43 protein-coding genes and 1 riboswitch (1 of these 44 running past the window's edge) are annotated in these 57,671 nt (G+C 46.8%); of the genes, 18 read left to right on the top strand and 25 right to left on the bottom strand.

Annotated elements, in window-relative coordinates; genetic code table 11:
- A partial coding sequence (locus C3B73_RS13330; protein ID WP_232803227.1) for an integrin alpha occupies positions 1 to 1,577 on the top strand: 1,577 nt, incomplete at its 5' end.
- 493 nt (positions 1,578 to 2,070) lie between these two features.
- On the opposite strand, the gene C3B73_RS13335 is transcribed toward C3B73_RS13330, so the two are convergent.
- Positions 2,071 to 3,000 carry an alpha/beta hydrolase fold domain-containing protein gene (locus C3B73_RS13335; RefSeq protein ID WP_103666096.1) on the bottom strand — a complete coding sequence of 310 codons (930 nt, stop codon included), beginning with the start codon at positions 2,998 to 3,000 and terminating at the stop codon, positions 2,071 to 2,073.
- Positions 3,001 to 3,183: 183 nt separating this feature from the next.
- Positions 3,184 to 3,277: riboswitch (TPP riboswitch) on the top strand.
- Between the two features lie 54 nt (positions 3,278 to 3,331).
- Here C3B73_RS13335 and C3B73_RS13340 point away from each other — a divergent pair.
- Positions 3,332 to 5,788 (top strand): TonB-dependent receptor, encoded by a 2,457-nt coding sequence (locus C3B73_RS13340; protein WP_103666097.1) that lies wholly within the window; start codon positions 3,332 to 3,334, stop codon positions 5,786 to 5,788.
- An 82-nt stretch (positions 5,789 to 5,870) separates the two neighbouring features.
- Here the strand turns inward: C3B73_RS13340 and mdh are convergent, their stop codons facing one another.
- The 4 genes from mdh to C3B73_RS13360 form a co-directional block, all read right to left on the bottom strand.
- The gene (gene mdh / locus C3B73_RS13345) at positions 5,871 to 6,827 is read right to left on the bottom strand and encodes a malate dehydrogenase (protein ID WP_103666098.1); all 957 of its coding nucleotides are present in this window, start codon (positions 6,825 to 6,827) and stop codon (positions 5,871 to 5,873) included.
- Positions 6,828 to 7,906: 1,079 nt separating this feature from the next.
- Complete coding sequence (locus tag C3B73_RS13350; RefSeq protein WP_103666099.1) at positions 7,907 to 8,779, bottom strand: NAD(+)/NADH kinase; 873 nt, start codon at positions 8,777 to 8,779, stop codon at positions 7,907 to 7,909.
- Complete coding sequence (locus C3B73_RS13355; protein WP_103666100.1) at positions 8,776 to 10,215, bottom strand: ABC transporter substrate-binding protein; 1,440 nt, start codon at positions 10,213 to 10,215, stop codon at positions 8,776 to 8,778. Before C3B73_RS13355 ends, C3B73_RS13350 begins: the two co-directional genes overlap by 4 nt.
- Before the next feature lie 78 nt (positions 10,216 to 10,293).
- Positions 10,294 to 11,484, bottom strand: a complete 1,191-nt coding sequence (locus tag C3B73_RS13360) for a D-alanine--D-alanine ligase family protein (RefSeq protein WP_103666101.1) — start codon at positions 11,482 to 11,484, stop codon at positions 10,294 to 10,296.
- A 233-nt stretch (positions 11,485 to 11,717) separates the two neighbouring features.
- Here C3B73_RS13360 and C3B73_RS13365 point away from each other — a divergent pair, with 233 nt between their 5' ends.
- The gene (locus tag C3B73_RS13365) at positions 11,718 to 12,614 is read left to right on the top strand and encodes a dimethylarginine dimethylaminohydrolase family protein (RefSeq protein WP_103666102.1); all 897 of its coding nucleotides are present in this window, start codon (positions 11,718 to 11,720) and stop codon (positions 12,612 to 12,614) included.
- 41 nt (positions 12,615 to 12,655) lie between these two features.
- On the opposite strand, the gene C3B73_RS13370 is transcribed toward C3B73_RS13365, so the two are convergent.
- Complete coding sequence (locus C3B73_RS13370) at positions 12,656 to 13,015, bottom strand: four helix bundle protein (protein WP_103666103.1); 360 nt, start codon at positions 13,013 to 13,015, stop codon at positions 12,656 to 12,658.
- Between the two features lie 93 nt (positions 13,016 to 13,108).
- On the opposite strand from C3B73_RS13370, the gene C3B73_RS13375 reads away from it, so the two are divergent.
- Both C3B73_RS13375 and C3B73_RS13380 read left to right on the top strand, forming a co-directional pair.
- Entirely contained in the window at positions 13,109 to 15,520 is a 2,412-nt protein-coding gene (locus tag C3B73_RS13375; protein ID WP_103666104.1) for a penicillin acylase family protein, read from the top strand.
- Complete coding sequence (locus C3B73_RS13380; RefSeq protein ID WP_103666105.1) at positions 15,517 to 15,861, top strand: hypothetical protein; 345 nt, start codon at positions 15,517 to 15,519, stop codon at positions 15,859 to 15,861. The genes C3B73_RS13375 and C3B73_RS13380 overlap by 4 nt, the downstream gene beginning before the upstream one ends.
- 256 nt (positions 15,862 to 16,117) lie before the next feature.
- Here the strand turns inward: C3B73_RS13380 and C3B73_RS13385 are convergent, their stop codons facing one another.
- The 5 genes from C3B73_RS13385 to gcvT form a co-directional block, all read right to left on the bottom strand.
- Entirely contained in the window at positions 16,118 to 17,164 is a 1,047-nt protein-coding gene (locus C3B73_RS13385) for a lysylphosphatidylglycerol synthase transmembrane domain-containing protein (protein ID WP_103666106.1), read from the bottom strand.
- Positions 17,165 to 17,232: 68 nt separating this feature from the next.
- The gene (locus C3B73_RS13390) at positions 17,233 to 17,988 is read right to left on the bottom strand and encodes a LolA family protein (RefSeq protein ID WP_232803229.1); all 756 of its coding nucleotides are present in this window, start codon (positions 17,986 to 17,988) and stop codon (positions 17,233 to 17,235) included.
- Positions 17,972 to 20,509, bottom strand: coding sequence for an FtsK/SpoIIIE family DNA translocase (locus C3B73_RS13395; RefSeq protein ID WP_103666108.1), 2,538 nt, complete (start codon positions 20,507 to 20,509; stop codon positions 17,972 to 17,974). Before C3B73_RS13395 ends, C3B73_RS13390 begins: the two co-directional genes overlap by 17 nt.
- Positions 20,502 to 21,239 (bottom strand): 2-phosphosulfolactate phosphatase, encoded by a 738-nt coding sequence (locus tag C3B73_RS13400; protein ID WP_103666109.1) that lies wholly within the window; start codon positions 21,237 to 21,239, stop codon positions 20,502 to 20,504. Before C3B73_RS13400 ends, C3B73_RS13395 begins: the two co-directional genes overlap by 8 nt.
- A 45-nt stretch (positions 21,240 to 21,284) precedes the next feature.
- A complete protein-coding gene (gene gcvT / locus C3B73_RS13405) occupies positions 21,285 to 22,385 on the bottom strand; it encodes a glycine cleavage system aminomethyltransferase GcvT (RefSeq protein WP_103666110.1) in 1,101 nt (366 codons plus the stop codon).
- A gap of 969 nt (positions 22,386 to 23,354) precedes the next feature.
- On the opposite strand from gcvT, the gene C3B73_RS13410 reads away from it, so the two are divergent.
- The 4 genes from C3B73_RS13410 (at position 23,355) to C3B73_RS13425 (ending at position 27,929) form a co-directional block, all read left to right on the top strand.
- Complete coding sequence (locus C3B73_RS13410; RefSeq protein ID WP_103666111.1) at positions 23,355 to 23,957, top strand: hypothetical protein; 603 nt, start codon at positions 23,355 to 23,357, stop codon at positions 23,955 to 23,957.
- A 765-nt stretch (positions 23,958 to 24,722) separates the two neighbouring features.
- On the top strand, positions 24,723 to 25,850 hold the full coding sequence (locus C3B73_RS13415; protein WP_103666112.1) for an Mrp/NBP35 family ATP-binding protein: 1,128 nt from the start codon (positions 24,723 to 24,725) through the stop codon (positions 25,848 to 25,850).
- Between the two features lie 608 nt (positions 25,851 to 26,458).
- Entirely contained in the window at positions 26,459 to 27,064 is a 606-nt protein-coding gene (locus tag C3B73_RS13420) for a trimeric intracellular cation channel family protein (protein ID WP_103666113.1), read from the top strand.
- Between the two features lie 481 nt (positions 27,065 to 27,545).
- Positions 27,546 to 27,929, top strand: coding sequence for a GxxExxY protein (locus C3B73_RS13425; RefSeq protein WP_103666114.1), 384 nt, complete (start codon positions 27,546 to 27,548; stop codon positions 27,927 to 27,929).
- 712 nt (positions 27,930 to 28,641) lie between these two features.
- On the opposite strand, the gene C3B73_RS13430 is transcribed toward C3B73_RS13425, so the two are convergent.
- Positions 28,642 to 29,922 (bottom strand): M28 family peptidase, encoded by a 1,281-nt coding sequence (locus tag C3B73_RS13430; protein ID WP_103666115.1) that lies wholly within the window; start codon positions 29,920 to 29,922, stop codon positions 28,642 to 28,644.
- A gap of 279 nt (positions 29,923 to 30,201) precedes the next feature.
- Here C3B73_RS13430 and C3B73_RS13435 point away from each other — a divergent pair, with 279 nt between their 5' ends.
- The 5 genes from C3B73_RS13435 to C3B73_RS13455 all read left to right on the top strand — a co-directional run bounded on the left by C3B73_RS13435 (position 30,202) and on the right by C3B73_RS13455 (position 35,452).
- Positions 30,202 to 31,377: an HNH endonuclease domain-containing protein gene (locus C3B73_RS13435; RefSeq protein ID WP_232803231.1), complete on the top strand. Its 1,176-nt coding sequence runs from the start codon at positions 30,202 to 30,204 to the stop codon at positions 31,375 to 31,377.
- Positions 31,377 to 32,228 carry a bifunctional class I SAM-dependent methyltransferase/HIT family protein gene (locus tag C3B73_RS13440; protein ID WP_103666117.1) on the top strand — a complete coding sequence of 284 codons (852 nt, stop codon included), beginning with the start codon at positions 31,377 to 31,379 and terminating at the stop codon, positions 32,226 to 32,228. Before C3B73_RS13435 ends, C3B73_RS13440 begins: the two co-directional genes overlap by 1 nt.
- A gap of 83 nt (positions 32,229 to 32,311) precedes the next feature.
- Positions 32,312 to 33,358, top strand: a complete 1,047-nt coding sequence (locus tag C3B73_RS13445; protein ID WP_103666118.1) for a DNA cytosine methyltransferase — start codon at positions 32,312 to 32,314, stop codon at positions 33,356 to 33,358.
- Positions 33,359 to 33,365: 7 nt separating this feature from the next.
- On the top strand, positions 33,366 to 35,012 hold the full coding sequence (locus tag C3B73_RS13450; RefSeq protein ID WP_103666119.1) for a TIGR02391 family protein: 1,647 nt from the start codon (positions 33,366 to 33,368) through the stop codon (positions 35,010 to 35,012).
- Positions 35,013 to 35,017: 5 nt separating this feature from the next.
- Positions 35,018 to 35,452, top strand: coding sequence for a very short patch repair endonuclease (locus C3B73_RS13455; RefSeq protein ID WP_103666120.1), 435 nt, complete (start codon positions 35,018 to 35,020; stop codon positions 35,450 to 35,452).
- On the opposite strand, the gene C3B73_RS13460 is transcribed toward C3B73_RS13455, so the two are convergent.
- From C3B73_RS13460 to C3B73_RS13480, 5 genes are all read right to left on the bottom strand, one after another.
- Positions 35,442 to 36,143, bottom strand: coding sequence for an HNH endonuclease (locus tag C3B73_RS13460; RefSeq protein ID WP_103666121.1), 702 nt, complete (start codon positions 36,141 to 36,143; stop codon positions 35,442 to 35,444). The genes C3B73_RS13455 and C3B73_RS13460 overlap by 11 nt on opposite strands.
- Positions 36,144 to 37,046: 903 nt before the next feature.
- Positions 37,047 to 38,132: a Fic family protein gene (locus tag C3B73_RS13465; RefSeq protein ID WP_103666122.1), complete on the bottom strand. Its 1,086-nt coding sequence runs from the start codon at positions 38,130 to 38,132 to the stop codon at positions 37,047 to 37,049.
- A gap of 637 nt (positions 38,133 to 38,769) precedes the next feature.
- The gene (locus tag C3B73_RS13470; RefSeq protein WP_157939520.1) at positions 38,770 to 39,858 is read right to left on the bottom strand and encodes a carboxypeptidase-like regulatory domain-containing protein; all 1,089 of its coding nucleotides are present in this window, start codon (positions 39,856 to 39,858) and stop codon (positions 38,770 to 38,772) included.
- 507 nt (positions 39,859 to 40,365) lie between these two features.
- Positions 40,366 to 40,593, bottom strand: a complete 228-nt coding sequence (locus C3B73_RS13475; protein ID WP_103666124.1) for a hypothetical protein — start codon at positions 40,591 to 40,593, stop codon at positions 40,366 to 40,368.
- Positions 40,594 to 41,223: 630 nt separating this feature from the next.
- Entirely contained in the window at positions 41,224 to 42,177 is a 954-nt protein-coding gene (locus C3B73_RS13480) for a YpdA family putative bacillithiol disulfide reductase (RefSeq protein ID WP_103666125.1), read from the bottom strand.
- A gap of 162 nt (positions 42,178 to 42,339) precedes the next feature.
- Between C3B73_RS13480 and C3B73_RS13485 the strand changes: the two genes are divergently transcribed.
- Both C3B73_RS13485 and C3B73_RS13490 read left to right on the top strand, forming a co-directional pair.
- Positions 42,340 to 43,113 (top strand): DUF481 domain-containing protein, encoded by a 774-nt coding sequence (locus C3B73_RS13485; RefSeq protein WP_103666126.1) that lies wholly within the window; start codon positions 42,340 to 42,342, stop codon positions 43,111 to 43,113.
- Positions 43,114 to 43,202: 89 nt separating this feature from the next.
- A complete protein-coding gene (locus tag C3B73_RS13490) occupies positions 43,203 to 45,428 on the top strand; it encodes a patatin-like phospholipase family protein (RefSeq protein WP_103666127.1) in 2,226 nt (741 codons plus the stop codon).
- On the opposite strand, the gene C3B73_RS13495 is transcribed toward C3B73_RS13490, so the two are convergent.
- Complete coding sequence (locus tag C3B73_RS13495) at positions 45,406 to 46,383, bottom strand: YheT family hydrolase (RefSeq protein ID WP_103666128.1); 978 nt, start codon at positions 46,381 to 46,383, stop codon at positions 45,406 to 45,408. The two genes, C3B73_RS13490 and C3B73_RS13495, sit on opposite strands and share 23 nt — an antisense overlap.
- Before the next feature lie 1,256 nt (positions 46,384 to 47,639).
- Between C3B73_RS13495 and C3B73_RS13500 the strand changes: the two genes are divergently transcribed.
- Positions 47,640 to 48,383 (top strand): lysophospholipid acyltransferase family protein, encoded by a 744-nt coding sequence (locus C3B73_RS13500; RefSeq protein ID WP_103666129.1) that lies wholly within the window; start codon positions 47,640 to 47,642, stop codon positions 48,381 to 48,383.
- A 40-nt stretch (positions 48,384 to 48,423) separates the two neighbouring features.
- Here C3B73_RS13500 and C3B73_RS13505 read toward each other — a convergent pair whose 3' ends face one another.
- The gene (locus C3B73_RS13505; RefSeq protein ID WP_103666130.1) at positions 48,424 to 48,675 is read right to left on the bottom strand and encodes a hypothetical protein; all 252 of its coding nucleotides are present in this window, start codon (positions 48,673 to 48,675) and stop codon (positions 48,424 to 48,426) included.
- 231 nt (positions 48,676 to 48,906) lie between these two features.
- Between C3B73_RS13505 and C3B73_RS13510 the strand changes: the two genes are divergently transcribed.
- Complete coding sequence (locus C3B73_RS13510) at positions 48,907 to 50,538, top strand: sodium/sugar symporter (RefSeq protein WP_103666131.1); 1,632 nt, start codon at positions 48,907 to 48,909, stop codon at positions 50,536 to 50,538.
- Between the two features lie 230 nt (positions 50,539 to 50,768).
- Here the strand turns inward: C3B73_RS13510 and C3B73_RS13515 are convergent, their stop codons facing one another.
- The 6 genes in view from C3B73_RS13515 to C3B73_RS13540 are tightly spaced (at most 33 nt apart) and all read right to left on the bottom strand, a layout consistent with a single transcriptional unit that may run on beyond the window.
- Entirely contained in the window at positions 50,769 to 51,815 is a 1,047-nt protein-coding gene (locus C3B73_RS13515; protein ID WP_103666132.1) for a UDP-glucose--hexose-1-phosphate uridylyltransferase, read from the bottom strand.
- A gap of 14 nt (positions 51,816 to 51,829) precedes the next feature.
- Positions 51,830 to 52,990, bottom strand: a complete 1,161-nt coding sequence (locus C3B73_RS13520) for a galactokinase (RefSeq protein WP_103666208.1) — start codon at positions 52,988 to 52,990, stop codon at positions 51,830 to 51,832.
- A 7-nt stretch (positions 52,991 to 52,997) separates the two neighbouring features.
- Complete coding sequence (locus tag C3B73_RS13525) at positions 52,998 to 53,966, bottom strand: DUF5107 domain-containing protein (protein ID WP_103666133.1); 969 nt, start codon at positions 53,964 to 53,966, stop codon at positions 52,998 to 53,000.
- Between the two features lie 33 nt (positions 53,967 to 53,999).
- On the bottom strand, positions 54,000 to 55,067 hold the full coding sequence (locus C3B73_RS13530) for a glycoside hydrolase family 53 protein (RefSeq protein WP_103666134.1): 1,068 nt from the start codon (positions 55,065 to 55,067) through the stop codon (positions 54,000 to 54,002).
- A 7-nt stretch (positions 55,068 to 55,074) separates the two neighbouring features.
- A complete protein-coding gene (locus C3B73_RS13535; RefSeq protein ID WP_198597366.1) occupies positions 55,075 to 57,477 on the bottom strand; it encodes a glycoside hydrolase family 2 protein in 2,403 nt (800 codons plus the stop codon).
- Positions 57,478 to 57,499: 22 nt separating this feature from the next.
- Positions 57,500 to 57,671, bottom strand: partial view of a glycoside hydrolase family 53 protein gene (locus C3B73_RS13540; RefSeq protein ID WP_157939522.1) — the end only. It continues 1,019 nt past the right edge of the window; only the last 172 of its 1,191 coding nucleotides appear in the window; its start codon lies off the right edge, out of view — the gene reads right to left on this strand; the stop codon is at positions 57,500 to 57,502.

Consider the following 57,671-nt stretch of genomic DNA (forward strand, 5'->3'; position numbering starts at 1 on the left):
AACCCAATACGGAAATAGCTGATGATATCTGGGATGATTGTGATGATGATGGTTCATGCCCACACCCCGATGAATTGCTACACAAAGCCAAGGAATTGGAATTAGCCTCTGTTGGTAACGATATTCAAAACATCAAAGAGGTGTTGGATCGCTGTGGTGAAGAAGTGTGCGAGCAGGTCAGGCAACATGCTGATGAACGCCATCATGGTGTAACCCAGGCCCGGGAAAATCCTTCTGATATCGACATTCACATTGAAGAGATCCGCAATATTGTGAGGGAAGATGTTGAATCCCTTGGGAAATGTGAGACCAATGTGTGCCGGGAAGTTCTGGCGATGGAGCAGCAGTTATTGATAAAAATGAACCGTCTTAGCGACATAGCAAAGCTGGCGCCGGTGCAGGACTACAATTCCTCTCGGTCTAATAAACCGAGCTCCCGTGCTGATGGTGTGGGTGACGGTGATGCAGATAGTGATCGTGACGGCATAGATGATGAGATCGAGATTGAAGCCACAAAAATGGTTAGCCTGATTCAAACACCTAAAACTGTAATGACCGTAGGTGCCGTTGCCATGAGTGGAAATCCATTATACAAGGGAAATACAACCGAACATGACAGCCCATTGTATGAAGGACAAGCCAATGATGGTAATGATGGTAATGACAACAACCCGGATACTGTAACTTCACAAAAGTTTGAGGTACAACCCAGTTCATACTGTGTGGAACTGGCTTCGAATAATTCTCAGGAAAGCCCAAAATCAGGGGTTCGGGACTATAATTCCAGCAGGTCGAATAAACCTAGTTCCATTTCCGAGGATATCGGTGACGGTGATGCTGATTCTGATGATGACGGCATAGAAGATGCTATAGAAACGGCACAGGATTATAATTCAAGTAGGTCCAACAAACCAAACACAATTGCCGATATTGGTGATGTGGATGGGGATGGATTTCCTGACCTCTTAAAAGGTGCCACTCTTGAAATGAAACGTAAGAAACCTATGGGTAGAATAAATAGGGGTAATGTAACATTAAGTCGTGATTTCAATGACGGTGATGTTGATGGAGACGGGTATGGCGATGTAGACGCTTTAGAAATTGAGCTGGAAATCGAAGACCCTGATTCTGATGGCGACGGGCTAAGCGACGTTGTTAAAACAACAACTTACAGTATCAGTAAGCGCAGTGCCCGAACAGGTCGTAGTGCCGGTGGAAAAGAGTTAGAGATCATGGAATCTCAGGAAGGGGACATGAAAACGGACAAGAGTATGAATAGTGATGATGATCCGTGTGGGCCGGGTGTTTGGGCTCGTACCACCGGAGATAATGCATGCTCGCCGGAACGCCCGGAGTCGGATGTTTACAAATGGAGTTATAATTTAAGTGACTTATCAGGTGGTGGCGAATTCCCTGCCAATAGTACACTTACTGTAATCATGGCAGGTGATAACCTTCATTTTGACCTTGAGGTTGACCCGGAGGATACGGATGACGACGGTGATGGCTTTGGCGCCCTCATTCAGAATAGTTCATTCAGCATCAGTAAGCGATCTGCCCGAACCGGCCGAAATTGATGAAATCCATCGGAATGGAACGCGGATCCGTCGGATGATCACGGATTAGGATTGATGAATTGAAAGACCGAATCACCGATCAACGATGGACCGAACGACCGATTTTTGACTGAGCGAAGACGGTGAGTCGGAAACCGTATTGTTTTGTGCATTCATCTCAAAGGGATGATATCAATAGCCCCGGGATTTATCCCGGGGTAAACATCAGAACCAAAGAACCTCTGCCCGTTAGGTTACATGGTTCAGGTGGTCATCCGGAGGTTGGGCAATACATTCGGTCGTGAAATCCATCTGAATTGAACGCTGAAATCACGGGGGCTGCCGGATGATCACGGAATATTGGGAAACAAACCTTCATACTCTAGAGTGAATGGTGGTGTTTTATCAAGCTATTAGATCCCCGCCTGCGCGGGGATGACCCGGGGGAGGGGGCTGTGGTAGATCATACATCCGCGAAATCCAAAAATCCCCTAAATCTGCGATTCACAACCCCTCACTTCCAGAAATCACCGCCGGCATTGAGGGCATTTTCGGCTTCGGACGGCGGGTACTTGATCTGACTGATGATCATCTTGCGGGCTTTTTTGGCATCCGGGAAATTGAAGAACATCCAATCGTGGAACATCCCCTTGAACTCACGATAGTTAAATACCACCGGCTCAGATTCTGCCTTTAATTTCAGCTTCCTTGCATCTGCCAGCATAATATCATGGGTTCCCACAAACAAGGTGGTTGGGGTGATACGGCGCACATCCCCATATACAGGACTCACCCTGAAATCTGTTGCTTTCATGTCAGCAGAATACTTTCTGCCGAGATCACGGAGTATCTCCACATCCAGAAACGGATCGTTTTCCTCAAGATCTTCAATGAGTGGATTCGAAAGTGTCAGATCCAGCCATGGAGATAACAGCACCAGCTGTGAGGGTTGCTGGATCTTATTTTTGATAAGTAACTGACACAATGAGTGAGCGATCCCACCACCATTGGAATCTCCAACGATCGTTAGATTCTCAGCACCATACTGTGCCTGTAGCACGGTATAGAGATCCATAAAGAAATCCATCACATCCGATGCAGTTCTGTTAGGCAGCAGCGGATAATCGGGGGCTATGATATCCTGTCCCAGGTCCTTACACAGGTCTTCGATCAGGGTCCAGTGGAACTTCATGAAGCTTTTTGTAAATCCACCTCCGTGAATAAAAAGCACGGCCTTATCTGCCTTCTCCTTTGAGGGTGCAATTTTCCAGATACTTCGATCCTGATGATTGAGCTTTTCCACCGTAAACTGATCTATCAGGGATTTCGGTGGCTCAGGTTGTGAAGAGGGAGCTTTCCACCAATCCGCATTCAGTCTCTTCTTGAATGAAGAAATATTCAGGGTAAAATTGATGGTCTTAGAGATCAGGTCGGGTCGTTTCATCAGGAGTAGATTTGATTCACTACGAAAACGGAAATTCAACAGACAACATTCAGTCGTTTGAACCTCTTTATTACGCTAATTGAACTTAACAGTAATATCATTCAATTTCTCCAAACGAAACAGGGGTCCGTTATACATTTCATATTCGATAATTAATTCTTTTCCCGTATCTTTTGAATTCACAACCAAGGTTGGGGGTGCTTGCATAGCGGGCTGAGATTACACCCTGATACCTGAACCGGATAATACCGGCGTAGGGAAACCTGTTTACCGCACAGTAACGCAAGTTAACCTCCTCCATTAATCAAAGTTCATTAATTGGAGGAATTCAATGTTCAATTCTATTACCACAAAGTCGTGGCTCACGGCTTTGCTACTCACCATACCACTACTCTTATCTTATCCTAATACCACTCTGGCACAGACCATTTCCGGAACCGTGCTGGATGCTCAAACCAAACAACCACTGGCCGGGGCGGCCGTTCGACAAATGGGTACCTCTCGAGGGGTTGTCACCGAGGATGACGGCTCTTTTGAGATCCGCCTTTCTGAAAACGGAGAACGGGCACTACTCATTACCTATCTGGGCTATAAAGACCGTGAAGTGGATCTCACCGTACCAAATAAAACGGGTGAGATCTTCATGTTTCCGGAAACCTACATAGGCGATGATGTTTTTGTCAGCGCTACCCGGGCTGATGAGGCCTCACCTATCACCTATACCAATATTGAAAGTGAGGAGATCGAGCGGCGTAACCTGGGGCAGGATGTTCCTTACCTGCTGCAAAGCACACCATCGGTCACTACTACTTCAGATGCCGGTGCCGGGATCGGTTATACCGGTATTCGAATTCGCGGGGTCGATCCGGCTCGTATCAACGTGACCATCAATGGGATCCCGGTGAATGATGCGGAATCTCATGCTGTGTTCTGGGTGAACCTGCCTGATCTGACCTCATCAACTCAGAATATTCAGATCCAGCGCGGGGTGGGGACATCCACCAACGGAGCCGGGGCCTTTGGCGGAACCATCAACCTTCAAACGAGTTCCTCCAGGGTGGAACCATTTGGTGAGATCAACACCGGATTCGGTTCATTTAATACTCAAAAATACAACGTGAAACTCGGCTCAGGGCTCATGGAAAATGGATGGCAGTTTGAAGGCCGGCTTTCGAAGATCGACTCGGATGGTTTTATTGATCGAGCGGCTTCGGATCTTGATTCCTATTTCCTTTCAGCTTCAAGGCATGGAGAGCGAAGTTTATTAAGAGCCGATGTATTTTCAGGCAAAGAGCGAACCTATCAGGCATGGTATGGCATCGAGGAAAGTGTGCTCGAAAATGACCGCACCTTTAATGAAGCGGGAACCGAGAAAGATGGGGAGCCGTACGAGGATCAGGTCGATAACTATCAGCAGAATTATTATCAGCTCCACTATTCGTATAAGCTGTCTGATAGCTGGAATGCCAATCTTTCCGCCTTTTATACCAAAGGATTCGGGTATTATGAGGAGTACAAAGCGGATGAAGACCTGGCTGATTACGGGATCACCCCACTGATCCCCTCTACACCGGCTGAGTCGGATCTGGTACGCCGGCGGTGGCTGGATAATGATTTTTACGGCTCCATCTTCTCAACCCGGTTCACCCCAAACGATACCTGGAATGTAACCTTTGGCGGCGGTTACACTTACTACGATGGAGCACATTTCGGGGAGGTGATCTGGGCCCGGTATGCAGGTGACAGCGAGACCGAAGACCGTTATTATGATAATGACGGGATCAAAAAGGATCTCAACCTGTATGGGAAATTACAGCTCAAACTTAGCGAAAAACTGAATTCCTACGTCGACCTTCAGGTGCGTGGGGTGAATTATGAATTCCTGGGTAACGGCTTTGTTCAGAGCTCGACCGGGGGTAACGTACGCGACAGCCTGGTGGCTATTCAACAGGACGATCAGCTGACTTTCTTCAATCCCAAGTTTGGTTTTGTGTACAGCCTACCTGAAAAGCAGCGCATTTATGCTTCTTTTGCCATAGGTGGTAAAGAACCCACGCGGGATGAATACGTAGATTCTACTCCCCAAAGCCGTCCGGATCCGGAACGACTCTATAATGTTGAGCTCGGGTATCGCGGCGATTTTAGCCGGCATTATCTGGGAGCAAATATCTACGGCATGTTCTATCGCGATCAGCTGGTGCCTACCGGGGCCATCAACGACGTGGGAGAGATCGTCAGGGAAAATGTACCGGAAAGTTATCGCATCGGTCTTGAATTACAGGGTGGAGTGAGCTTATCCGAACACCTGAGTGTGTCTGCCAATGCTACATTCAGTCAGAATAAGATCGTGGAGTACACGCAGTTCACGGATCAGTATGATGCGAACTTCAATTACCTGGGTCAACAGGCCACAACCTATGAAGACTCGGATATTGCCTTTTCCCCTTCAGTCATTGGAAATGGGGTGATCGGTTATCAGTCAGGCGGATGGAATGCGGAGTTGATAAGTAAATACGTTTCCCGCCAATATTTGGATAATACGCAGACTGAAAGCAGTTCCATCGATCCGTATTTCGTTAACGATCTGCGCCTGAGTTATTCCCTCGATTCCATCTCCTTGTTAGAGGGTATCACTGCAACTTTGCAGGTCAATAACCTCTTTGACCATGAGTATGAAACCAATGGCTACACCTTTGGTTGGCTGGAAAGCGGTGAGCCTGTTTTCTACAACTACTACTATCCGCAAGCGGGAACTAACTTCCTGTTTAAGGTCACCTGGAAATTTTGATCAAAAAATATCCCGCACAAATCGGGTTGTGCGGGATCTTAAAAATGCAAGTAGTGAGAACCTTAGTCCTCGCTTATTTAGTTTACTTGTTCATTAGTTTTCTGAAGTCATCCAAAGTACCGCGAACGGCTTTGGCTGATTCATTCAGAAGGTCTTGTTCTTTTTCGTTTAATTCAACCTCGATCACTTCTTTTACTCCGCCTTTTCCGAGTTTGACCGGAACGCCGATGTAAAGATCATCAATTCCATACTGTCCGTCGATGTGTGCACATACCGGGAAAATACGGTTTTGATCAAGAAGGATAGCTTCTACCATCTGAGCTGCCGCTGCACCGGGTGCGTACCAGGCTGAAGTTCCCATCAACCCAACGATCTCTCCACCACCTTTTTTGGCACGTTCCACGATCTCATCCAGGCGATCTTCATTAATGAAGTGGGTGATCGGCATACCGGATAATGTGGTAAAACGTGGCAGGGGAACCATAGTGTCACCGTGTCCACCCATCAACAGTGCCTGAATATCTTTTGGAGATACATCCAGTTCACTGGCTATAAAAGCTCGGTAACGGGCTGTATCAAGAATACCGGCCATACCCATTACTTTGTCATATGGAAGTCCGCTTGCCTCTTTGGCTACCTGCACCATCACATCGAGCGGATTGGATACCACAATGATGATCGTTTCTGGCGAGTGCTTGGCTAATTCTTTACTTACACTGCTCACAATATTAGCATTGATCTCAAGCAGGTCATCGCGACTCATACCCGGACGGCGTGGCACTCCGGCGGTGATCACACAGACATCTGATCCGGCAGTATCGGCATAATCAACCGTACCGGTGATGCGGGTGTCATATAAGTGGATCGGGGCAGATTCCCACTGATCCAATCCGCGGCCTTTGGATGGGTAAAAGGTTTTGTCTCCGTCTTTTTTCTCGATGTCAACGGCTACGATCTCTTTACAGATATCGCGCTGTGCAAGGACGTCTACTACGGTTGAGCCAACGTTACCTCCGGCTCCAACAACTGTTACTTTCATTGTGTTAGTGTTTTTGAGTTATCATTGATTGTTCTAAAAATTCTTTCCCGAAACATGTATTAAAAATATGAATTTTAGATGTTCAAAGTTGTAATAACTGGAAGGCAACATAAAACCGAATGTTGAACCTGCCTCGCCGGCAGGCAGGCAAGGAATAATGTATTTTGAAGTTGTTTGGCAGAATGCATTACTAAGTATCACGTGGATGTACCCTTGCGTTTCATGATCGAGTGCATCGTCTGAGAATCACAGATTCAGGGGATTCTGGGATCTCGCGGATGCCCGATCTTACACCGCCACTTTTACCTGTCATCCCCGCGCAGGCGGGGATCTTATAGTTTTTTTAAGCACCCGAAATTCATCCTCGCAAACACGAGAGCTTGATAAAGCACCTCATTCAACAAAGCACTAGCGCAGGCGTCTCGCCTGTGCGGTGGTTATAAAAGGCTCGTTCCCAACCATCCGATGAAATCGGGATAACGCATGGCAGGACCCTACCTCAACCGGCAGGCAGGCGCCCGGTCCGCGTGGGTAGATAGTGCCCCCGATGGTTCCACGACCGAGTGCATTGCCCAACCTCCGAACACCCCCATAAATTATATCACTCTCCGGGCGGAGGTTCTTTGGTTCTGATTCTTTACCCCGCCCTGAAGGGCGGGGCTAATGATGTCATCCTTTCAGGATGATCCCACAATATTATACCCCCCTGTCCTCAATATTCGGTCGTTAGGTCCATCGCCGATCGGTGAATCGGTCATTCAAATCATCAATCCTAATTCGTGACCATCCGTAGGATCCGGGTTCCATTCCGAAGAGTTTCATGATCGAGTGCATCGTTTGAGAATCACAGATTTAAGGGATTATGGGATCTCGCGGATGCCCGATCTTACACCGCCACTTTTACCTGTCATCCCTGCGCAGGCGGGGATCTGATAGCTTAGTTAAGCATTAGAAGTTCATTACCATTGAAAGCTCGTTGAAGTACCGATGGTTTTCATGTTCGAAAGGATCCCCCAATCATGCAGTAAATCCCGTAGGGGCAATTCATGAATTGCCCCTACGGGATTAAAAAAACGGACTTACTTATTCCTTCTTGAATCCATGCCCCACATCAGCTTATTGCGGAGGGTTTCGAAGTAATCCTGTCCGGGCAGGTGGATCAGGTCAAAGGTCAGGTCAGATTTCAAGATCTCGATCTCAAATGGAAAATGCTCGATCTCATGCACTTTCCCATCATAGGAAAACAGCACCTCGCTCTGCTGCTTCTCGATCTTGATCTTCAGGGGCTTAGTGGAATTGAGTACTAATGGGCGGGTGGTCAGGGTATGGGGATTGATAGGCGTAACCACAAAAACTTCCGTACCGGGCGCTACGATCGGTCCGCCCGAAGCAAGGTTATATGCCGTGGAACCGGTCGGAGATGCCACTAACAAACCATCTGCCCAATAGGTATTGATCAAACTTCCATCATACTCTGCTGTTACATTGACCATAGAGATGGAATCCTTTCGGGTAAACAGAAACTCGTTCAAGGCATGGAATTCATCACCACGGGATGTGCTGGCTTTCAGGAAGGATCGTTTATCCAGGGTGAAATCCCCGGTAAGCAACTTATCGAGTGCCGGTTCCAGATCCTCAATTTGAGTGTTGGCCATAAAACCAAGCCGGCCGCTGTTGATCCCAAGAATAGGCTTTTGAAGGTCTTTTGAGATACGAGCCGTGTACAAAATAGTACCGTCACCCCCCATCACCAGAATGATATCACTCGCCCGAATTGAGTCACGGTCACTTTCTGTTTTTTGGATGATAGGGTCTCCATTCAATCCCGTCTCCTCACAGATCTTCTTATTGATGAATAATGATATTTCATGCTCCTTCGCCCATTTAACGGCTTTGAACAGTACCTCCCTGACTTCATACTTCCCCGGATTGGCTATGATGGCAAGTTTCATCTTTCCTCGCTATTCAGGGCAAAAGAAGTCAGGTCCAGGTTCCAGGGATAATGAGTGACAGAAACACCCTGAACACGGTCATGTGATAAAATATAGATCGGAGCTTCCCAGGTTAACACTTCCTCCGTATTCGGATAAGGCAGGGTAGTAAATGTAATGGCTTCATTGTAGGCCAGTGAGGGACTCATTGAAAAACTATATCCTGATTCATTGACCTGAGGAGCCAGGCTATTCATCAGAAATTGATAGAACGGATGCGTGACATGGGTAATGCCAAGTCCGCTGGTGTTTGATCGGGTAGCATCAGAAGTGGTGTCGGCTTTTGCATAACGAACGGAGCCGAGTGCATCACTACTGATCAAACGTTGCTGAGGTAAAAACTCAAGCAGATCGTTGACCGTTGCAGCATGACCGGAAGTCCTGTTAAAATAAAAAGGATACTGAGAGCTGACGGGGGCTTTATGCAATTCATAATTATTGTAGAAACTGCTAAGTAACTCCCCGGTTGAATCAGCAACGGTCAGCAAGGTAGCCGGACCTAATTCCACAAGCAGGTCCAGCCGTTCACCTGCAAATTCCTGGTACAGATTGCGTTCATTGATCCCTGAGGTGATATCAAGCCGGTTGATACCCGGTAAATTCGAGGAATGATCTTTATTCACCGTTAGCAGGTGTGTATTATCCTGCTTTTGGATGAACCGAAACCGTCCCGTTCCGGCTGCCTGTTGAATAGGGCCACTTTCGGGCACGCTCTCCCTCGCATAGACCGATGCCATCGGATGTGCCAATCGGTTCAGGAAGTCAGAAGCCGGTTGGTTAAGTATAAAAGTAACCGTAGAATCATTTTGAACCCGGATGCCATCAATTTCTGAGATCACCCGTTGCGATGGGTCCTTAACGTACTTCAATTCATTTTGAAGGGCCTTGAATCCCCGGATATCACTGAACTGATTCCCCACAAAATCCGGCACATCATTCCCCGCCATCCGCTCGAATACAAATTTGACGTCACCTGCTGTCAACAGTCGACCGGTTCCACTTTCAAAAGCCGGGGAGTTGTGAAATTTCAGGTCTGTTTTAAGGTGAAAAGTGAACTGGGTGGAATCGGCATTTACAGTCCAGCGGTTTGCCATCAGTGGATACAGGGAACCGTTGTTGCCAACACCAACCAACCCGTCATAGATCAGGTTGATGGCTCGCCACTCGCTGTTAGACGTAGCAAACAGGGGATCAAGCGATTCAATGGCTGCGATCTCGCCGACCCTGACCTGTACGAAATCATCTTCCTCAACCACCTCAGGTTCCTCTTGTTCGGCCGTGGTATCGTTGGCAGCGAAGAGATCAGAATTGCCGGAGCGAACCGTGATGGTCTCAGGTCCCTTACCACAAGAGGTAATGACAAAGACCGGTAAAATCAGCAAGATCAGTTTTTTCATAGATCAAAAAGTGATTACAAGGTTACTTAATTGAAGCTTTCAACGCGCCATTTCATTCCATATTGGGTGAACCGGGACTTACTTTGTGCCCTTTAGTCCTTTGATGCCCTTCATGGCTTTTTCACTCAGTAAATTAGTGTCATAACTGCGAACCCTTCCATTTTTTTCCTGATGTTTTTTCAGGGCGATCCGGATCAGCTCTTCCATCAGCTGTGTAAAGTTGAGGTCAGACCTATCCCAAAGGTAAAAAGAAAATGAACCGGGGATCGTGTTGATCTCATTAAAGTACACATCCTCTGTGTTGGCATTTACCAGAAAATCGAGTCGCGCCAGCCCGGATGCCCCCAGGGCAGAAAAGGTTTTAACCGACAACTCCTGAATTTTTCTGGTAAGTGCCTCAGGTATGTCAGCCGGTATTTCACGGTCGGCCGAAGCCATTCCTTTTTCAGCTCCCTCGCCGCTTTGGTACTTGTCTTCAAAACTCAGGGTTTCGGCTTTACCTAATGGGCGTTCGCAGACACTGGCTTTGCAGTTATCCGGAGTCCCAATAACAGAGCAATTGATCTCCATCAAAGGATTGACGGCTTCTTCGATCAACAGGTGGGCATCATACCTAAAAGCAGTTTCCACTGCTTCATTCAACTCCTCCCTGTTATTGGCTATAGCCACCCCGATACTGCTTCCCAATGATACCGGCTTCACGATCAGGGGATAACCAAAATCTTCAGCGACGGTAATAATGTCATCTTGTTCATTGACCCAGTCACTTTCGTAGAAATTCACCGCTTTGGTTACGGGTATGCCATTGGCAGCCGCCACCAACTTGGCTTTTACCTTGTCCATCCCAAGAGAAGATCCCAACACACCACTGCCGGTATAAGGAATGTTCATCATCTCGCACACCCCCTGAAAGGCTCCGTTCTCGCCCTCACTGCCATGGAAGGCACATAACACGGCATAGACCGGGTAACTCTTGGGTTTTGAAAACAAACCGGAAACATTTTGCTCCTTCAGATAGGTCTTGCCGGTCTCATCTTTCACAAAAGCACAATCCTGAGCCTGACTTTCAAGTTTCGGCAGGTCTTTGTAGTTACTGAGGTCGAGCAAGGATTCGCCGGTCAGCCATCGCCCATTTTTAGTCACGTACAGCGGAATGATCTGATATGAACTGTTTTCCAAGGCAGAGATCGCCTGAATGGCGGTCAATACAGACACTTCATGCTCGGGAGAAACGCCTCCAAAAGCGACAATGAGATTTTTCTGGGACATAGGTCAAGTATAAGATTTTCAGCGAAAATAGGATTGTTTGGGGATAATTGTTAATGAAAGACGTTCATTTTTGATTTCAGGTAATAGAATTTGATGATAGGTTCAGGTATTTGTTTGAGGGGTACCTAAACCCCTGAACCTAAAACCTAAGAACTGCCATACTTTGTACTTGTTCCGCATTGCGATATTTTCAATATTTGCCGTCCTCATCTAACCCAAAAATGAATATAATTATGAGTAAGGTTATCACCTCTGTTGATCAACTGGATTTTGAATTATCTGACCTGCAGGAGATGCCCGCGCCCGGCAAAGTTCTGATGGTCAAGCCTACCTATTTTTCGGTGGAGTATGTGATAAATCCGCATATGGAAGGCAACATTGGGGATGTGGACAAGCTGGCGGCGCAGAATGAGTGGGAACACCTGCGTTCTGCCTATGAAGAGCTTGGCCTTTATGTACACGTTGAGGAGGGCGTTCGCGGTTATCCGGATATGGTATTTTGTGCGAACCAAAGCCTCCCAAACATTACAGATGATGGAAAGAAAGAGGTGATCATGAGTGTGATGCATTCCGATCAGCGTAAAGGTGAGGTGCCTTACATTCAGAAAGTTTATGAGGATAGCAGTTACGAGATCGTGCACCTGGATGAGTCTCGGTTTACTGATTTTGAGGGTATGGGTGATGCGCTATGGCACTTCAAAAAACGATTGATCTGGGGTGGCTACGGATATCGCTCTTCCAGGGAAGTGTATGATGTGATCTCGGAAACCTTTGATACGCCGGTCATTGCCCTCGAACTGACTGACGACCGTTTCTATCATCTCGATACCTGTCTGTGTATCCTGAATTCTGAGACCGCACTGATCTATCCAAAAGCATTTACGGATGAGGGACTTGAGCTGATCCGATCGGTGTTTACGAATGTGATCGAGGCCTCCAAATATGAAGCCGAAAAATTGTTTGCCTGTAACGCTACCTGTCCCGATGGCAAGAATGTGCTGATCCAGCAAGGCTGCGTGGATGTCAATCAAAAGCTGAAAGACCTGGGTTTTAAAGTTCACGAGTTCAGTACTTACGAGTTCCTGAAAAGCGGTGGATCGGTCTTTTGTATGAAGATGATGCTCTGGTAGCAGGATTGTGCTATGTGCTTTTGTGCGGTGTGCTATTGTAATCACATTTTGGATCTCATGAAGGCAAGGGTCTTATTTTTGGTTTCAAAAGCTTTTGCCCGAATTTCTTCGCAGATTTCTTTGGGTTGGTATTTGAGGTCTTCCATTGCATAAGTCATGCTCATTACTTCTGCTGCAGAACTTTGTGCAATGTTGAAGAATCGGATCATTTCTTTTCTGCCGTACCGGGTAAATCCCTCTGCAATATTGTTCATAGATGATACAGAAGAATCTCTGATCTGCCTCTTAAATCCAAAATCTCGTGAAATTGCCCCATTTCGTGTATATCTATACACCATCGATGCAAGCTCTCTGGCACATTTCCAGCACTCTAAATCTTCAAAACGATAAATTGTTGACATAGTTTTTTCTATGTAAGAGCGATTTCAAATATATTCCTTACATAATTTTTTTTCATTTTCTGAAAAGCACAAAGCACAATCGCACATTCATATATGAATCCCATCAAAGCCTCGATCTCTTTCCTTATCCTTATTGCGCTTATTATCTCCCTAAACACCAAATTCGGAGCCGTGCCGCCGCTTGGGAAATTTTTTGATCCGGATGCGGGATTCTGGGCAAATGCTGAAACCACAGAAAATGAGTCACTTGAGCTGGATCTACCGGGTTTAAAGGATGAGGTCACGGTCTATTTTGATGACCGAAATGTACCACATGTGTTTGCTCAGAACAAACATGACCTGTTCATGGCTCAGGGATATATTGTGGCGCACGACCGCCTTTTTCAAATGGAGATGCAGACATATGATGCGTCCGGGCGATTGGCAGAGATCGTTGGTCCACAGCTGCTGAACCGGGACCTGAACACCCGCAGACTGGGAATGGTATATGGGGCCGAAAAAGCACTGGAAGCAATTAAGGCGGATCCCCAGATGATGGAAGTGGTACAGGCCTATTCTGACGGCGTCAATGCATATATCAATCGGCTCACCCCCAATGACTATCCGTTGGAATACAAGGTGTTGAATATTGAACCGGAAGCCTGGGAACCTATAAAAACCGCTTATCTGCTCAAGAATATGACCCGAACCCTGGCCGGTCGGAATAATGATGTTCGAAGCAGTAATACTCTGCAATATTTCGGGGAAGATTTTATCGAAAATTACTTTACTCAGGATCCGGAACTGAATGATCCGATCATTCCTCCTTCACGGGAATGGGATTTCATGGCTGATGTTCCACAAGGTCCTGACTCTCTATTTGCCCCCACTATTTCCAGTGTGATCGATCCGTTTCCCGTTCCTGAAGGCATCGGTAGTAACAACTGGGCCGTAAGTGGAGGTAAAACGGAATCCGGATATCCGATCCTCGCCAACGATCCGCACCTTAGTTTGACCCTTCCTTCTATCTGGTACGAAATGCAGCTATCGGCGCCCGGTTACAATACCTATGGTGTATCCCTTCAGGGGTCACCGGCCATCATCATTGGGTTCAATGATAAAACGGCCTGGGGCACAACCAATGTTGGATCTGATGTCATGGACTGGTATGAAATTCAATTCAGGGATGAAAGTCTGCAGGAATATTGGCATGATGGTCAGTGGAAAGAAACGACCCGTCGCATCGAGGAATTAAAGGTCAGGGGTGAGGAAACAGTATTGGATACTGTGATCTATACGCATCATGGTCCGGTGATGGAGGTTGATGCCCCCGGTGAGGGCAAACCGGTCTATCATGCCTTACGATGGATCGCTCATGAGGGATCCAACGACCTGAAGACTTTCTACGGATTCAACAAAATGCAGAATTATGAAGAGTACCGGGAGGCTGTCAGCCACTATGTGGCTCCGGCTCAGAACTTTGTCTATGCTGATCAGGCAGGTGACATTGCCCTGTGGATATCCGGTAAGCTGCCTAAAAAATGGGAGTTTCAAGGGCGAACCGTCAGCGATGGCACCGACCCGGCCTACGACTGGCAGGGCTGGATCCCAACTGAACACAATCCGCATATCAAAAATCCGGAGCGGGGGTTTGTGAGTTCGGCTAATCAGGAGTCAGCCGCGCCGGACTATCCGTATTACCTGGATGATGATTTTGCACCCTACGAGCGCGGGCGACGAATTAACGACCGCTTGGCTAAGATGGAAGACATCACCCCACAGGATATGCAGAATCTGCAAATGGATAACTTTGGATACACGGCTTCCCTGCTAATTCCCCGGCTGGCAGAATGGACGGTTGAAAGTGACCTGAACGATCTTGAAGCACGCATCCTGAACGAGATGAGATCCTGGAATTATATGATGAATGCAGAGCTCATTCAGCCTTCGGTCTATCACCGATGGAGAACGAATTTTTTCAGAGCGATCTATAACGACGAATATGGTCAGGCCAATGCTGAACTCAGATTTCCTTCACGGGATATCATTGTTGAAAAGCTGACCGAAGATCCTGAGATGCCTTTTGTAGATGATATCAACACACCTGAGCGGGAAACAGTCTCTGACCTCGCTACCAGAACCTTCAAGCAAACGATCAGTGAACTGAGTGAAGAACATGGGGAGTCTCCTGATAACTGGAAGTGGGGTTATGATATCGACAACGATATCGACCATCTTGCGAATATTCCGGGTTTTGGGCGGCAGGATCTTTTCAGTGGTGGTTCAGCGGAATCGGTGAATGCAACGCGTGGTGGAAATGGTCCTTCATGGCGAATGGTAGTTGAACTCGGACCGGAAGTAAAAGGTTGGGGTGTGTACCCGGGCGGGCAGTCTGGCAACCCCGGCTCCCCATACTACGATGATATGGTGGATCCCTGGAGAAACGGACAGTTGTTTGAACTGAATTTTTTACGGGATGAACCAACAGACTACAAATATCAGATCAAAATGAACCCTGCAGAATGATGAACAAGACCGAGATCGATCCTGTTGTGAAAAATCTGATCCGCATCAGCCTGTTGCTGATGATATTGCCTGCCCTCTATCTGGGTTTATGGATATGGATATCCGGTAGTGATGATCTGACCTACTTTGAACAGGTCAATCTGTTGATGAGCTATATTCCGGAGACCGTCCGTGAGCCATTTTTGGTTACCATTTCACTGTTTGGAATGAGTATAACCTCGGCGGTCTTTGGCTTGTATGGATACATCAAAAGTGAAGCGGACTTTCCGAGAAAAACGAGCCTGTTCATCCTGACTCTCGCCACCATCATGAGCATTTGGTTTGGCCGCAGCTTGTTTTAAATGACCTGATCGTCTCAGTCACTATCCACTCCAACCTGTCACGTTTAAGGCAGGCGCAAAGCATCAAGAGCGAGATAAAATATATAGATAGGCATTAAAACAGGTACAACCATATCTATCACAAGCGGGACGCTTGCGATAGTTTTTAAATGGAGACCGTGAATAGTGCAAAAGACTATGTTACTTTACTACCCGCTCCGACGCAGAGCGTCAGGAGCGAGCTCCACATTGAAACCTGCCTACCGGCGAGGCAGGTTCAATATTCGATATTCTCTTCGCTGCTTTTCGCTTCCCGTTTCATCCCAAAAAACTTATCGATAGCTAAGAGGGTTGGGGAGCTGATAAAGATGATCACTAATGTGGCTGCGTGAGCGATGGTAGCGTAAGCAAGTCCGGTGGCTTCGGGAACCGCATAAAAGATGAAAAGACTCTTGGTGATAAAAAGGTGGTATGAGCCGATCCCTCCCGGTGTTGGAATGGATAAGCCAACCGCACTTACCACGGTCAATACTACAGCATCGGTCATCCCTAACCCAAATTCAGCCTGCATATCGAACATCCAAAAGCCGGCGTACGTCATGAAGATATAGAGTGCCCAGATCAGGGCTGAGTGAAATATGAACAGCGGCCAGTTCTTGAGGTCACGAACGGCTAACAAGCCATCTACAAAGGTCCTTATGACCTTTTGGATCTTGACCACAAATTCAAAGACCTTGCCTTCCGTTTTTTCACTCGCAAGCTTGAACAGCCAATACAGGACTCCCAAGCCGATCAGTGCGATGCCCCCGTATTTCAGAAGGGTAAAGATCAGGCCCATCTGAACTCCGGGGTCTGTGATATCGATCCCAAACAAACGGGAAAGAACCTGTGGATCAGCAATCAGAAATACGAGTACAAATGCCATCAAAAGCAGCATACCCAGCAAGTCCACCACCCGCTCCAGCACAATGGTCCCAATGATCTTACTATTGCTTTCTCCTACCTGTTGCGCCACATAGACCGGCCGGGCTACTTCTCCAACCCGTGGCAGCGGAATATTCACCAGGTAACCGAACATAACTCCGGTGTATAAGGTCAGTTTGGACGGCGTTTTTTCTTTGTTGGTGAACAGCATTTCCCACCGCAAAGCGCGGATATAATGGGCAAATAAGGTGGCAAAGGTAAAGGGCAGGATCCACCAGAAACTCATGCCCCGGGCCGACTCCAACACTTCCGAAAACTCCACTTCCCGGAACGCCAGCCAAAGAAAAAGGATCCCCAATAAAATACTGCCGGTGATCTTTAAGAGTTTTTTTGCGTTCATCGGTTAATCCTTACAATTGGGAAAGAATGGATAGGTAGCATAGAGGACTAACAAAAACTTTTAAAGAATTAATATCTCATGTCGATCACTTCAGCACCCTCGGGATACTCAAGCTGAAAGAGTTCTGATTCTGGGGCATAAAATCGGCCATTACTGAAATTAGTCACGATCTCATTATCGGATATGTCAATAGCTATGATCCTGAGTGGACGAAGATCGGCATCCAAAAGGATCTCCACTCCCGTGAACACAGAAAAATCATCGGTAGATGTGAGGGTTACAAGCGTTCGTGTTCCCTGCTTTCGCTCCGAAACAGTGTAGGTGGAATCGATGCCACTGAGCATGCGGGAAGGGGCAAAATCGTCCTCATCGGGATAATAGGTATCCACGATCACCCGGTTGCGGGCTTCGTCATACACCCGTGAGGTTTCTCCATCCACCACTATGGTCTGTCCGTCAGCCATGAGCTTATATCGCTCCTGATCGATCCAGATCTGTCCATTACTTGAAGTGGATTCTCCGGTATAGGAATCGGTATAGGTGTGATCAAAATCAGCTGCAAATACTTCCCCGGTCTCAAATCGCTCTTTAAGCAGGTCAAAGTTCGGGGTTTGGGCAAACAGGTTTGAACCGGTGAAGACGAACAAAGCTATAAGCAAGGCTACAATCTTAAGGGAACCGGCGGTTCCGTCATGCATTCCGAACCGGCGGTTCGGAACGAGGTGGTCAAGGTGAACAGGATTAACTTGAGAAACTGCTAACTGCTTACTGTTCACTGTAAACTGTTCACTGTTAACTGTTAACTGCTCACCCTTCATATTCATCCAGATTGTCCAGAAGTTCCTGAAGTTCATCTTCATCCTGTACGAGAACATCCCTCGCGGTACTGCCCTGATATGGTCCAACAATGCCTGCATTGAATAATTGATCTATGATTCTGCCGGCTCGGTTATAGCCGATCTTAAGTTTACGCTGCAACAATGAAACCGATCCCTGCTGATGCAATACCACCAGCTTGGCAGCCGCTTCAAAGTATTCGTCTATATCATCTAACGGATCAGGAATGTCTGCAGTATCATCTTTTACAATGGGTAGGTGAAAAGGTTGTTTATACCCGGCCTGCTGACCAATAAAGGCGTTTATTCGCTCCACTTCTTCCGTCGAAACGAAGGCATTTTGAATCCGGATCATCCCGGTTCCGTTGTTGAAGAGCATATCGCCCATTCCGATCAGCTGATCGGCTCCGCCCTGATCCAGGATAGTCCGGGAGTCCACTTTGGAAGCCACCTGATAGGCAATTCGCGCCGGGAAGTTGGCTTTGATGGTACCCGTGATCACATTCACAGACGGTCGCTGCGTAGCAACCACCAGGTGAATACCAATGGCACGGGCCAGCTGTGCGAGTCGGGCGATCGGCTCCTCGATCTGCTTACCGGCCGTCATCATAAGGTCAGCCAGCTCATCGATGATCACCACAATATATGGCAGGTGGCGATGACCCAGTTCCTCATCCAGCTTACCGGTCTTATATTTCTCGTTGTAGGATTTAATATCACGCACCATAGCCATCTTGAGCAGGTCGTAGCGCTCATCCATTTCCTTACACAGGCTTTCAAGGGTTTCCTGAGCCTTGGAGGTATCGGTGATGATCGGCTCATCAGAATCAGGCAGCATAGCCAGAAAATGATTTTGAATATTGCGATACAGTGACAGCTCGATCTTCTTCGGATCTACCATCACAAATTTCAGGTCATCGGGGTGACACTTGTACAACAGACACGTAATGATGGTGTTGATTCCGACCGACTTACCTGACCCCGTGGCACCGGCAATAAGCAGGTGAGGCATCTTGGTAAGATCGATCATGAACACCTCATTCTCAATGGTCTTACCAAAGGCCACCGGCAGGGTGTAATCGGTTTCTACAAATTTCTTGGTGTTCAAAACCTGTTTGATATACACCGTTTCGCGCGTGCTGTTTGGCACTTCAATCCCCACCGCTGACTTTCCGGGGATCGGGGAAAGCATACGAAGTCCCTTGGAGGCCGTCGCCATCTTCAGGTCATTGGAGTAGCTTTCGATCTTGGAGATCTTCACATCCGGAGCCGGTTCCAGCTCATAGAGCGTCACCGTTGGACCCACAATGGCATTGATGCCCACGATCTCGATCTTATGCCGCTTCAACTTATCCAGAATAATGCGCTTATTTTCCTTGATCTCCTCAAGGTCCACTTCATTACCCTCATCCGGCGGAGGATCCAGCAGGTCCACTTTAGGGAACTTGTATTTGATGACCGGTACTTCCTTGGCTTTCTGCTTATTCAGCTTGTCGAGGTCTTTTTCATCGGCCTGTTCATCTCCTTTACCAACATATACCGACACCTCGATGTCATCGTCATCGCTGTCAATTTCTTCTTCTTTCTCAAGGGAGGCTCGCTGACGGGTATCCAGCGTTTTGATCTCACTCTTTTCCTGCTCGCGTTTTTTCTGATCTTCCTCTTCAGATTTTGCCACAAGCTCATCGATGGATGGAGCCGGTTTCACGGGTTCATCTTCGTTATCGGAATCGGCGATCGGTTGTTTCTTGAGCTCTTGTTCTTCCTCTTCCTGCTGTTCTTCTTTTGCTGCTTTTTTGGCTTCCTTTTCAGCCCGTTTTTCGGCGAGCCGTTCTTCGCGCTCTTTGGCCTTTTCTTCCTTTCGAAGCTGTCGGGCCGCCCGACGTTCTTCCATCTTCTCCTGAATATTCTCGATCCACAGCTTGAGGTTATCGATGGTCTTCTGCAGGTCGCGGTCGATGAACATCAACAGGGTGATAAGCACCAGCACGGATAGAATAATGATGGAACCGATGCTTGTAATGTTATACATCACTTGTGAGATCGCGATGCCGGCCGCTCCACTCCAGATGGAATCATCCGGAAAGTCGGCATAGGTGGTCAGCCATCCAATAAAAGTAGAGAGTAGCACCATACTCCAGATGCTCAGTACGGTCAGCCAGCCCAGCTCCTTGAAATCCCTCCGGCGAAAGGTGTGCCAGCCATGGTAGCCGGTGATAAGAGCCAGGATAATGCTGGTGTAGCCAAACAAACTATGCACCAGGTAGTGCGAAATATAAGCACCTACGGGACCGAGCCAGTTTTTGACCAGCAGGGAGTTGGCATCCCGCGTAAACAGATCAACAAATGAAATGCTTCGGGCATACTGATAATCCGCCGAATTATAGGAAACGATACTTAAGCCGAGCAGAACAGCGATCGACATAATAATGATGCCGATGATCTCCTTCTTACGGTTAGAATCGAGTCCGGGTGTGCTTGTAGATGTATTTAAGTTGCTTTTAGCCATTTAGATCTTTGAGAATTCCGTCCCTCATTCCGGGAAGCACATCAAATTCATTCACTTTACAGCAGAATGAAATATCACCATTTGGAACAAGTTCAGCTAATCGTTTTGCATGATCGCTTTTACTGATGGCTCCCTCTAAATCATGCCCATATTTTTCGAAAAGACCAAATGCTACTTTCGCACCGTCTTTCGCCGAATCGGGCAGCTGACCGCCACTGATGGCATGAAGCAGGGATCCCGCAAAGAGGGTATCCTCAATGGAAAGTCGCCCCTGCCAGCCTGAACAGATCAGCACCACTTCATCATCGTGCTCTTTCAGGGCATTCAGGATACTCTGCTGATTCAGGAAGGTTCCCACATACACCTCACTCGCCAGAGCCGCCTTTTTAATGGCCTTGGTACCGTTCGTGGTGTTGAAAATGAGGGTCTTATCCTTCACAGCCTCCCGAGTGTACTCAGCCGGGGAATTCCCCAGGTGATAGCCTTCGATCTTGGAGCCGTTCTTCTCACCGCAAAGCAGATAATCCTTTTGATCCATAGTGGTGGCGATCTTCATGGCATCACTCATATCCGCAACCGGGATCACTTTCTTTGCCCCGTTATGAATGGCAGTGGTAATAGATGAGGAAGCACGAAGCACGTCAATGATGACCGCACTTTTGCCACGCAGTTCTTCTTCCTGAAACGCCTGAACCGAAAAAAATACGTCGATATAATTGATATCCGGCATGAATTCTTACTCTCTAACTAACGGTTGTTTTGAACTAAATTGAATTTATTTTTTGATAAATGGAGGTCGGCTAACCGTAGCATCGGCTGTTTTATTTCGAATAACGATCTGAATGTCGGTTCCCTCAGCCGCATACTCTTTTGCCACGTAACCCATTCCAATACCTGTACCTAAAGTAATCGACATTGTTCCGCTTGTCACCTCTCCGATGGTCTCCCCGTCGGTATTTTGGATCTCATAACCCTGACGCGGAATGTTGCGCTTGCCTTCAACCGTGAAGCCAACCAATTGTCGCTTCAGACCTTCTTCTTTCTTTTGCTGTAGGACTTCCTTAGCAATAAAATCCCCTTTGTCGAATTTGGTGATCCACCCCAGTCGTGCTTCCAGCGGATGAGTGTCTTTGGTGATGTCATTGCCATAAAGGGCAAAACCCATCTCAAGGCGAAGGGTATCCCGGGCTCCCAGTCCGCATGGCTCGATCCCGAACTCCTCTCCGGCTTCCATAATGGCATTCCATACTTTCTCAGGGTCTGCATGATTCTTATCAAAATACAGTTCAAAGCCTTTCTCACCGGTGTAACCGGTAGCTGAAAACACAACGTTCTCCATACCGGCCAGGCTACCCATTTTAAATGAATAGAAGCCGATATCACTCAGATCCAGGTCTGTAATTTTTTGCAGGGTTTCTATGGATTTAGACCCTTGCACCGCAAGCAGACAGGTATCATCGGATTGATCTTTGACTTCGGCATCAAAGGAATTGTTATCGAGGATCCAGTTCAGGTCTTTTTCAATATTGGATGCATTGACCACCGCAATATACCCGGCCTCATCAAAAAGTTTATAGATGATCAGGTCGTCCACAATGCCGCCATCGTCGTAGCACATGCAGGTGTATTGCGCTTTGCCTTCCGTAAGTTTGGAGGCATCATTGACCGTTACTTTCTGAATCAGATCCAGCGCTTCCGGCCCGCTGATGTAAAACTCACCCATGTGCGACACATCAAACATGCCGACCCGTTCACGCACAGCTGCGTGTTCCGATTTGATTCCGGCATACTGAACCGGCATCTCAAATCCGGCAAAATCTACCAGCTTGGCACCGGCTTTTTCGTGAAGGTCGTAAAATGGCGTTTTCTTTGGCATAGTTGATATCAGACTGTGAGGGTTAAAAGGGTATTAATTCTACATATATCGGCGCAACCCTGAAAATTCATTGACCCCAAAGGTACGGGTTTGTAAACCAAAAATCGGCATAACATAGCTATTTCTTGGGAATGTTTGTTTAATGGGATAATGATCGGCCGATCCATCAATATGTATCCAAATCGATCTATCGGTCCCTCGCAAATCGATGAATCGGTTAATCGGATCATCATTTCAAACCCACAACCATCCGCAATATCCGCGTCATCCGTGTTCCATTCCGGTAATCAAGTGCATCGTTTGTGAATCACGGATTCAGGGGATTTTAGGATTTCACGGATGCCCGGTTTAGGCTCGTTCCCAACCTTCCCGATATAATCGGGAGAACGCATATCCGGACCACCCGGTCCGCGTGGATAGATAGGGCACCGATGGTTTCACGATTGAGAGTGTTGCCCAACCTCCGAACGACCTCACAATCCATACCACCCACCGGGCGGAGGTTCATTTGTTCTCTTGTTTACCCCGGGATAAATCCCGGGGCTATTGATTTCATCCCTTCAGGATGAGGGCAACCAAAAACCGGTCATGGAGTTTCTATCTTCGATCGAACAATCGATCTATCGGTCCATCGCCCATCGGTGAATCGGTCTATCAGTTCATCTACCCTGATAATCCGCCACCTCGTATCATCTGCCTCCACCAATTCCAAACCCGTAGGGGCAATTCATGAATTGCCCCTACGGGTTTCATATTCTCCGAAAGGAAATTCTCCCTTTGAAGGGAGACCGTTCGATCAGCCGTTCCTGATCGAACGTGTGGGATGTGGAGAGGTGGATTAAGACGAAAGAAGTAAGTAAGGTACCACAGCTCGTAACTCCCGCTCCAACGCATAGCTTAGTAGCAGATAAGTTTACTTTTATTTAGTTATTTTGAAAATTAAATTCAGAAAAAGCAGCTATGAGCCACATGGATTCGTTTAAACATGAAATTACAGGGCTGTTTGGTTCCATTCCGGTTTATCATCCGTTAGAAGAAATTGATGGTGATTTTGAAGCTGACCAGACACAGTTAATCCTTGGGGGTGGGAGTGGAGAGCATCCGGCTATGGTTATTGAAAACCCTGTACAGGCTGTGGCATTATTTCTCAAAAAGAAGCTGGAACCACTCAAAGATCCGAAACTAAAGGAGAAATACTATCCGCTTAAACGATTGATGCCCGAATGGGAGCCGGTAATTGATCGGTTTTTACCGGATACTGCCGATGAAGTTTTGGCATTCTACGATTGGGAAGCGGAAGACTTTGAACGATTTGAAGAATTATGCAGATCATCGGCCATGCCTAATGATTTTTGGAAAGGGGATTTTCACGAATGGCTGGTACTGAGTTTTGGCGAATTCATCTTCTTTGCCATGCCGGAACTTGCAGCGGATTTGATGCATAAATTGGGCGAAGATCCTTACCAACACTTTCGTCATACCGAATATAATAACATTGGCCTGATACCACCCAACTTTCCGGTGTATGCCAATGGCGGGAATGGGTTCGAAAGTCATCGGAAGAGAACTTAGCACCTGTTTGGGATCATGCCTGACCCCGGATTTTTCTTGACTCGCTCCCAACCATCTGTAATATCCGTGTTTCATTCCAATGGCCTTACAATCGAGTGCATCGTTTGGGAATCACGGATTTATGAGATTTTGGGATTTCACGGATGCCAATTCTGCCATTACCACCTTCACCGGTCATCCCCGCGAAGGCGGGGATCTAATGGTCTTTTTAAGCATCAGAAGTTTATAGCCATTGAAAAACTCGTTTACCTCGTTGACTCGTTCCCAACCATCCCGATCAAATCGGGAGAACGCATGGCAGGACCCTACCTCAACGGCAGGCAGGCTCCCGGTCCGCGTGGATAGATAGGGCACCGATGGTTTCACGATTGAGAGTGTTGCCCAACCTCCGAACGACCTCACAATCCATACCTCCCACTGGGCGGAGGTTCTTTGATTCTCATTCTAACCCCGTCCCTGCCTCGCCGGCAGGCAGGCTGAAGGACGGGGCTATTGATTTCATCCTTTCAGGATTAGGTAAGCCCAAAAGCAGGTCAAGGGGCCCCAGTCCTCAGTCAATCAAAAAATCGATCTATCGGTCCATCGCAAATCGGTGAATCGGTTAATCAGATCATTTATCTTGATAATCAGACATCCCAAATCCTCCGCCAGCACCAATTCATGAATTGCCCCTACGGGTTTCATATCCCACAGGAATAATTCTTATCTTTAGCGCCTGAAATCAAATCAAGACCGTTCATCAGATACAGGTTAAAAGAGTAGTATATGTCTATTAATAAAGAACAGGTAAAATCAGCCCTCAGTCAGGTTCTGCATCCCTCCGAACAGCGTGATCTTATATCGCTTGATATGGTTCAGGATGTGATCGTTCAGGATAAGTACGTTTCCTTCACCCTTGAATTTCCGGAGAAGGATGAGGCGCTCGAAGCACAACTGAAAGAGAAGGCCGAAGAAGCCATTCAGAAATTCATCGACAAGGAAGCGATCGTGGATATTCAGACCGCGGTGAATTTGTCACTGAAGCGAAAGATGGAAGACTCTGATCCACAGAAGCAGCAACAATCTCAGCAGCCTCAGATCCTGCCGAATGTTAAGAATATCATCGCCGTGGCTTCCGGAAAAGGCGGTGTGGGAAAATCTACCGTAGCCGTGAATATTGCAGCTGCACTCGCCAAAAAGGGGCATAAAGTGGGGTTGATGGATACCGATATCTACGGCCCAAGTATCCCGACCATGTTCAACATTCACGACCGGCCGAATATCACCACGCAAAAGAAACTGGTGCCGCATGAGAAATATGGCATTCGTCTGGTTTCCATGGGTTTTCTCGTGGATGTGGATCAAGCCATGGTGTGGCGCGGACCGATGGTGACCAGTGCCGTGAAGCAATTTATGACCGATGTGGAGTGGGGCGCCCTCGATTATCTTATTCTGGATCTGCCTCCCGGAACCGGTGATATTCAACTGACCATTGTTCAAACCGTTCCACTGACCGGAGCCGTTATCGTCTCCACCCCACAGACCGTAGCCCTGGATGATGCCCGCAAAGGAGTGGCTATGTTCAACAAAGTGAACGTACCGGTGCTGGGGATGGTCGAGAATATGGCCTATTTCACGCCACCGGATATGCCGGACAAAAAATATTACATCTTCGGTGAAGGTGGAGCCTCTCACCTGGCTCAGGAACTGAATGTGCCTGTTTTGGGTGAAGTGCCCATACAGCAAACCGTTCGCGAAGGCGGAGACTCCGGTAAACCGATCGTCCTGGAAGATACTGAATCACCGGCCGCAACGGCCCTGATGGAAGTGACCGGAAATATGCAGCAGCAGCTGGCCATCCGGGAGAAGGAGCAGGGCTCCGGCAAGAAGCTGGATATCAAGTTTAAGTCTTAGTTGATAGTATTAAATACGGAAAAAAGTTGTCATCCCGAGTGCGTACCTAGTCACAAAGGAGAATCAGTCTAACACGAGGGATCTCAAATCATGCACTATTTGCCAGATTAGGGCTCGTTCCCAACGTCTCGTTGGGAATGCCGGCCTGGACCCTTCCTCAACCGGCAGGCAGGCTCCCGGTCCGCGTGGTAGATAATGCACCGCTGTGTTTCACGATCGAGCGGGTAGCCCAACCTCCGAATTTTCTCACACACCCAACCACCCTACGGGCGGAGGTTCTTTGGTTATCCTTCCTAACCCCGGGATAAATCCCGGGGCTATTAATATATCATCCCTACGGGATGGGCAATTCATGATCGATCATTCGGTCCATCGCTAATCGGTAAATCGGTCATTCCAACAAAGCCCGACCCAGGCTCAGCAGCCACCTCATTTCATCATCATGAACCAATTCAAAACCCACGGTCATTCCCGCGAAGGCTGGAATCTAATAATCTCCACATCCTCCAAATTGACTCTCATTGCTTGATCCATCACGGTTCACTATCATTGACTTAACTTAAACCGAACCACCGTTCAACCCATTCACCACCTAACACAAATAACCCATGGACATAATCTACCTGCTTGATCTTATTGGTACCTTTGTGTTTGCCATCAGTGGTATTCGGCTGGCGGCCCGCACGGATATGGATGTATTTGGGGGAGCCGTGATCGGCTTTGTGACGGCCATCGGCGGCGGTACAGTTCGGGACCTCCTGCTCAACAGTCACCCCATCACCTGGATGGCAGATATGACCTACCCCATGGTGATACTGGCAGCCGTACCCTTCACTTTTCTGATGGGCAAAAAGCTGAATAACTTCAGCAAGACCCTCTTCATTTTTGATACCATCGGGATCGCCATGTTCACCATCATCGGGATGGAAAAGGCGCTTTCGTTTGGGTTGAATCCATTTATGGCGGGTACCATGGGCATGATCTCAGCCGTGGTTGGCGGGGTTATCCGGGATGTGCTGTGCCGGGAAGTCCCGCTTATCTTCAGAAAGGAGATCTACGCCACCGCCTGTTTACTCGGTGCCGTGGTCTTCTACCTCGGACTTCAGATCAACCTGCCCGATAACCTCAACTACCTCCTCACTACCGGGGTGATCATCACCATACGTACCGTGTCTGTTAAGAAAAGCCTTTCGCTGCCCAAGATGAAAGCGTAGGGAATATTGAATATTGAACCTGCCTCGCCTGCAGGTCTTAGTTGAGGTAATATGAACCGGGATTGGCAGGATTGATGAATATTTTCAGGATCATTATCTGATCAAAAAATAAATAATCCGGCTAATCCTATAATTTTCCAGCAAATCCTGGTTCAAAAGGAAAAAGCAAACACGACTTACAACTACCTCCTCACCACCGCGGTGATCATCACCATTCGTACTGTGTCGGTTAAGAAAGGATTTTCGCTGACCAAGACCCTAATAATTAATTGCCGGTAGGTAATAATTAGTGCAATATGAACCGGGATTGGCAGGATGTTAAGCAGGATCTTCAGGATTTTTATTATGAATGATGACTTGAAATAAAAAATCCTTTAAATCCCTGTTCAAAAAGAAAGAACCCATTTTAGAGTCAGAGTTTTATATTCCCTAACTATGGTTTTGAAGGCCAAAGTGTTTCACAAACCTAAGAGGGAGGGGTATGAAGTATAAAGACATTACTCATAAGATCATTGGAATAGCCATGAAGGTACACTTTGAGATCGGCTTTGGATTTCAGGAAGTGATCTATCAAAGATGCTTAAGGATTGAATTCGAAAGATCAGGCATTCAATATGTACGTGAGTTTGAAATGCCTGTGTTATATAAAAACACTCAGGTTGGAACACGACGAGTTGATTTTCTTATCGAGCAGAAGATCATGTTAGAGATAAAAGCCATATCAGAGCTGACCGATACTCATTTGGCTCAAGCCAAAAATTACCTGGAGGCCTATAACCTGGAAACCGGATTACTGATAAATTTTGGGGCTCCAAGTTTAGAATTTAAGCGATTATATGGAAAACATGATCTGAACCAGGATTAGTAAGCTATACGAATATTTTCAGGATCATTATCTGATCAAAAAATAAATAATCCGGCTAATCCCATAATAATCCAGCAAATCCTGGTTCAAAAGGAAAAAGCATACACTACTTACAACTACCTCCTCACCACCGCTGTGGTCATCACCATTCGTACCGTATCGGTTAAGAAAGGATTTTCGCTGACCAAGACCCTAATAATTAATTGCCGATAGGTAATAATTAGTGCAATTTGAACCGGGATTGGCAGGATGTTAAGCAGGATCTTCAGGATTTACTTCGATACCTGCGTGGTGAGAGATTGCCCCGGGGTGTTTCACGATCGAACGGGTAGCCCAACCTCCGAGAACCATCATAAATTATACCACCCAACGGGCGGAGGTTCTTTGGTATTCATGGTTACCCCGGGATAAATCCCGGGGCTATTGATTTCATCCCTTCAGGATGAGATGATCCCAACAGCAGGTCAAGGAGCCTCTGTCAATCAAAAATCGGTCGTTCGGTCCATCGCTAATCGGTGAATCGGTTAATCAGATCATCTACCTTGATAATCCGCTACCTCGTATCATCAGCCTGCACCAATTCAAAACCCGTAGGGGCAATTCATGAATTGCCCCTACGGGTTTTTATGGTTTAATACTCGTTCCCAATCCCGATGATTCGGGAGAATGCCTGCCGGAACCTCCCGGTTCACAAGGAAATGGTACACACTATTTACAGCTCCAGCTCAAACACCATTTCTTCGCCATTGCGGATGACGGTAACCGGGACGGTGGTGCCGCGTTCAAGTTCGTTGAGGGCGCCCATGTAGCCGTAGATGTCGGCGATCTCCATCTCTCCGATCTTGATGATGATATCACCGCCTTCGAGTCCCCCTTTCTGAGCCGGACCGCCACCGCTTACGCCGGTGATGCGGAATCCTTCTCCGTCAAAACCATAATCGGGGAGCACACCCAGGGTTGGGCCATCCATACGCATGGATTGACGCTGCTCTCCCGGAGCCTCCACAAACGGCAGATCCGCTTTATCGAGAGCATCCAGCTGTTCTACTACGCGGGCCACATGTTGCAGCAATTTCGCCTGACCTTCCGCATTGATCCACTCCGCATCATCAGATGGGCGGTGGTAATCGGCGTGGGTATCCGTGAAATAGTGGAGCACCGGCATATTCTTGTAATAGAAACTCGTGTGGTCACTCGCGCCGGTACCATCCGGAACCAGATCCAGCGACAGTGAATCGGTGTTGGCAGATGTCAGGATCGACTCCCAGTCATCCGTGGTAGCTACGCCAAAGATCATCAGCCGATCCTCATTCATGCGGCCGATCATATCCATGTTGATCATCGCCAGGGCATGTTCCAGATCCACGGTCGGGTTATCCACGTAATACTGAGACCCCAGCAGCCCCATCTCCTCACCTGAAAAAGCCAGAAAGAGGATATCCATTTCGGGACGGTTCTCAGAAAAATACTGCGCCAGCTCCAGCAGTCCTGCCGTGCCCGAGGCGTTATCATCCGCTCCGTTATGGATCCTCGGCTCATCCGCACTGCTCAGCGACCCAAACTCACCCATCCCCAGGTGGTCATAATGCGCCCCGATGATGATCACTTCCTCCGAATCACCGGTTCCCTGCAACAGCGCCGCCACATTCTTTGCGATCCGCTTATCAGCCGTGGAGTCGTCATCCGAGGCGTGGGGATTATCCAGCACCGACATATTCACCGTAAACTCCTGAAGGTAGGTCTCCTCCTCCCCGGCCGGATCCAGTCCATAGGCCCGGAACAGGTCCGCGATATAATTCGCCGCTGCGGCTTCCTCTGCGGTTCCCGTTTCGCGCCCCTTCATCTCATCGCTCGAGAGAAAAGCAACATGCTCCGCCACTTCCTGCGCGGTGATCTCCGGGGTTGAACCGTCAGACGACCCGCCGGATGAGGTACAGGATGCCAGCAAGGTGAAACTTAAAAGGGATGTAAAGATCAGGGAACGTAATTTCATGATATCGGGGATAGTTTAAGGGTTACAACAGCGATGAAGATAGGGGTTTTAGTGTTTAGTGTTTAGTCATTAGTGCTGAGTTTATAGTTTAATATGAGTTTGGAAACTAAGTCCGGCTAATGAATGGGGTAAGGGAACTCAGTAACCAACTAGTGACTCACTTCGGTATTCTATATTCTAAATGCACGCCCACGGAAGTTATCCGGTCGGGCTATTTTTATGCCTTTCTTTTTCGGGTGAACCGGTTTTATAGCCTCCCTTCCTCAGTCACCTAATGTTTTGATCCGCCTTGCTTTATCCTTAATAAAGTTTAGTTTTGGGGAGATGGAATACGAGGTACTAAAAAATATCAACCAAATCATTGAGAGGGACAGTAAAGACACTACCTATAAATTTGCTTTGCTCCGGGCTACCATTGAAGTGATACAAGAGAAATCTCCACACATAGTAGCAAAAGGTGACCGTGTCATTATGCCTGTGGGCTTATTGGTTTTAAAATGGTTGGAATATTATTACCCAATTATTGAAGCAAGATTACCGCAGAAAAGTGGAGACAACCTTAGCACTAGGACTCTAACTTTCAGATCCCAATTTGAAAAGTTAACAGATTACTATCAAAACAAAGGTGGCTATGATGTCTTTTACAAAGATTTCATCAAATGCAGCTATCCAAGTACTCTGAATACAACTATTTATTATCTCTGTAAATCAATTCGAGATACTATAACCAAACAACCTATGAGGTATATTGGAGGATCCATTTCGAATAATCATTACTCCATTTTTAAAAAAGTAGAAGGAGACCAAAGACTCAGTAAACCTAATAAACTTGATGTTGAGTTTATGATAGATCGGTTTGGTCAATTTTCAATTCCTAAAGATTATTTTTCAGTGTTTGAATATTTGGGAAGTTTTATAACCGGTACGCACTCGATTCTAATTAATTGGGCAAAATTCACCGTTGCAAAAGGAGACCGGTCCTTATCCATGAATAAAGTGCTCCCTAAAATTCTTCAATCCCCTCTAAACGAAAGAGACGTTTCAATCTCATCTAGAATTTTTGATGACTATACACAAGAAATTGGTCCACTTTACTGTGTATGGAGTGGAAAAAAGATCAAAGATGACCGAAATATTGATCATGTATTACCATTTGCAGTATGGAGAAACAACGACCTTTGGAACCTTCTGCCTTCGAAGAAAAAGGTGAATGGTGATAAAAATGACCGCATCCCTGATATAAATCTTCTCAATCAAAGCAAAGATCGGATTATTGACTACTGGAAATATATTTATAACCAGGAGCCAGAAATCTTTACAAGGGAATTAAAAGTTAGTTTAGTGAATAAAGAATTATTAGATCAAAAAAACTGGGAGATTATTGCCTTTGATGCTCTAAAAGATAAAAGCCGATACCTAATAGAAACCCGTGGTTTTGAAGCCTTCAATTTGTGATGAAAGAAAATCCAAATTCACATCTCACCGCCAAAGAACGGGATAAGGTTTCGTACCCCACCCGCAAGCTCTACACCATGGGAGTGATTGAAGGAGAAGTGCTGGATTTCGGCTCGGGATTTGGGAAAGATGCAGAATTCCTGAATGCCAAAGGGATTTTCTGCGCCAATTATGATCCCCACTATGCTCCCGATTATCCCACTCAAAAATTTGATACCATTCTATGCCAGTACGTGCTGAATGTGTTGTTGCCGGAAGAACAGGCGGAAGTGTTAATGTCGGTCAGTGAGTTGCTGAAACCAACCGGGAAAGCCTATTTCACCGTCCGCCGGGATTTGAAAAGATATGGATATCGAACGCATTACGTACACAAAATGCCGACCTACCAATGCAATGTGAAACTGCCCTACAAAACCTTCTTCAAAAACGATTTTTGCGAGATCTACGAATACCGGCACTTCACCCAGGTGGATAACGGCAAGGAAGGTATTTTTGAAAATCCGTCTCCCGATGCCGAACTTATATCTGAACTGGCCACGGTGTACAGCATTTACGACAAATACCCGGTGAGCAAAGGCCACGCGCTGGTGATTCCCAAGCGGAAATCGCGCAACTATTTTGACATGACCGACAAGGAAAAAACCGCTTGCCAAATCATGATGGAACGAGTGAAAACGATTGTAGAAAAGAAATACCAACCCGACGGATTCAACATCGGCTTTAACATGAACGAGGCCGCCGGACAAACCGTCTTCCACACACATATCCACATCATTCCCCGTTATAAAGGAGATGTGGAAAATCCCCGTGGTGGGATTAGGAATGTGATTCCGGGGATGGGGGATTATTGAGATATCCTGAAATTAATACTTTCATTAGATATAGCTTGTGTTATTTTCCAATAAATTAATCAAATAAGGTAATCTTCAGAAAGGTGAGCAAAGAAAATCAAAAACTGATCGCGGTCGACTTCTTTTGCGGCGCGGGTGGCGTAACCTGTGGATTCAAGCAGGCAGACATTAAAGTTCTTGGCGGAATAGATGTTGATGATGTTTTCAAAGAGACTTATGAGAAAAACAATCCCGGTTCCAAGTTTATTCATAAAGATATTTCAAAGCTTAGTTTTGAAGATTTAGTAAAGAAACTCAGGATATCAAAAGATGATGATAATCTGATTTTTATTGGGTGTAGCCCTTGCCAATATTATTCTAATCTTAAAACTGACAAAACCAAGTCTAAAGACTCCCGGCTTCTTTTGGAGGACTTCCAAAAATTTGTAGGCTATTTTAATCCCGGATATATTTTTATTGAAAATGTTCCGGGATTTGATAGAAGTAAGGAAAGCCCAATTGGTAAATTCAAACAATTTCTTTCAAAAAAAGGATATGTATTTGATGACAAAGTGATAAATGCTAAGTATTTCGGAGTCCCACAAAATCGTCGCAGATATGTTCTGATTGCTACCAGGGTGCAAAATGAAATTTCGATACCTGAAGGAGATAAAGAAAATATTAAAACGGTGAAAGATGCCATCGGCAATTATAGAGAATTTGTCCCAGTTAAAGCCGGGCATGTTGATGATACCGATTTTATGCATACGGTTGCCGGATTAACGAAGGTTAACCTAAAACGAATTAAAAAAGTTGGAAAAGACGGAGGAAACCGTCTTGATTTTGCCGATGATGAAGAATTACAATTAGACTGTTATAAGAACCATTCGGGACATACCGATGTGTATGGACGTATGAGTTGGGACAAACCTTCACCCACGATTACCACAAAATTCAGATATACGTCCAGTGGTCGTTACGGTCATCCGGAACAAGATCGTGGAATTTCTATACGCGAAGGGGCTACACTTCAATCCTTTCCCAAGAAGTATGTTTTTCATTCGAATAATGTTTCCGTTATTGGAAAAATGATTGGGAATGCTGTTCCTCCAAAAATGGCACTTCAAATATCTAAAGTATTTAAGAAATAGGAGATTTATGGCTCGGGAAAAAGAACTATTGATGAGCTTCGACCCTCATACAATAGAACATTTAGGGGTGAAGATGTATTCTAATTTACCGAATGCATTAGCGGAATTAATTGCCAATGCGTACGATGCTGATGCTAAAACTGTATTTATAAATTTATACGAGAATGAGGAGAACAAGCGGATTCAAATAACAGATGATGGAGTGGGAATGTCATTTGAAGATTTGAATGAAAAATTTTTAAGGATTGGAAGAAAAAGGAGGGAAGAAGGTGACAAATTCAGTCCCAGTGGAGAAAGAAAAGTTACGGGCAGAAAAGGGTTAGGAAAGCTTGCTTTTTTTGGATTAGCAGATATTATAGATATTGAAACTATAAAAGCAGGAACGGGTTCGAAAGTAAACTTTACGTTAAGTTGGCATGATCTTCTGAACACTAATGGCACAGATTATAAACCAAATTTTAAGGAAGAGAAGACCCATGTAGACAACCAAGGAACAGAGATTATATTGCAAGATTTAAAGAGAAAATCTCCATTTAATAAAGAAGATCTGGCGATTAGCTTATCAAAGCTTTTCAATCTCTTCGATAAAAACTTTCGAGTTTTTCTTTCATTAAATGATGATGAACCAATTCAAATTAATGAAAAGCTAAAATTCAAAAACATTGAATCACAATTTGAATGGATCTTCCCTGAGTTCTCAAAAAATGTAGACTATGAATACGAATATTCTGATCACATCAATGGAAAGATCCTATCAACTGAAAAACCCTTAAAACCGGGTTTGCGGGGTATAACACTTTTTGCAAATGGACGGTTAGTTAATGCTCCTGAATTTTTTGGAGTTTCTGAATCAAGTCATGGATTTTCTTATTTCACAGGCTGGTTGGATGTCGATTATGTAGATGACTGGGACGAGGATGTTATCTCTACAGATCGCCAATCTTTAAGTTGGGATTTGCCCAAAACAGAAGAATTAAAAGAGTACTTAAAAAAAACAATGTCTGAATTAGAAAGAAAATGGAGGGAAAAAAGGAAAGAGGTTCGAAGAGTTAATATTCAAAAAAAATCTAAAATTAATATCGTGGAATGGTTTGATAAATTACCAGCCGATGTAAGAAGTAAAATTGAACCCGTGATCCTCAAACTTGAAGATTCCGAATTACAAGATTCAGATCAATCAGATGTTGTAACAGCATTTCATGACATAGCTCCTGAATATCCATATTTTCATTGGAGGCACTTGCATCCTGAAATACAAAAAGTTTCTAAAAAACATTATGAAGACGAATATTATTATGCAGCCTTCATTGAAGGTCTAAAACGATATGTATCAGCAGTAAAAAAGAAAGCGCGAAAAACTAACCTTGATGAAAGAAACTTGATGCAAGCTGCCTTTAATGGACTTTTAAAAGTAACTCAAGGTTATAAAAGATCGGATGGTACTAATTTTGAACAACGAACTATAAATAACATTGAAGAAGCTCAAAAGATTTTATCTGAAGGTATAGTTGTAGGTGGTCGCCATCCGCTGCAACATGAGGAACACCTTGAATTAAAAGAATCGGGATTATTTACTGAAAAGGACTGTTTAGATGCTTTAAGCCTTTTATCTCATCTCTATAGAAGATTAGATGTAGCTATTTTAATTCAATAAAATTGATGGCAGATATATACACTACTAAAAAACGCTCTAAGATTATGTCCAACATTTCCGGCAAGGAAACCAAGCCGGAAATTATCGTTCGCAAGTATCTATTCTCTCAGGGGTTTCGCTATCTCAAAAACGACAAACGCTATCCCGGAAAACCGGACATTGTTCTACCAAAGTACAAAACGATAATTTTTGTCCACGGTTGCTTCTGGCACGGACATGATTGTAAAAAAGGAGGCTTGCCGGAAACAAGGAAAGAATTCTGGGAGAAAAAAATCAACGGCACAAAGAAAAGAGACATCCGAAACAAAGAAGCCCTTGAAGAAAATGGCTGGAACGTTTTGACTATTTGGGAATGTGAGATTCTAAACAAATTGGATCGTGTTCAACGCCTTGAAAAACTTGCCCAAAAGATTAAAAAGAAAAATTCATTCAAAAACTGAGAAACACCTCATCTTGGTGATATTCCAAATATTCTCGATGCCTGTCTTCCAGTTTGATTTGCATGGATTCGTTGATACCCAAAATTTCAGGGCTTTCAAGAATTTCAGATATTAGAATTTGTCCTTTGCCGTTAAATGAAATGAACCCGGTATCAAAAGCCCTGTCGAGGTTCGGAGTGAGTAGCAGCCCGTTATACTTATCAAGCCTTTCCTGATTATCGGAATCTCTCCAAGGTTTTATATGAGAAGCAATTAACATTGAAGGTGTTTTATATCTCGTTACTGCACAGCCCTTCCAGTATGAGAGTAAATTCCGTCTAAATTCTCCTTGACCAACTCTTGAGTTTATGAGTGTAACTTTATCCGTTTCCGCATACGAGCTATCTCTTATGATTTCTTCTAAGTCTTCCTCCAATTCGTCAGAAGCATTCTTTAAATACTCTTGGTATTTATTCAGGGCACTGCTGTACATGTGATTCCCTTTCTCATTCCGCTCAATAAAAATGGGAAGCTGTGCAATTTTCTCAGAAAGCTTTTCAAATTCCCGTGGGTTGGATACTTCGATTAAAGAGGAGTCAACCAATCCTGCTTCTCTTGCCCATTCCGAAATGGAACCGAAAATTGCACCGGAATACTTTTTTACAGAAGCTTCCGATAGTTTTGTTGAATTAAGCCATCTTTTGAAAGTCATTCACTTAAGTTGATTTAATGATCTTAAAGAATATATCAATTCCAATCGGCCTTAGAAAAAAAGCGTTAAAAAGATGACGGAATGTAGCGTTAAGAAAGAAATCAAACCGCATGGCACTTTACTTTCAGGCAAGCCCGGTGATTTTTTTTTAACGTAATGGAGTCAGACTCAGCTCATTTTTCGCAGCCGGGAGCTTTTGTTTCTGGAGCCTGTGCTGATGCAGATCAGTATCGGCACAAAAGAAAGGGGGGGAATTGAATACAGGTACACAATCCTGACCGTTATTAATAGCCTAATACTTCGAAGCAGGAGCTTCGGGGAAGAGTACGAAGGTAGACCTTCGTAACGAGGCAACGCGGTGTATATCGAATATCCAACAAGGAATACTGAATGGTGAAGTAGATCCTGGAAATCCGTTTGATAATCCTGTAAATCCTGGTTCAAAACGATGTACTAACCAAAGCCCATGCATTGCTGTCTGTTTGCCAGGTATAACAGGCGTCCTTCTCCTTGCCCACGAATGCTCGGGGCAGGCGAGGAGAAGACAGAAGAGGTCGTGAACAGGGTAACCGGGTAGTTTTGACCGGGGACCGAAGACAGATGACGGTGTTTAAGTCGATATAGGTAACCAGCTATGAATAGGCAAGATCCTTCGGTTCCTCAGGATGACCACTTTTTGGGTTCGTAAGTCAAATCCAACCCCTCACACCCTCCGCCAGCCGGCGGATCAGCATGACGCCCTTATTTGGTTTGCTTGCTCGCTACAGGGGAACTCTTTGAATATCGAACAGAAGAATATCCAATATCGAATAATGAAGTGGTTAATTTGTATGGATATATTGAATAGGTCCCATTTCAAAATTCAATATTCCTTGTTCAATATTCAATATTCCAAAGTTCCAATTATCCGGTCGAAAGAAGGTCATAAAGCCGGGTATTCAGGTACAGGACCTCCCGCCCCACCTGTCTGCTCTTCAGGAAACCGGCCGATTCCAGCTCCTTCAGATAATCAGCAGCCGTCTGTCGCTTGGCCAGGTCACGTTCCACCAGGAACTTCACTTTACAATAGGGCTGCTCAAACAATAACTCGATCAGTTCCTTGGAATACACGCGGTCGGGTAATACCGATTTAGCTTCGGCCAGGGTCTCTTCCAATAGCTGTTGAATGTCATCAATGCGGGACATGGTCTTTTCGGAGGTTTGCCGAACGGCCTCCATCATGAACAGGATCCATGGTTCCCAGGCCTCCTGCTCGGTGACCTCCCGCAGCAGCCGGTAATAATCCGGTTTATGGGCAATGATATGATCACTGAGATACAGCACCGGCTGATGGAGCAGGTTTTGCCGCATGAGGTAGAGGATATTCAAAATACGTCCGGTTCGCCCGTTGCCGTCCTCAAACGGATGGATGGCCTCAAGCTGATAATGCATTACCGCCATCTTGATCAGCGGGTCGGTGTCATCTTCGGCCTGAATATAATCTGCCAGGTTCTGAAGCAACCCAAGGATCAGTTCTTTTCCCTCGGGCGGCCAGTAGATGATCTTCCGGGTCCTGGGATTGGCGATCACGGTTCCGGAATCTTCCCGAATCCCATCCTTCGATTCCTTGATGGTCTGCATGAGTTCCACAAAGAAAGTGGGGCCAAGGTCGTTGTTCTCCAGCTTTGAGATGCCCTGCCATAAGGCCTGCCGGTATCGCAGCACCTCTTTGGTCTGAGGGTCCGTTTGCTGATCGTTTGCCGAAAGCGCCATGAACAGTTTATCATTGGTTGTGACGATATTCTCGATCTCCGAACTCGCCTTCGCCTCCTGCGCCACAATACTGTTGATCAAAATGGAGGGATTGGGAAGTCCCTGAGCCTTCCCCTTCAGCTCCGCCAGCGCACGATTGGCCGCAATGGCGGCTTTCAGGATCGCCGGTGATTCCAGATCCGCCTTCGGCGGCAGCAGAGGGAGTATGTTATAAGGCTGATTGGCGTAATCGGACATAAATGCTCATTATTAAATGATAATGTGTCGAAATATACGCAATTTATCGACATATATTACCCACCTGTCGATATCATCGACAGGATGGTGGTAAATGAATCCTGTAAATCCCGGTTCAAAACACGGCACTAACCAAAGCCCATGCTTTGTTGTCTGTTTACCAGGCATAACAAGAGTCCTTCTCCTTGCCCACGAATGCTCGGGGCAGGCGAGGAGAAGACCTGCCTCAAACGGCAGGCAGGCAGATGGGGTCGTGATCAGGGTAATCAAATCAGAATAGGCAAGATCCTTCTCCGTCAGCCGGCGGATCAGGATGACCCATTTTGAGTTGGTTTGTATGCAGTTTACTACCAAACCCTGGCTACTTTTACCCACCCCTTAATCCCCGCCCAAGCGGGGAAACTCCTGGTTGGATCTTGGGAATCCGTTTTATAATTCTGTAAATCCCGGTTCAAAACACAGCACTGACCAAAGCCCATGCTGTGCTATCTATTTACTAAGCATAAATTACGTCCTCCTCCGCCAGCCGGCGGATCAGGATGACGCCCTTTTTGGGTTTTGTGGGCAGAAATACCCCCCACTTCGAAATTGAATGTTGAATGCCTGCCTGCGGCGAGGCAGGTTCAATATTCGATATTCAATATCCTTCCGGGCGGTAATCGCGCGGGGTGAGATCTGCCAGGCGGTGAAAACCGAAATAGCCAAGCTGAGTTACGCCATACGGCTGCACGACCTCCCCGTCGGCATCTACGGTGATGGAGCGGTCGTTCAGTTCCAGCCACGAAACCTGTGACTTGATCGGGCCGCGTTTCAGCTCAGTCGCCCAATTCAGGTAGCGCCGATCCTCAGGCTCGCGGGTGTAGATGATCTCCAGAAAGCCGGAATACTGCACCTGATGCAGATAGGCCCGCTCGCCTTCTTCCACAATACGGTCAACATTCACCGGCCGGCGATGGTCGGAAAATCCGGGTTGCCGCGATTCCCTTACGTTGTACAACAAAAAGCCTTCCTCCTCGAGGCGGTCGTCCAGTATGGCCAGCCAAAAGTGCCGCATCGAACCATAAAAAGCCTCACGGCGGTTGGCTTCCCACTCGGCCTGCTGCAGGGAGTCGCGGGGCGTCATCTCCGTGAAAAGCGGTTCCCCATCCCAGAAGGTGCGGTCGCCCGTATGCTTGAATTCATTCAGGTAGTAGGTGACCTGATACCCCAGCGACCTATTCACGATCTGCAACGGAGCCAGGGCTTTGGCAGTCAGCCGGCCCCAAAAATTGGAGTCGAACCGTAGAACTTCCGGATTAAGGATCACCGTGGACTCGGCTCCTTCGGTATAACCCAGGAAGAGTTCTTCAAAATAGTCGTAGTTCTTGCGCCATTTGTCGTCAAGGTGATCCACATTCAGGTCACCCATTTGGTACACGACCGGCTTCAGGCTGAGGTCGATGAGTTTGTGGTCGCCATCGCCCATTTGTAACCCGTAGGTCTTGCGGCCATATCCGATACGGGAGATCACCAGGCGGTAAAATCCGGGTGGAATGTCGCGCATCATATAGCGGCCGGTGGCATCGGTCTGCGTACCGATTTTGGTCCCCGATAAAAAGATATGTGTGCCTTGCAGCGGCTGTCCGGTATCGGAATCTGTGAGTCGCCCCGCCACAACGCCCTGAGCCCAAAGCGGTTGCATACCAAACCACGTGGTAAAACCACTGATCAGCAATATGTATATCATTTGACGCATGTTTGCCCCTCAGGATCTATCTAACTATCAAACGGTTAAAGACCAATTCCGATACCGATACCGATACTCAGATTCTAATAACAACCCACAAGAGGTGCAAGGGGAAGAGGTTGGTTTTAGTGATTGGTGATTAGTGATTTGTGTTAAGCCTGCCTACTGGGGAGACCGGTGCTAAATTTGTCTTCGTGGGAGGTTGAGCAATGTATTCGATCATAGAACTCTTTGGAATGGAACGCGGATAACACGGATACGGCTGATCATCACGGAATGATGAGAAACGAGTTCTTATGCTCAAATTCAATAACGGTCCTTAACTAAACTATAGGATCCCCGCCTTCGCGGGGATGTCCGGTGGAGGGGGCGGTGGAAGATCAGACATCCGCGAAATCCCAGAATCCCCTAAATCCGCGATTCACAGATGATGCACGTACCAAAGCTCCAACCCCTATTTAATGACTTTGCCTGTGATCCAAAATCGTGATCACATGTATCCTCTTTTCAGCCATGTTTTTCCCAGAATTCCTTACTGCTTAGTGATCGACCTTCTTTTAGATCCTCTTGCCCCTTTTTGATCGATCCCCTTTCATCGTCGGTTAATCCCTCATACCAATACTCTTGTAAGGACCCGGATTCCTTCATCAATTTTAAAGTCTCAAGCAGATCCTCATTCCCCGGCTTAGTGATCCACTCCACTAATTCTTCCCTGACCGCATTGTTTTCATCCATGGCATGTTCCTCTTTTAATTCAATTTAAATATATAAAATTCAACCCACCACTGCTCAAAGCTGTTCCTGAGTTTTTGACCTTGAAATCAAAACCGGTAACCGAATTAACTGAATGACTGATCTTTTGATTGACCGGAGACGGTGAGTCAGGAACCGTTTTGTTTTGTGAATTTATCCCAACGGGATGACATAACTAGCCCCGGGATTTATCCCGGGGTAGATATGAGAATCAAAGAACCTCCGCCCGGTGGGTTGTATGGCCCAGATGGTCATTCGGAGGTTGGGCAATACATTCGGTCCTGAGACCATCGTGGCACAATTCACTCACGCGGACCGGGAGCCTGCCTGCCGTTGAGGTAGGGCCCGGACATGCGTTCTCCCGATTATATCGGGAAGTTTGGGAACAAGCCTATTGTAACACCGCACAGGCGAGACGCCTGCGTTAGTGCTAAGTTGAATGGTGGTGTTTTATCAAGCTATCAGATCCCCGCCTGCGTGGGGATGACCGGTGGAGGGGGCGGTGGTAGATCAGACATCCGCGAAATCCAAAAATCTCCTGAATCCGCGATTCACAGATGATGCACTCGACTGTGAATCCATTGGACACTACCCCAAACACCCGGTGTTTAACTACAAACTCTTCTCTACATGGTTGGCGATCTGCTCGGCGTGGATCCGGGAGTTTTCGATGAACAGGCTGCTGGTGTCCATGCCGCCGCATACCACACCGGCCACATACACACCCTTACGTTTGGTCTCGAGACTGTTCTCATCGTACACCGGCATGCACTTTTCATCGTCGGTCAGCTCAATACCCAGGCTTTCCATCAGATCGTAATTAGGGTGGTAGCCGGTCATGGCAAGCACAAAATCGTTTTCCAGGGTGACCTCCCCGTCGGGAGTATCCAACACCACTTCCTTCTCACGGATCTCCTTCACATTAGAGTTGAAATACGCAGGGATCTCTTCATTCTTGATCCGGTTCTCGATATCCGGTTTCACCCAATATTTTACCGTCGGTTTGATGGTATCGTACTTCAGCAGCATACTTACCTCGGCTCCGCCTCTCCAGCATTCCAGAGCGGCATCCACGGCTGAGTTACCTCCGCCTACCACCAGCACCTTCTGCCAAGCATAAGGATGCGGCTCATCATAATAATGCTTCACCTTGGGCAGTTCCTCACCCGGCACATTCATCATATTCGGCTTGCCATAAAATCCGGAAGCCACGATCACCTTATCGGCCTTATAAGTATCCTTATCCGTTGTAACGGTGAAGTTGCCATCTTCCCCTTTCATTCGTTCTACTGTTTCGTACAGGTTCACCGGCAGTTCATAATGCTCAGCCACCCGACGATAGTATTCCAGCGCTTCTGCCCGGGTTGGCTTTGAGCCATGTGAAATAAAAGGAATGTTGCCGATCTCAAGTTTATCGGAAGTGGAAAAGAAGGTCATGTTAGTGGGATAATGAAAAATGGAATTCACCAAACACCCTCTCTCAATGATCTTGAATGGAATATTGCGTTCTTTGAGTGCGATTCCCGTGGCAAGCCCAATGGGCCCCGCTCCAATGATAATGACCATTTATTTTGCTTGTTTTATATTTGAGTGTGTGATCTCTAACAACAGGGGTAAGATACGAATCGTTTGAGTGTTTGGACAATGAAAGCCCGGAACTATTCTCGCCCGATTGTGATATGGTAGGATGTCCACGTTTCCAATTTATAACTCCTTTAACTTTTTGAAATGAATCTAATGCTGAGAACTCTCTGTCTGCTGAGTGTATTGATCCTAATTCTGAGCCCAACTCTGACAGCTCAACTTTTAAATGTCGAAAGCGTGCGCGCCAATGGCGATTCCACAGGATGGTACGGTGAGCTTGAATTCGACCTGTCCCTCAACCATTACAATGAGAACGTATTTGAATTCACCAACGAATCCAATCTGTCCTATTTCTCCGATCAACACGCCTATATGCTGCTGAACGAGATCAAGTTTGTCAATCTGGATGGAAATTCGGTCATCAGCAGTGGGTATGTACATGTGCGATCGACCTTGCGGAGATCAAGAACATGGTCCCCCGAGCTGTTCCTTCAGTATCAGTACAATAACAATCTTGGTTTGAATAATCGTGCGTTGGGGGGAGCCGGCATCAAATACCGCTTTTACCGATCTGATAAATGGCAGGCTAGTATCTCTACCGCCTTGATGGCAGAATATGAGGAATGGCAGCTGAATGAAGAGGCATCCATAGAAAATGAATTCCTGAAGAGCACAAGTAATATCTCCTTGCGGGGCAGGCTCAGTGAAACGGCAAGATTCAAGCTGGTCGGCTACTATCAGGCGCGGCCCGACCGATACCTGAAGGGACGGTCTATTCTTGAGTCGGAACTGGAAATGGACCTGAGTAAACGTGTGGCGGTTTCCATCAGCTTTGTGGCTTCTTATGATGCCGAACCGATCATCGACATCCCAAATCTCACTTACGAATTAAGTAATGGTTTCGTTATCCGTTTGTAACACATGATGTTCCTAAAACCATTACATTTAAACCCTGTTTTCATCACCAATCAACCTATACCGTTCGTTCAGGAACATCATAATACACTATGAGGATCGCGCTTACCATTACATTATCAAGCTTGCTTGTATTCGGGACCATGCTCGGCTCTCCCTCAGCCTGGGCACAGGATGATGTTGCTGCCACAAACGAGAAACAGGAACAGCGGCTTAAGATCGGACTGGCCTTAAGCGGAGGCGGGGCCAAAGGATTTGCTCACATTGGTGTACTAAAGGTGCTTGAGGAAGCCGGTATTGAAGTGGATGTGATCACAGGAACCAGTATGGGAGCTGTGGTTGGCGGACTCTATGCCATCGGTTATACGACTGCTGAGCTCGAAGATATCGCTCTCTATACCGATTGGAATGAACTCTTCAACGAAACGCGCCCCCGTAAATATCAGTCCATTTTTCAGGATCAGTCGAGTGAGCGATTGATCTTATCGGTTCCCTATCAGGATGGCTCCGTTAGCTTGCCGCGGGGACTCATTGAGGGCCAAAAGATCTCTCTGCTTCTCAATGAACTGACCCTCGCCTACCATGATGTCAATGACTTCAGGGAATTGCCCATCCCCTATGCCGCTGTGGTTACCAATCTCGAAACCGGCGAAGGGGTGATGTTCGACAGCGGATACCTGCCGGAGGTCATTCGCGCCAGTACCGCCATTCCCAGCGTTTTTAAACCGGTAACGCTTGGAGATTCGCTGTACATTGATGGCGGGGTGATCCGGAATATTCCCGCTACCGATGCCCGAAAGCTGGGTGCTGATTTTGTGATCTCGTCTGACGTGGGTGACCCCATTTTGCCTTCCGACAGCCTTCGGTCTTTTATCGATATCATGTCGCAATCGGTGGGTTTTCTGCGTGAGCGCTCCAACATTATCCAAAGGGGAGAGTCGGATATTTTGATCAGCCCTGAGATCAGAGATTTTTCGACTTTTGATTTCAACAAGGCCACTGAGCTCATTAAACTGGGTGAAACGGCCGCCAGAAAAGTTTTACCTCAGCTTCGGGAGCTTCAAAAAAAGCATGAAGGGCATCCCCACAGAACGTACACGGAAAAACCTGATCAGATATCGATCAGTCAGATCAGGATATCAGGGGCTGATGAATATCTGAGAAACAGCCTCCGCAGTTCTCTCACCATTCAGGAGGGGCAGATCTTGTCCATAGACAGGATCTCGAAAGAAATGGAACTCATGTATTCTTCGGGGCATATTGACGATCTCAATTACCGCATTCTGCCGGACCCTGAATCAGAAGGGTCTATTCTGAACATAGATATTTCGGCCGCTCAACAAAATTCCATTGGCCTCGGAGCCCGTTATGACAGTCGCTATCGGGCGTCTCTTTTATTCAGCGGGATGTTCAATCGGCTCATCAGCGATGGGGATGCCCTGATCACAGAGCTCCGATTGGGAGAGCAGCTGGAGCTCACTACTAATTACGCATTCCCTTACACCCTCTACCCGGAATCAGGACTTAATTTCAAACTCGATGGCTTCAGGATCCCCATCGATATATTTGAAAGTAACTCCATTATCTCTTCAGTGAATGTGGAATCGCTGTCTTTCCATGCCAAAACCTGGATCAGAGCTTTCCGCAATGCTTCCTTGTCGGCCGGGGCCAAAGCGGAGTTCTATAATATCGATCAGGCCATCGGCGAAACCCTGCTGCTTAATAATGTGGACCGAATCCTGACGGCTAACGGCACCCTACAGCTTAATTCTTTCAACCGCTCTTACTTTCCTTCATCCGGAAACCGCCTCACCGTGCATACCGAATTTTCAAACGAACTTTGGGGCAGTGGCCTCAACTTTATTCAGCATAATTTCAGCTGGGAATTCCGCCTGCCGCTACATGAACGCTTTTCTTTTTTGAGTCGCCTGACGGCCGGCGGCACTTTTGCACTCGCCGAGGAATTGCCCCTGCATTACAAATTTTACAGTGGCGGTGCCATTCCAAATTATGTACGACCGATCCATCAGTTTCCACTGCTCGGTTATCAGACCCATCAGTTACGCGGCGATAACCTGAAGCTGATGGAAGCCGGTTTACAGTATCAGTTCCGGAATAATGGATTCCTGCAGGCCCGGTGGAATGCCGCTATGGTTCAGGATACCTGGACCTGGGATCTGCCTATCACCGATTTTGAACACGGCATCGGCCTAACGGGTGGGCTCATCACTCTGATCGGACCGGTTGAGCTTACCCTCATGGCCAAAGATGCCAACGGACCTTATTCCATGAAGATCAGTGTGGGACACCATTTTTAGACTTATCAAACCAATTCAGGATAACCCGGTACAACCATCCTGAAGGGGAGCTCAGAAAGCCAACATGGCCACCTTCTTCGGTAAACAGGGTTTGAATGGCCCGATTTTCACTCAGTGTTTTTTGAGGCGCAAACTCGATGGGGCACAGGGTATCTTGCTGACTGTGTATGATCAGCAGATCTGATCGAACGCCACCATAAAAATGACGGCTCGAGCACCTGAAGTAATAATCCTCAGCTCCCGAAAATCCATGCAGAGGCGCCGTCACCTGATCATCAAAGGCATAGATCGTATCTCCCTCAAACACCGGCATGTCAGGATACTCTTTCCTTTTCTGCTCAAGTTTTTCGGCAAGTGTGATCAAAAATCGTTTTTCATACAGCTTGTTGATGCCTCTCTGCATCCTCAACGATCCTTCCTTGAGGTCGTAAGGAGGAGATACCGCCACGGCTCTTTTCACCAGGTTGTCTTTGCCTTCCTCACCCAGATATTTCACCAATGCATTGGCCCCGAGTGAATACCCGACGGCGTAAATATCTTTGTTGGGGAACCGCTGACGTATCCATTCAAAAAATGTCCGGTAGTCGTCAGTGGCCCCGGAATGATAAAATCGTGGCTGATCGTTGAGCCGGCTGCCGCATCCCCTGAAGTTAAGAGCCACAGAACTAAATCCGGCATCTCTCAACGTATCCATCAAATTCGCAATGTAATGCCGGTCGGTTGATCCCTCCAACCCATGAAACAAAGCCACCACAGGTTGATCCGATCCCACCTCACAAACATCGATCTCTAAAAAATCTTCATCCGGCGTGGGGATCTCTATCCGTTCATGAGGTGGTTTCTGAACCTTCGTGAATTGCGAGGCTACAATGGTATGGATATGGGTATTCCTTGCCCACCATACCGGTTTAAAGGGTTCAAAGCCATTGGTGTTATAGAGTTCATTTTTTGTCATCTGCACCAATCTATTGAGATTTTTGCATTCATACCATGTTGCATTTTCAGAGGAGCTTTGCTTCCACGATATTAAGCCACTCCCCCAAATCGGTCATTCGGTCCATCGAAAATCGGTGAATCGGTCGATCAATTCATCAACCCTAACCCGCACCAACTGTCTCATTTCATCATCCTGCACCAATTCCTAACCCGTAGGGGCAATTCATGAATTGCCCTTACGGATTTAGAGATCGTTTCCAGCGTCTCGTTTGGAACGCCTGTCCGGACCTGCCTCAGCCGGAAGACAGGCTCCCGGTCAGCGTGTATAGATAGTTACCAGATAGTTTCACGATTGAGTACATCATTTATGAATCGCGTGTTCAGGGGATTTTTGGATTTCGCGGATGTCTGATCTTCCACTGCAACCTACAGCGGGTCATCCCCGCGCAGGCGGGGATCTAATAGCTTGATAATGAACCACCATTCAACATAGCACTAGCGCAGGCGTCTCGCCTGTGCGGTGGTTAAATAGGGCTTGTTTCCATCACCACGAATTCTTAGCCTAGTCTCACCCATCTTGTTCATTTTGGCTTGATCCCCCGTTCTTCAACGGGGCAGGCGCCAGAACCAAAAGATCAAGAAAACACGTAGATCGCAAGCCTTTGGGCTTTTATTGATTGTTAAATTACCCACCAGTTTTAGCGTTGTTAGTATTTTTCCCCGTGTATTCAATATATCCTAAAAGGGCTCGTACTTTTGCTTTCTTATTGGGTCATCCCCGCGGAGGCGGGGATCCTATAGTTTAGTTAAGCACCGTCATCGAACTTGAGCATAAGAACTCGTCTCCTATCATTCCGTGATCATCCTCAATATCTGTGTTATCCGCGTTCCATTTCCGTAGGTTCCACGACCGAGTATGTTGCCCAACCTCCGAATGACCATCGGGACCATACCACCCACCGGGCGGAGGTTCTTTGCTTTTTATGTTTACCCCGGGATAAATCCAGGGGTTATTAACATATCATCCCTCCGGGATGGAAAAGAACAAAATCGGTCATTCTGTTCATCGTCATTCGATTAATCGGTCATTCAAATATCTCCCGATCCGATATCTGCAATCTCATCATACCCCTTGGCCACCGTCCTTGGTACCCATGCCACTCCCACTACAGTGGTTCTTCCAATCTATGGAGTTTTGTCGCTCATTTCATTCTGCATTTTCAGAGGTGCCGGGCATCCACTATATTCAGCCAAAATTCAAACACATTAGTTTGCATGGCCACCTCATTAACTCCGATCGAGTACCTCCGCAGTTTTCTGGCGATCATCGTGTTCTTTTTCATGTTCGCTATTTCTACGCCGGTCATCGCGATCTTGCTGATCCTCTCTTTTGGTAAAGCCACTAATTTTGTGGTAGAGAATTTTGGCCCATTTATCGCCTATCCCGTAATGTGGACCCTTGGAATCAATTTTGAGGTGATACAACACGGGGAGCCGGTTGATCGTCCGGTCATTTACACCATCAATCACAGTTCCACTCTCGACCTGGTGACCATGATCGCCCTGGGGCTTCCGGGCATTCGGTTTGTAGCCAAGTGGGAGCTGCAGTACAATCCACTCTTTTTTATTGTCGGTCACCTGACCGGGCAGGTTTTCATTCAGCGTAAAAAAAGTAAAAAAGCGGTAGCCAAACTTAAGAATACCTACGATCGTGTGAAGCGGGATAACCTGTCCATCATGGTAGCGCCGGAAGGGTCACGCAAACATCTGGGTATCATTGGCCCATTCAAGAAGGGAGCCTTTCATATGGCTATCGATCTCAATTACCCGATCGTGCCCATCTATTTTGAGGGGAATCAGGAATTGAGTCTTGGCGGTTCCTTACTATCAAAAAGCGGACACATAAAAGCCCACATCCACCCACCGGTAGATACTTCCGAATGGCAAAAAGAAACCATAGACGAACATATCCGACAGCTCAGAAGTATGTACCTGAAATGGGCTGATGTGGTGGAATAAAAAAAACGACCGGAGGTTTGATCAGAATTCGGTTTAAACCTTACTTATCGCGGTAGAAATAGATCTTCTTATTATCCGCATCTCTTCGGCTTTTTACCTTAAAGTCGTTTTGCTTGCCAAACTGATATACAGCCGTACGCATCGAATTGATATTCTTTTCATTTGAATAGCTCACTTCAACGGCCTGACCGCCGGGCTTAAGTTTTTCGATGGCTTCAAGTAGCGGTTTGAATTTCGAGGTTCTCTTCTTTGATGATTTCACATTTGCACGCTTTACAAATTTAATATCCATAACACTATTATTTTGTTAACCAATAATCTTAAATGTTAATATAGTAATTACCATGAATTATTATATAAAATATAGAATCAAAAAATAATTTATACCGTTCATTAACATCTTTTTTACTTTAGATTTGCAAATATCCTGTTTTCTGCACGATTTATATAAATTAAGCTAAGCAATTTTGCTGACTTCCGTTTACATTTGAGCTGATAAACTCACTCAAATAAATCAGGGATTATGACACCTATTGATATTGTAGTTTTTGTAGCCTACTGTGCGGCAATTATTGGTATCGGCTTGTGGGTATCGAGAGATAAGGAAGGCCATCAAAAGAATGCAGAGGATTATTTCCTTGCCGGTAAATCATTACCCTGGTGGGCCATCGGTGCCTCGCTCATTGCTGCCAATATCTCTGCCGAGCAGATCATAGGAATGTCGGGTTCCGGATTTGCCGTTGGGCTTGCCATCGCTTCTTACGAATGGATGGCTGCCATCACACTGATCATAGTCGGTAAATACCTGCTTCCTATCTTTATCGAGAAAAAACTTTATACCATTCCTGAGTTTATTGAGCACCGGTATAACACGACCCTGAAGACCATCCTTGCCGTTTTCTGGATCGCTCTCTTTGTGTTTGTGAACCTGACCACCGTCATGTTCCTCGGTGCCAAAGCCCTTGATACCATCATGGGAACCGGTGATGGAAGCCTTGTTATTTATGCCCTTGTTGGCCTGGCTCTGATCGCCGCCGCTTATTCACTGTATGGTGGATTGTCGGCTGTGGCCTGGACCGACGTGCTTCAGGTTGGACTGCTGGTCCTTGGTGGCTTTGTGACCACCTTTGCTGCCCTGTATAATCTGACCCCCGATGGCGGCATCCTGAACGGCATGGCTCACCTGTATGATACAGCCGGCGATAAATTCAATATGATCCTCGAACGGTCTAATCCTGAATTTGATAACCTGCCCGGCATTGCCGTCCTGATCGGCGGACTTTGGGTGGCCAACCTGTATTACTGGGGCTTCAATCAGTATATCATTCAGCGAACCCTGGCAGCCAAATCACTTAAAGAATCTCAAAAGGGGATCATCTTTGCTGCCTTCCTGAAATTACTGATCCCGTTGATCGTTGTGATCCCGGGTATCATTGTGTATGTGCTTTACACACAACCTGAAGGTACTACTCAGATCCCGGGGGTACTCAGCGTATTCACCAATCCGGATGGGAGTGTGGAATATGACAATGCCTATCCGTGGCTGATCAGTGTATTCCTTTCACCCGGCTTTAAAGGACTCGTGGTTGCAGCCCTTGCAGCAGCCATTGTGTCCTCACTGGCTTCCATGCTGAATTCCGTGGCTACCATTTTCACGATGGATATCTACCGGGCATATATCAACAAAAATGCCTCTGACAAACAGACTGTGAACATGGGGCGGATCACAGCAGCTGTCGCTTTGGTAACGGCTGTTCTTATTGCACCCCTTCTGGAAGATGTGCCTCAGGTATTTCAGTTCATTCAGGAATACACCGGCGTGGTGAGTCCGGGTATCTTAGCGGTATTCATTATGGGACTTTTCTGGAAGAAAACCACCACCAAGGGTGCGATTTACGGGGTTTTATCATCCATTGTAATCGCGTTACTGCTTAAGATCCCATCCCTTGAGCTGCCGTTCCTCACACAGATGTATTATACCATGATCCTCACGGTTGTGATCATCGCCGGTGTGAGCCTGACTACCAATCCCGAGGATGAAGACCCGAAAGCCATCCATACTACCGCAGACACATTCAAGACCGGTCCGGCTTTCAACATCGGAGCCTATATCATATTGATCATTACCACAGCTCTATACGCTCTGTTCTGGTAAGAATGTATTTAGCGAGAATTTAACAACGGTCAGATGGCCCCAAACCTGTCTGGCCGTTTTTCTGTTTATTGGATATTCTTCAGAAATCGATTCAAATCCATTAGGCGGGTGATCCGTCAGATGGATTTCCGGATCATATAATTACCCCCGTATAGGCGCAATGCAACGCGTCTCTACGGGGGTTATCGGGGAATTATGAATCGATTTACAAGGCCGTGGTTATTTTGACCTCACCCACGTTTTTTGTAATGAACATCCGGCAGGTCGCGCAGCCATTGGGCGCTGAATTCGGCGGTGACATCCCGCTGAGAATTGGCAAGCATCTCATATCCCACACGGAATTTTTTGATGGTGGCAGACCTCAACAGTGGCGGATAGAAATGCATATGAAAATGCCACTCCGGATGATCCTTGCCATCCGTTGGCGCCGGATGAAATCCGGCTGAATATGGGAAGGAAACCTTAAAGACATTATCGTATTTAACCGTGATCTTCTTCACGATATCGGCCAGGGCTTTTTTCTCCTCATCGGTCATATCCGTGAACCGTCCAAACGGCCGCTTGCTGATCAGCAGGGTCTCAAAAGGCCAGAAGGCCCAAAAGGGGACCACCACGGCAAAGTGGTCATTTTCCACCACCAGTCGTTCTTTGCGCTTCAACTCCAGTTCCAGGTAATCACTGAGCAAGGTCTTGCCGTGTTTCTTGAAATATGCCTCAAACTGACGCATCTCTTTGGCCGGCTCTTCGGGTATGGTTTCCTGCGCCCAGATCTGTCCGTGCGGGTGTGGGTTACTGCTGCCCATCACCTCTCCCCGGTTTTCAAAGATCTGCACGTAGTTGATGAATTCCTTTTCGCCCAGCTCTTTGTATTCCTTCACCCACAGGTCAACCACCTCTTCAATTTGGGGTAGTTCCATTTCGGCAAGGGTCAGGTCGTGCCGGGGTGAAAAGCAGATCACCTTGCAGATACCGCGTTCCCCCTTTGCGATCAGCAGGTCGCTGTCGTTGACTTCCTCGTTGGAGGTATCAGGCAACAGGGCACTGAAATCATTCACAAACGAAAAGGTGGAGGTGTACTCCGGATTCTTGGCTTCTCCGGCTCGGTCGTTGCCGGGACAAAGATAGCACGTCGGGTCATACTCCGGCTTGGTGTTCTGAGCCGTCTCCTCTTCCTGTCCCTGCCACGGACGTTTGGTGCGATGTGGGGAAACCTGTACCCATTCGCCCGTCAGTAAATTCAGTCTTCGGTGTGGGTGTTTGTTGAAATCAAGTTTCATGATCTGCTCCTGTTCTACGATTCAATAATGTGTGCCCCGCCGTTGATCTGCGTTACATAGATCTCGGCTTCGATACCGGTTCGCTCTTTGTATTTTTTCGAGATATACTCAATGAATGAAGCCACCTTTGTTTCTTCCACCAGATTGATGGTGCAACCACCAAAGCCGCCACCCATCATCCGGCAGCCTAACAATCCTTCCTGCTCTTTGGCAAGTTCAACCAGGATATCAAGTTCCTCACAACTGACCTCATATTCCTTACTCAGCCCTTCATGCGATTCAAACATGTGTTGCCCAAATGACCTCAGGTCTTCTTTACTCAGGTCCTCACACGCCTTCAATACCCGGTCGTTTTCTTCGAGTACAAACTTGCAGCGCCTGAAGACCACCGGATCAAATTCGCTCTTATGCTCTACAAGCAGTTCCATACTCACATCCCGGAGATTCCTGATCTGTGGATCATATTGCTTGAGGATCTCAACACCTTCCTCACACTGCGACCGCCTCACATTATACTCTGAATCCGCCAGGTTATGACTCACTTTTGAATTGCAAAGAACGATCTTAATGCCTTCCTGATGGAACGGATAGAGTTCGTAATCCAGGGTTCGGCAATCCAGTTTCAGGGCTTTGTCAGCTTCCCCATGCAGGTTTATGAACTGATCCATGATCCCACAATTTACGCCCACATGATTGTGCTCGGTCAACTGACCAATTCGCGCCATCTTTTTACGATCCAGCCCAAGCTTAAATATCTTATCGAGCCCAACGGTAAGAGCACCCTCCAGAGCTGCTGATGATGACAGTCCGGCTCCGATCGGGATGTTACCTCCAAACACCACATCAAACCCTTTCAGCTTAAATTTCTCTTTTTGAAGCTCAGCCACCACTCCTTTTATGTAATTGGCCCAGTTCTTGTCGCTTTTATGCAGGTCGTTGAGATCCATCACCACCGACTCATTCATGTCTGCAGAAAATGCCCTGATCTTTTCCAGCTTGTTTTTGGCCATACCAAGAACGATCACCTTATCGATAGCCGCCGGCAGGACGAACCCATCGTTATAATCGGTATGATCACCGATCAGATTGACCCTCCCCGGTGAGTTCACCAAAAGGGGTTTGTGATCATACTTCGAAATAAATTGGTCGTATATCTTTTGTTCTAATTCTGTCATCAGTTCTTCAAATTTCAGCCTTACCACTTATAATTTCTAAAGACATTTTCCATTGATGGTTCTCACCCGGCTCAATGACCTTTTGTTCATTCTGACTGATAGCATCAGAAAGTTTATCAAAGGAGGCGGTTGCCGGCTCGAGGGCAACCGTATAGCTTCCAACTTCTGCATCCTCGGGCCAGCCTCCATAACACAACCATAGACCAAGGTGTGGGGTTTTCTCTGTATCAAAATTAAATATGAGGGACTCGTTGGAAGTCTTTCTGTATAACCCGGCTTTGCCTTTTTCCACCTGTTCAGCAAATAATTTCATAGCCCAATTGGCACTCGCGGGCTGAACGATCGAGTAATCCGTTTCATCCCCCATTACATACGGCCATTTCGTTGTTGTTTTTAGAACCTGTCCATTGTCATCGGTTCCGTGAATGGAGACCGTGTCTATTTTTTTATCGACCAGCAATTCATCCTGTTCATCGATCTCCAGCAAAGGGTGTGAAGACCATACATAATCCAATGGGCGATACGATTGGTTGTAAACTTTATAACTGATCTCAATAATATTTCCGTTGAGCCGGATCTCTTTTTCAAACTCATATAACATATTTACCCCGGTAGCATTCAGCACAATTCTCTGTCCCTCTTGCTCATAGTCCCATTCCTGAGCCCAAAGCTCGCCATGATCCGGCCAGTGTATCACTCCCTCGTTGTACAGGTAATTAGAAGAAGCCACGGTGGGGAAGCATTCATCAAACCCAAAGGCATAGGGAGGTTTAAAGTCGAAACCCGGTTTGGGTGGCTTCAGCTCGCCTTCACTATCCACATATTGTTTCAGAAATTCAGTGCCGGTTTGCTTACTCACAAGCCGAACCATCTTACCGCCCAGCTCCGGAAGCAGAGTCATCCGAAGGATCTCGTTTTCAAGAACAAGCTCCTTCCACTTCTTTTGCGCTTTTTTTATGGTCTCGGTTTCTTCCATTTGGATCGGGGTAGTACAATTCTCAGATAGCGGTCATTGTCTTTTATACTTGTCAAACACATTGATGACCGGCAGGGCATTGCCTTCATCGTCAAAATAACCGCGTGAACGCAAACCTCCGGTCACGGCCGGTTCCCACCAGAAAATACCCTTTATTCGTGAACTGTTTATGTTGATGAGGGTTTCATGAACCGTCTCCAGAAAATCCTTTTGTCCCTGTGGGGTTTCAGGCCATGGAGCCAGCTTGCCTTCTTCGGTATATTCTGAAGGCCGCCAGTTGTAAGCAGTTTCCACTAAAATGATATCCTCATCATAATGCTTCATCAGGGAAAGCAGATTTTCTCTCAGCTCCAGTAAATTTCCATGCCACCATGGGTAGTATGAAAGCCCGATGATGTCAAACTCGATCCCGTACTTCTGGATGTTATCATAGAACTCACGGTTGCCCCGGGCATCTGCCCCGTTATCGTAGTGCACCATAATGAGGGGGCGCATAGCCTGACCACGACCTGCATCCACACCGTCAATTCCTGCCTGCAGTAGCCCTGCAAAGGTATCCCAGTTTTCGGGCAGCCGGCCTGCGGGCCAGATCATCCCGTTTCGGATCTCATTCCCGATCTGAACCATCTCCGGCATCACTCCGGCTTCCTTGAAAGCCTTGATGGTTCGTTTGGTGTAGTCATACACAGAATCCCGAAGTGCGTCGTACTCCAGGCCTTCCCAGGCTGCCGGCATCCACTGCTTTTGAGGATCGGCCCAGGTATCGGAGTAATGATAGTCGAGCAGGAATTTCATGCCGCGTTTTTTGGCTTCCTGTGCCAGCTCAATGGTGTACTCCAGGTCATTGGGCAGGCGATCGGGAGAATGAAATAATCTCAAACGGATCCAGTCGTATCCGTGGTCCCGAAAGATATCCAGTCCCGGCTTCACGACACCATTGTCCTTGAATTCGGTTCCGTTATCCTCGGCCATCTTCAGAAACGACAGATCTGCTCCCACCGCATAATTCAGGTGAAAGGAGGTTGAATCCGTAGGTTGAGCCACTGCCGTTTGGGCGATCAGAATGGCAATGAAAAGGCTAAAAAATGATCGAAGTTTCATAGTGCTATCAGTTTACAGTTAATGTGATGGTTTCGGATTCAAGTCCGCTGGCGGAAGCGGTAATGGTTACCGTCCCGGGATTTTCACCGGCTCGGAAAAGGATGGTGGCAATGCCCGCTTCGGCACTTATGGGATTATGCCCGATCAGCTCTCCCTCACCATCCAGCCGGAAGGTCACTTCGTGATCTGCATCCCAAACAGTGGTTCCGTTTTCGTCTGCTATTGAAGCGTAAACAAAGACCACATCATTTTTACCGCTTTGGATCTCTTTTCCACTCAGGTCTGCACGTAATGAAAGACCTATGGGTTCTTCAGGGGTCATGCGTTCATGCTCCGCCACAGGCTCACCATTGATGTAGCCTACAGCTTTAAGGGAACCGGGTTCAAACTCCAGGTCATTGAAGGTGAAGGGGGGATAATTCAATTCCGTCGAAACGCGATCGGTATCCGGCTGTTGGCGTGCGATCTCTTCTCCATTTAAAAACAGGGCGACCTCCTCAGCATTGCTGTACACTTTCACATCCGTGAATTCGGGATCTGACCAATAGTTTGCGATATAGGCCATTGGACCATAGAACTCCGAATCATATGCTGCCAGATCGGGGTCAGCCTGACTGGCATAAAAATAGTTGGTGAATTTCGGGATTCGGAAGATATCTTGAATACCTGAAGATTCGATGTCGGGTGCGTACCCCCGGTTATAATCGAACATCACCCAGTTGGCATCCCCAAAAGAATTCCCTTTCAGGTTGGAATTATGGGCTTCCTGAAAATTAAGGGCCTGTTGGGCAAGCCTCCGCTGACCGTCTCCTCTTAGCTGACGCGAGGTTCGCTCTTCTTCCTGAAGATCCTCAAAAGCATCCTGATTGAAGCCGGCATTTTGAGCATAGTATTCCCAGTCACCGTACTCCGCAATAAACAATGGTTTGTCCTTGCTGTAATCACTCCAGTATGCAGGGGGACGTGAATGCTGCCGCGCCGGGATGAAGATGTCATAAGCATGATCCATCCAGCCACTTGTATAATTGTCAGCTATTGGCAGTTCCTCTTTTACGGTAGTATGAGCTTCTTCCATGAATTCCTCCGGCATATCAGATTCATTCAGCGAGGCTTCCCAGAAAATGATGCTTGGGTGATTTCGGTCCCGGCGGATCATTTTTCTGACATCATTCAGGGCACGTTCGGCAAATAATCCATCCTCATAATACTGCCAGCCCGGGATCGCATTCATGAACAACAACCCAAGTTCATCAGCTGCTTCCAGGAAGGAGGGATCCGGTGGATAGTGGGCGATACGAATAAAGTTGAAACCGGCTTCCTTGATCTTATAGGCATCCCGATACTGCGCTTCATCCGACAACGCATAACCGATATACGGATAGTCCTGATGCCGGTTCGTTCCGCGTAAATAGAGTCGCTCACCATTCAGCGTAAACTGATTGTCCTCATCAAACCCAAAGGTTCGGATTCCAATGCGCTGCTGCTCGCTGTCAACCAGTGTTTCACCGTCAAATAGTTGCACCGTCAGGTCGTATAGATAGGGTGATCTTGGAGACCAAAGATTGGGAGCTTCCACCAAAAGCTTCTCGGTTTGCAGGGTATTGGAACCGGAAGAAACCGTCATTTCTGCCTCGGCTTCCTTCACGACCTTGCCCTCAGCATCACTAAGAATATAAACCAATCTCGCATCCACCGATTCGGGCCGTAAATTCTCCACATCGGTTTGAACCGAAACGGTAGCCTGCTCATCCGTTACATTTTCATAAGACACCATCAATCCTCCGGCAGCCACCCGGTTGGCTTCAACCGGATCCGGGATCCTCAGCTTGTCTTCAACTACCAGATACACATCCCGGTAGATCCCTCCGTAATAGTTGAAATCAAGCACTTCGATTGCTTTACCCGGCGGTATGGTGGAGTTATCCTCATTATTCAGTTTGACCAGAAGAACATTTTCCTCCCCATACTGTACTGCTTCAGAAATATTGACCACAAATGGCAGATACCCTCCCGCGTTATAGCCTACCTTCTCACCATTGAGATAGATGTCAGCCTCATGCATCGCTCCCTCAAACTTGAGCGTGATATGCTTGCCTTCCATCTCCGGCTCTACCGTAAAGAACTTGCGGTAAAACATGTCTCCCTGCCACTGCTGATCCTCGATCACCAATGGCTCGATGTTGGCCGTATGCGGCAATCGGACCTTCTCCCATTGCAGGCCATTATCTGATCGCTCAAACAGCGAAGGAGTGATCGTAGTATCCATATCCTTTACAAATTCCCATTCCGTATTGAAGTCGAAATGAGTTTCTACCGTTTTGACCTCGGATGTGCTACAAGCGGTGAATTGTACCAAAAGCAACAGTAATCCGGCTCCACCTAACATTTTTTTGATCAGTTTCTTCATCATTGTGAACACTTGTTTTCTGTAATTAATCATTGTCATAATCATGACTCATGTAATCGAATCCAACATGAGCATACCCCTGAAAATCGAACAGAGCATTGTTTTCCCAGGAGGAACCGGTTCCCCATAGATCTTTCAGGTTTGAAGTGATCCAGGCCGGCTCCCAATAAAACACACCACTGCCACCGCCATCTTTT

Source organism: Gracilimonas amylolytica (assembly GCF_002911695.1).
In the GTDB taxonomy this organism is placed as follows: domain Bacteria; phylum Bacteroidota; class Rhodothermia; order Balneolales; family Balneolaceae; genus Gracilimonas; species Gracilimonas amylolytica.

Coding starts and splice junctions, on each gene's coding strand:
- C3B73_RS13410 (WP_103666111.1), top strand. CDS start 23,355: ATGGATTCGTTTAAACATGAAATTACAGGGCTGTTTGGTTCCATTCCG.
- C3B73_RS13470 (WP_157939520.1), bottom strand. CDS start 39,858: ATGATATACATATTGCTGATCAGTGGTTTTACCACGTGGTTTGGTATG.
- C3B73_RS13495 (WP_103666128.1), bottom strand. CDS start 46,383: ATGACAAAAAATGAACTCTATAACACCAATGGCTTTGAACCCTTTAAA.
- C3B73_RS13500 (WP_103666129.1), top strand. CDS start 47,640: ATGGCCACCTCATTAACTCCGATCGAGTACCTCCGCAGTTTTCTGGCG.
- C3B73_RS13365 (WP_103666102.1), top strand. CDS start 11,718: ATGAGTAAGGTTATCACCTCTGTTGATCAACTGGATTTTGAATTATCT.
- C3B73_RS13485 (WP_103666126.1), top strand. CDS start 42,340: ATGAATCTAATGCTGAGAACTCTCTGTCTGCTGAGTGTATTGATCCTA.
- C3B73_RS13450 (WP_103666119.1), top strand. CDS start 33,366: ATGGCTCGGGAAAAAGAACTATTGATGAGCTTCGACCCTCATACAATA.
- mdh (WP_103666098.1), bottom strand. CDS start 6,827: ATGAAAGTAACAGTTGTTGGAGCCGGAGGTAACGTTGGCTCAACCGTA.
- C3B73_RS13385 (WP_103666106.1), bottom strand. CDS start 17,164: ATGAACGCAAAAAAACTCTTAAAGATCACCGGCAGTATTTTATTGGGG.
- C3B73_RS13395 (WP_103666108.1), bottom strand. CDS start 20,509: ATGGCTAAAAGCAACTTAAATACATCTACAAGCACACCCGGACTCGAT.
- C3B73_RS13425 (WP_103666114.1), top strand. CDS start 27,546: ATGAAGTATAAAGACATTACTCATAAGATCATTGGAATAGCCATGAAG.
- C3B73_RS13350 (WP_103666099.1), bottom strand. CDS start 8,779: ATGAAACTTGCCATCATAGCCAATCCGGGGAAGTATGAAGTCAGGGAG.
- C3B73_RS13455 (WP_103666120.1), top strand. CDS start 35,018: ATGGCAGATATATACACTACTAAAAAACGCTCTAAGATTATGTCCAAC.
- C3B73_RS13380 (WP_103666105.1), top strand. CDS start 15,517: ATGATGAACAAGACCGAGATCGATCCTGTTGTGAAAAATCTGATCCGC.
- C3B73_RS13420 (WP_103666113.1), top strand. CDS start 26,459: ATGGACATAATCTACCTGCTTGATCTTATTGGTACCTTTGTGTTTGCC.
- C3B73_RS13525 (WP_103666133.1), bottom strand. CDS start 53,966: ATGGAAGAAACCGAGACCATAAAAAAAGCGCAAAAGAAGTGGAAGGAG.
- C3B73_RS13375 (WP_103666104.1), top strand. CDS start 13,109: ATGAATCCCATCAAAGCCTCGATCTCTTTCCTTATCCTTATTGCGCTT.
- gcvT (WP_103666110.1), bottom strand. CDS start 22,385: ATGCCAAAGAAAACGCCATTTTACGACCTTCACGAAAAAGCCGGTGCC.
- C3B73_RS13505 (WP_103666130.1), bottom strand. CDS start 48,675: ATGGATATTAAATTTGTAAAGCGTGCAAATGTGAAATCATCAAAGAAG.
- C3B73_RS13475 (WP_103666124.1), bottom strand. CDS start 40,593: ATGGATGAAAACAATGCGGTCAGGGAAGAATTAGTGGAGTGGATCACT.
- C3B73_RS13335 (WP_103666096.1), bottom strand. CDS start 3,000: ATGAAACGACCCGACCTGATCTCTAAGACCATCAATTTTACCCTGAAT.
- C3B73_RS13390 (WP_232803229.1), bottom strand. CDS start 17,988: ATGAATATGAAGGGTGAGCAGTTAACAGTTAACAGTGAACAGTTTACA.
- C3B73_RS13460 (WP_103666121.1), bottom strand. CDS start 36,143: ATGACTTTCAAAAGATGGCTTAATTCAACAAAACTATCGGAAGCTTCT.
- C3B73_RS13515 (WP_103666132.1), bottom strand. CDS start 51,815: ATGAAACTTGATTTCAACAAACACCCACACCGAAGACTGAATTTACTG.
- C3B73_RS13480 (WP_103666125.1), bottom strand. CDS start 42,177: ATGGTCATTATCATTGGAGCGGGGCCCATTGGGCTTGCCACGGGAATC.
- C3B73_RS13430 (WP_103666115.1), bottom strand. CDS start 29,922: ATGAAATTACGTTCCCTGATCTTTACATCCCTTTTAAGTTTCACCTTG.
- C3B73_RS13400 (WP_103666109.1), bottom strand. CDS start 21,239: ATGCCGGATATCAATTATATCGACGTATTTTTTTCGGTTCAGGCGTTT.
- C3B73_RS13535 (WP_198597366.1), bottom strand. CDS start 57,477: ATGATGAAGAAACTGATCAAAAAAATGTTAGGTGGAGCCGGATTACTG.
- C3B73_RS13510 (WP_103666131.1), top strand. CDS start 48,907: ATGACACCTATTGATATTGTAGTTTTTGTAGCCTACTGTGCGGCAATT.
- C3B73_RS13440 (WP_103666117.1), top strand. CDS start 31,377: ATGAAAGAAAATCCAAATTCACATCTCACCGCCAAAGAACGGGATAAG.
- C3B73_RS13370 (WP_103666103.1), bottom strand. CDS start 13,015: ATGTCAACAATTTATCGTTTTGAAGATTTAGAGTGCTGGAAATGTGCC.
- C3B73_RS13415 (WP_103666112.1), top strand. CDS start 24,723: ATGTCTATTAATAAAGAACAGGTAAAATCAGCCCTCAGTCAGGTTCTG.
- C3B73_RS13340 (WP_103666097.1), top strand. CDS start 3,332: ATGTTCAATTCTATTACCACAAAGTCGTGGCTCACGGCTTTGCTACTC.
- C3B73_RS13465 (WP_103666122.1), bottom strand. CDS start 38,132: ATGTCCGATTACGCCAATCAGCCTTATAACATACTCCCTCTGCTGCCG.
- C3B73_RS13530 (WP_103666134.1), bottom strand. CDS start 55,067: ATGAAACTTCGATCATTTTTTAGCCTTTTCATTGCCATTCTGATCGCC.
- C3B73_RS13360 (WP_103666101.1), bottom strand. CDS start 11,484: ATGTCCCAGAAAAATCTCATTGTCGCTTTTGGAGGCGTTTCTCCCGAG.
- C3B73_RS13490 (WP_103666127.1), top strand. CDS start 43,203: ATGAGGATCGCGCTTACCATTACATTATCAAGCTTGCTTGTATTCGGG.
- C3B73_RS13355 (WP_103666100.1), bottom strand. CDS start 10,215: ATGAAAAAACTGATCTTGCTGATTTTACCGGTCTTTGTCATTACCTCT.
- C3B73_RS13520 (WP_103666208.1), bottom strand. CDS start 52,990: ATGACAGAATTAGAACAAAAGATATACGACCAATTTATTTCGAAGTAT.